The organism is Paracoccus onchidii, assembly GCF_028294535.1.
Classification (GTDB): Bacteria; Pseudomonadota; Alphaproteobacteria; order Rhodobacterales; family Rhodobacteraceae; genus Paracoccus; species Paracoccus onchidii.
The window spans coordinates 1-57671 of sequence record NZ_JAQBIE010000019.1 but is presented as its reverse complement, the minus strand read 5'-3'; the positions used below and the strand labels follow the sequence as shown (position 1 = coordinate 57671).

Sequence of the window (57671 nt, the reverse complement as noted above, 5' to 3'; positions counted from 1 at the left end):
CATGGTCGCGGCGATTTCCTGAAAATCGGTTGCCAGCCCTTCGGGCGTCGGCAGAACCTGCATGCCGTTGTCTGCCATGGTCTGCGTGGCTTCGGTCGTGGCTTTTTCCGCCATTTCCCAGCCGCGGGTCTGTGCCGTTTCCGCGGCTTCTTGCAGCGCGGCCTGCACCTCGGCGGACAGGCCGTCGTAAGAAGACTTGTTCACGATCACCATGTTCTTGGGGATGAATGCCTGCACGTCATAGTAATGCGAGACGAAATCCCAGGCCTGACTGTCCACTCCGGTCGAGGGCGAAGTGATCATTCCGTTGATCACGCCGGTCGAAAACGCCTGCGAAATCTCGGCTGTGGCGATGGTTGCCGGCACGGCGCCCAACAGTTCGGCAAGGCGAGCGGTCGAGGGATTATATGCGCGGAACTTCACACCATCGAAAGACGATCCATCGGTCACTTCCTGGTTCATGTAGATCCCCTGAGGCGGCCAGGGCGCCGCATAAAGCAGCATCAGCCCTTCGGCGTCCAGCTTTTCCTCGTAGATCGGGCGCGAGGCATCCCACAGCGCCTTTGCTTCGTCAAAGGTGGTCGCCAGCAATGGCACGGCATCGGCGGAATATGCGGCATCCTCGTTGCCAAGCGCCGAGATCAGAACCTCGCCGATCGGCACGATACCCCGCTGGACACCGCGCTTGAGTTCGGGGCGCTTGAGCAGGACGGAATTCGAGACAACCTCGATTTCCAGCTCGCCCCCGGACAGGCGGGCGACGTCATCGGCGAAGGCGCGGATATTCTGGGTCAGATAGTTCCCGTCGGGCGCGTCGGCCGACATTTTCCAGGTTTCGGCATGTGCCAGACCGGCACCGAAAACCGCGATCGTGGTCCCAAGTAAGAAACGTTTCATGATGTGAGAACTCCCGGTTGGTTGGTTTTTTGATCTGTTCTTGCGGTCCCGTCAGGCCCGCCACGACTGTCAGTCTGCCAAGGCTGGCAGGTCATGTTCGTCCAGAGACCATAGCAGGGTAAAGGTCTGTGCTTCGCGAAGCGCGCCGTCAAAGCGTTCGCTCAGTTGGCGCAACGTTGCCTCGGCGACCGGCTCGGTGGTCACGTCCACCACAAGGCAGGGGGCCAGAACACGGCCTTCGCGCTGTTCCGAAGGCAGGGGGGTGGACAGGGTTTCATCCGGCACCATGTAGTGCACGCGCAGAACGCCCTCGACAGAAAGCAGGGCCTCCATTTCGCTGCGAATGCTGTCTTGATCCGCCGCGCCGGGGACCAGTTCGATCATCGCCACCGCCGATCCCCAGCCAAAGCCACCTTCCAGCGCGACCTGCATGACCCGGCGGCGGGTGTTCGACATGCGGGTAAAATTCGTGACCGACCACTGGGTCTGATGGTTGAAGGCCTTTTGATATGATGCCGAGGTGAAGTCACCCAGAGAGCTGGCGCGATACAGCGCAAGATAGCGGCGCGCCGAACCCGAAACCGCGCGATAGCGGCGTGCGCCCGTGAAGCCGTCGATGCGAACGCGTTCTTCCATATGTTCGCGATCATACCACAGGTTGAAATCGCCTTCGTGGTCGGGGTCGACATCGCTCCAGACGAACAATTGGGCTTCTTCGGTCGAACGGATCTTGCTCATGCTATGTCCTGCCTGCGGGACGGTCGGGCAGGGCGCTTGCGCCCCGCGTCACGTCGATTGCGTTCGGGCTAGGTTCGGGGCAAATCGGCGATCAGGCAAATGGTAAATCTTTGCGGGGGGTGATCGGGTTTTCCTATCGCTATGTTTTTTCTGAAAAAAACGAGGCTTCCCGGTGGGTCTCGGCACAGTTGCGTGCCAGATCCGCGATGGCGCGATAGATCGCGGCGTCCGAGTTTCGCCGCCAGACGCAGAACAAGGGCAGTTCAGGCAAAGCGGCATCAACCTGCAATTCGCACAATCCCGGTCCGGCCAGGTCGCAACCGCGCGGCAATGTGGCGACGCCCAGACCGCGTTCGGTCAGACGCGCGATTGCGGAAATAGAGGTGACGCAATGCACCATCGACGGACGCAGACCCTGTTCTTCGAACAGGGCGACGACATTGGCATGGGGGCGCGAATTTCGCGTAAAGGTAATCAACGGGCCGGTGATCACATCGGCTAGGGTCAGCTGTTCGTCGCGCATTCCGGCAGGGCCGAACCATGCCATTGCAAGGGGCGGCAATTCCACGCAGGCGATCTGTTCGCCTTGTTGTTCCTGCGTGGTCAGCAACATATCCAGCCCGCCACGATCGAAGGTCGCGGCGATATTGGTCGTCGGTTCGATCGTCAATTCCAGCTCCAGGCGGGGATAGCAACGGGCGATCTCCTCCATCAGATCGCAAAACCATGTGTGCACGATCGATGTTACCAGCCCCAAGCGCACGCGCCCGGCCGCCTTGGCAGGATCCGATAGCGTAAAGCGCAATTTGCGTTCCGTGGCCAGAATGTCCTGTGCCTTGTCAAGGATCAGCGCCCCGGCAACGGTGATGCGCGTGGCGTGGAATTCACGGTCGAACAGGTTTACGCCCAGTTCGGTTTCCAGCGAAGAAATCCGGCTGGATACCGTAGCCTGCGAAATGTTCAGCCGTTCGGCTGCGGCCCGAAAACTGCCCAGATCGGCGACGGTGACGAAAGTTTCCAGAAAGCGAATATTCACCGTTGCCTGCCATGATTGCGCTGCCTTAGCTTTTCATATGCTAGGGCGAAGCGCGCAACTGTGCAATTTCATCCGCTTTGGGCAACCGGCCCGATTGCCTGCATCAGTTGCAACGCCAGGTTGATATTGGCCTGACGGTTTTGCAGGATCGCGCTGTTTTCATGAACATACCCACTGCCGCGCAAGATGTCCTGAACGGGCATGTCATCGGCATAGCCGGCCAGTATCCAGAGCGGGTCCGGCGCCCGGCCATTGGCGAAGTTCCGGTCAACGAAATAGCCATGAATGATACCCGCCAACAGGGCTGCGGACCGGTTGGGATCCATAGCGATTTGCGGCGCGCGAAACAGATCGCGATACAGCATTCCGGCCGAACTCTGGCGCACATTGCGGTTTTTGACCTTGGCCAGATATTGCGCATACAGGGTGATGTTTCGGGCAATGGGCAACAACGTGTCATGGCGGGGCATGTTCGCGCCGATCCAGAAGGACAGGTTGTCGGGCAGTGGTAACAGCCCCCTTTCGCCAAGGCTGTGATGTGCCTGAGGGTCCATGGCGCCATTGCGGAACCCGGCTTCGCAATAGATCAAGACCACGAAATCATGCAGGCTCAGGGCCAGATCATCGGGGCCAGGATGGTCGTTGGCCATGTCGATTGCATGGTGCAGCGCGCGCAGGTTGCGGCGGATGAATTCTGCCTTGCCCAACCCTTCCCAGATCCAGCTGTCGGCGGATTCAAAGGACCGCCCGCCGGTTCTGGCGTCCTGATGGCGCGACGACAGGTAGCGTTCGATCCGGGCCAGATCCTTTGCGATCGCAGGGTCCTGTAGCGAAATCCGCAACCCGAATGGCGTCGCGCCGGTCACCGAATCGATGAATTCGCCTTCGAACGCCCGCGCCACGGTGGTCACATGGCCACTGTCATTCCCGATTGTTTCCATGCCGCGTGGAATGAAAATATGCGACATGATCCGGTTGCGTCCCGCCAGATATGTCATGCCGCCGCGCGCGCGATCAAAGGCGATCAACGGGGCGAAATCATGTCGGCGCAGCGCGTCCAGGCGCGCATCGCGCAGCGGGGTGTTGGTATCCCCGACGATCAGCCAGTCCTGATCTGCCTCGACATGCGGGCCCATCATCTCGACGATCACTTCAAGCAGGCGGGCGGCAACCGCGCGCCGCAGCATGGCATTGATCCGTTCGCCGACGAAAAGCGGCAGCAAGAACAGGCGGGTTGGAACCTGACGCCGCAGGATGTTCAGCTCGAAGCGGGCCGGAAAGCTGGGAAAAACTGGGCCATGCAGGGATTCCAGCCCGATATCGCGCCCTGCACGCAACCGCCAGAGGGCTTCGACCTCGGCGGGCCAGGGCGCGCGGGTGATCGACAGGCTGCGTGAGTTATAGATGATCGAGATGCTGGGTTGGGCGGGATGGATTTCATCTTCTGCATGAATGCATTCATATTCCTGCCCAAAGCTGTCGCGCAGGGTGTTGCGCAGGGCCATCGCCGCCTCGGGGGAAATGCCGTTCAACACCCAGGCGTCATGGGTCAGATCGGCAAAGACTGTGGCAATCCGTTTGCGCACCGCATCGTCATTATGCTGGGCGTTCAGCCATTCCATGTTCCAGACCGCGATATCCAGATCCTGCTCGGTGGCATTGATCGCCTCGGCGACGCGTGTGGTGCCTGAATCAGCGCGGTTGCTTTCGGTGCGCGGCTGACGGCCCAGAACGCCAAAGGGGCCGGTCAGCGTATCGGTATCGATAAAGTTCGACAGCACCTCGCTGATCGCGGCGTGATTGGGGCCGCGACTGTTCAACTGGGTTTCCAGGTCAATCGCAATCGCGGATATCTTGATGCCTTCATTGGCGACATCATAGCTGCCGCCATCGATCAGTTCGGCCACGCGATCGGCATGCCAGATATCCATCTGCTCGCGGGTTCGATATGCATGATGCAAGGCGCATAGCTTGCCATTGCGGGTGATCACCGGTGCGCCGGATGAACCGGCATTCGTATCGGCGGCATACAGCAGCAGATCGGCATCGATATTCAGGATCTCGGTATCATCGACAGAGGCCTGTTTCAGATCGCCATTCGGATGATGCAGCAGAAAAACCGGTTCATGTCTGCGGCCCGTGAATGACCCGCGTGACATGGGAATATGGCCGTATGGCGCCGCCAGATCCGCGGCGATGCGCACAAAGGTATAGTCCAGTCCACCGACCGCAGGGCTGGTGACAAACAGCCTTTCAGGATCCAGACGCAATTCGCGTCGCGGGCCATAACCTGCCGCTGCCGCGCCGGACAACTGATCGCGTGACCGTTCATATTCAAAATCGACACTGGCTTCCGCGGCGGTGGCGATGCTGTTCAGCACATGGTGATTGGTCAACAAGAGGTTCGGCCCGACCAGAAAGCCCGTGCCGGACCAGCTGCCCGAGACGCCACGATGATCGGTGCCCTGGCACAGAATACGGCAAACGGCCCGACGATAGGTCGCAAGCAATTCAAGCAGCCCGGCATCAATCAGCGAACGCGCACCAACGCTGGCCTCCAGCCCGTCGACGGCATTCCAGCCTCGCATCATCTGTTCGGGTTGATGCACGCTGGTGTTGCCGGCCAGCTTGGCGAAGGGCTGCTCTGTCCAGTCGCTTAGAAAATCGACCTGCATTGCCATATTCCTCACCAGTCGGCGCGGCTGCCGCGTGTGTCGATATGAATGAAACGTCCCGTGTCATATCGCCCGATGCCGCCATTGAATTCGGGACGCTGCGCACGGATTTCGGTGGCGACACGATGCCATTCGGCGACGCTGCCTTCGGCGGCCGTCCAGTCCAGCGCGTTAAAGCGCAGATGGCCGCTGGTGGATTTGCCACCGATGCAACGGTTATAGGCAGGGCTGCGATAACCACTGAGGATATAGACCGGACAACCCAGAAGATTGCGGATTTCATCCAGCATGCACGCCGTGGCGGCAAGGTTGTTCCAGACATCGCGCGGGGGCAGCAGGTTCCGGGCGGCGCAGGGGCCAGATTGGTTCGAGTTTCCAAGAAACAGCAGCTCGGCGGCGGTGAAGTGGCGCAGGTTCAACGAGTCGAGAAAGTCGCGAAACGCGCCAAAATCGAAACTGGCGGATTCAAGGCCGTCATCACTACGGGCGTTGCCGAATGCCCGTTCCAGAACCGTCCGATCCGATCGGGCATCCTGATCCGCGCCGGACAGAATCAGGGCTTGTGCAGCATCCAGAAAGCGGTCTTCGCCGGCATCGGGATCAGAGACGCTGACCTGATGATGGCGGGCCAGGTCACGCGCGATCTGGTCAACCAGATCCGCGGCTGCGCGGTCAGATGTGTCGGCTGTTTCCCAGTTGGCCAAGACGCTGCCATCGGCATGACCCTGGCCACGGCTGTCGTCCGCAGTGCTTTCGGCATCGGCCACCTGAATGGGGCGTGCCTCGGCAAAGCCGAGATATTGCGTCACTGTCAGACCTGCCCTTGCGGCATGTTCGGCAATTGCATCTTCGTGATCGCCCGGCTCTTCGGCCGATATGGCCATATTGCTTTCCAGACCGGTTTCGCCGGCCATGAAGGTCTGGATTCCTGTGGCCAGGGCTTCGGCGATCCGGTCGCGATAGCTGTCTTGCCGGATCCGGTTTTCTTCATCGATGCGATCCATGAAGCTGACTTCAAGAAGGCAGGCGGCAGTCAAGGCGGAATGCCCGCTTTCGCGGATGACGCCGAATGACCCGCGCAGAACGCCGTCATGCGTGCGGGTTCGGTTGCGGTCGGTCAGACCAAGCGCCGACACCATCGCCGCCTGAACATGGCGCATCAGTCGGATACTGCGGGCAGAACCCGAGCGGGTATGAACATAGGTTTCCGTGCCTTGTGCATTATGCCCGGTCGAGGCGTTGAAATGGATCGAAACAAACACCTCGGCCTCGATCGCGCGGGCAATGTTGCGGCGTGATTCAGATGTCAGGTTGACGTCGTTGCTGCGGGTCAGAACGGCGCCCAGACCTCGTGCGGCCAGCCGTTTCCCGGTGCGTTTGGCGACATCGAGCGTCCAAGTCTTTTCCAGCGAACCGCCGGGGCCAAGGGCATTGTTCCAGCTTGAACCGGAAACGCTGGCGGTGCCCCCGTGTCCGGGATCAAGCACGATCCTGACCGGGGCGGGGGATGCCGTTGCGGTGCCGTCGGGATCTGCGGATTCAAACAGCGGGCTGGCGGGGCCGTCCAGATGCGTGCGCACAGCGGACAGCAGGGGTTCGGTGGCCTTGGCAAAGCCGGTATCTTGCGGGTGCAATTCATCGAACCATGAATTTGGATGTTCGCCCACCGTGCCGGTCAGATCGACAAATCGGAAGTTCGGAAACTGATCGGCCAGATCGACAAGGCGTTCGCGGAAATATTCGACGATCATCCGAATGACGTCGCGCCCGACGGGCAACGGGATACCGGCCTTTTCAAACGGCTTGCCGAAATGCTTCTTGCCCTTGCGCGGAAACGGCGTGTCATATCCGTGGCCAAAGATCATGACGCCGGGATGGTTCATGCGTACATCGGCAAGGATACGGGCATAATAGCCCAATATCTGTTGTGATGCGGCCTGCAGCGATGGCATGTCCAGCAGGTCATCGGCCGTGGCCCCCGAGTGATAGGGGCGCAGCAGGTCAAACAGGCGCCCATCGCCCAGAAGATCGTTCCCACCCCCGGATAAAACCATGACCCGCGCACCCGTCGTGCCAAGCGCCCGGTGATATTCCCGCCTGATTGCCATATGCTCGACCAGATCCCCGGCCGCGCCGAGCGAATAGGTCGCCAGATCGTTCTGGGCGATGAAATTATCTATGATATCAGATAGAAGCAGCGGGTATTGGAACCAGCTGTCGCCTTCGGACACGATCTGGGGGCCGGAAAATCCGGTCAGCATCTTTACGCGATAGTCCACCAACCTCCTGGAGCGGGCAATCCGGTTGGCCCAGTTCAGCGCGGCATCGCTTTCAAAGCCTTCGGCGGCAAGTTCGTCGCGATATTCCGGTTTTAACTCGATTGCGGCGTCATAAGGCCGTTCGGCGTCCTGTCCCTGCTGGTACAGTTCTTGCAAAAGCTGGTTCAGCGCCTCGGAATCGTTCTGGTCCGTTGCGACCTGTATGCGGGCATTGATATCTGCGACGAGTGACATGATCTTTTCCCCCAGTTCTTATGCATTTCTGCCGTCGTTCAGCGGCAGGGATCACGGGCCAGAACGCTGCCGCAAGGCAGCACGGCGTTCAGGGCAAACACGGCCTTCAGCGCGGTCCCCATGCGCCGGTCGAAATTGCGGGCATAACTGTCGCGTGCGCGGCCATCGGAAAATGCGCGGAACACGCCTTGTTGAACCAATAGTGCAAGGTCGGGACGGTCCGCATTCGTGGCCAGCGCATAGGCCTCGTACGAAAACAACCGGCCCTCGCTGCTGTGGACGCGGTCGCATTCCAGGCCCAGATCTTCGATCAGATGGGCCTTGACCGCGCGCAGGATATCGATGTCACCGAAATAGAAATCCAGCTCGCCCCCGCAGACCCGCGTGATGCCATCATTGTGGTCATCAACCTCGACATTCTTGATGGTCCCGCCGGAGACTGTCTTGATGACCTGAGCCGAGTTTCGGGCAATGTCGACCGCCACGCCCGCAGTCGTGCCGCGCAGAAAGCCGACCAGAACCTCTTGGCGGCCTTCATCTTCGCTGCCAACCCGCGAATGACGCAAATATCCGGCGCCGGTTGCGAAGACGATAGGGGACAGCAGGTATTTCGACATCCGGTCGCCATTCACCGATGTGGGATCGCAAAGCAGGTCGATTCCCTGTGCCTGGCCGCCGCGCGACAACATCTCGAAACGCGTTTCGGCGGAAATCTCGACCGGTTCCAGAACCAGCCCCGCATCGTCAACGATATCTTCGCACAGCTCGGCGAGAAAACCGCGATACCCAAGCTGCGATCCGTCGCGGAATGAAAAGGGTGGGGCATCGGCGCGAAAGCCGACCCGCACCGTTTCCTGTGCATAGCTGCCCTGGCCTGCAAGGCCCAGCATGACAAGGGCAAACAAGATTCTGATCATTGTGTGGCCTCTTCTGCTCGGGTCAGCTTGGCGGGTATGATCTCGGGGGTGGCAGTGCGCGAAAGCAGGGTCACCAGAAATGCCACCGCGCTGGCCTGAAAGATCAGGAACCAATAGGTGACGGCCCCGCCATGCGCGCGATTGGCCAGCAACGGGCTATAAGCCTCATACAGTGCGGTCAGGATCACCACGGCCAATGCCGCATGAAGCAGCGGGGCCAGCATTCCGGTCGCGCCGTTGGCGTCCGGACGACTTTCGCCCTGTGCAAATGCCGAGAACGCGCTTTGCAGTCCCCCCATTGCCGCATAGACCGCATAGACCGGCAGAAAGAGCAGGAATTGCTGTCTTGCCGTGCTGAAATCATTGGACAGCACCAGAAAGAAGATCGCAAAGAATATCGCCAGCAACAGCAGGACCGGGACATAGCCGCACAGGAACGTCGCGCCATATTGGCTGACCGGTGGCGGAAATATCATCCGGCGGTCAGGGCCAAAGACCGGTCGCCATTGCCGTCTGTCCAGCCGCGCCTGTTGATATGACAGCCCGATCAATGCCGATGGCGCATAGATTGTCAGCATCAGCATGGTCAGGTAGGTCGCGGTGCCCGTGACGCCTAGTGGACCGACGACGGGGTTGGCCCCCCAGCGCGTGGCCGCAAAGGTTGCCAGCCACACCATGACCAGCAAGACCCCCAGGATCATCAGCAGCCGATCCATGACGCGGCGGCCCAGATCGCGTTGTTCATAGATGCGATCGACAAAGCTGCCCAGCAAGGGTTTGGATTCCTCGGGCAGAAGCGGTTCGTTCTCGGCGAATATCGCGATCAGCATGCTCAGGTCACGGTCCACCATTTCGGCGCGCTGTTCAGCTTGTTGGCATTGGCGGCGCAGATGGGCGGTCTTGGCCGGGTCTGGGCCGTCGCGCTGTTGGGCAGCGTCATTCAGCAACAGCAACAGGCCGTCGATATCGGAAAACAGCATATCGATGTCATGCTTGACGGGGTGTATTGCCAGATCGAAGCGGGTGCGCAATTGCGATGAAGGCCAGGGCGCCTGATCGCCCAGCACCTGATCACCCAGCAGTGCAATCCGGTCCAGCCGATCGACGAACTTGTCTGCCTGTCCGGTCATTTGCAACTTGACCAGCAGGTCGCGAAAGGCCCCATGTTCCGCCGCACGAGGGCCTGACTGGATTGTGCTGCGATCCAGTCGGGTCTGCAGCACGGTTCGCGTCAGGGATCGGATCAGCGGCGGAATCCCGATCGAACGATGCGCAAGCCGGCGGATATGACGTTCGATGACATTCAGTTTCGGGATCGTGTCGGCCAACCCGACAAAGGCAAGGCTGACGGCCAGCGGCCAGGCCGGATCGTCGAACGCCATGTTGGAGGACAGGAAATTGAGGCCCGATTCCTCGCCAATTCGCAGCATTTGCGCGACTTGCAGAACATAGGCGCCGCCAAGGGAAAGAACAGTATATGCGGTGCCGACGATCAGAAGATAGATCAGATAGGCACGCATCAGGATCATTGTGCCACGCAAGGTGCCGGGGGGCAGAATGCTGAGCAATCGATCCGAGGTTTCATTGATGTCGAATTCGCGTTCATTGAACAGCCGCCGCCAGCTGAACACCATCAGGACCGCCAACCCCATCACGAAAGACAGGGCAAACCACATATCCATTGACGCAAACGCGCCGCCATCCTCTGACGCCGATGGCCAGAAGGTATCAGGAAATTCTTCCATGACAGAACCCGGTGCCTCCGCAACCTGATCCGGTATTTATTCGCAGGTGCGGACATCCGGATTGCAGGGGTTGAAAGCCACTGACCTTTCGCTGTGGGTCAGGACAACAACCATGAGGGGCACCAGAAAAAACACCAGAACTCGCATAACTTCACCCTCGCAACTAAACGTTGTCGAAGGTCAGAGGTTAACACGTTTCAGCCGATTCGTCATGCATCGCGCGATTGGCGCGGCATTGCGCTGAATCACCGACAACGCCGTGTTCGAGTGTTTCGGGCCGTGCAACCGTGCCGCCGGCACTTGTTTCGGCGCATCCGGTGCCGCATGAAGCAGGCCCTTTGATCGCCTTTGGGTTGTAATTTGTGCAGGGCAGGCAAGGCTGTCGATCACGTGCCGACATGTTTGGATACGATCTACAACCGGATGGCAGAACTCATAACCACTCACACGCGCCATCCGGTTGTTATGTATGTTTTGTCACAATCTGCGCCGCAGGTCAGCCTGTCTATTTGGTCAGGGTGCAATTGTCGGTTGCATGGGCTGTGTGTTCGGACCACGGATCCCGATGATTGTGCCCCAGGGGTCCGATATGGTGCCGCGCAGGCCGTCGGATGATGCGATGTCCGGGGACAGCCGCTCCAGCAAGATCTCTGGTGCATCGGTCAAGATATCGATCATGCCCAACCCGGTCGAGCGCGGAGGGCGTTTGCCGGCGCCACGACTGTTCCAGACGTTTGTAGCGATATGGTGGTGATAGCCATCGCTGGAATAGAAACCCGCGCCGGACATTCGATGAACCAGGTCCAGCCCCAGAACCTGATTGTAAAAACGGTTGGCAAGCTGAAGGTCACCGACCTGCAGATGGACATGACCGATGGTGCTGCCCATTGGCATCCCCGCCCAGTCCTGGCCCTTGCGCGCCGCCACAAGGTCGATCAGATCCAGCCGATGATTTGCCATTTCGACCTGCCCATCCGACCACGACCAGAGGGCGGCGGGTCGGTCGCAATAAATTTCGATCCCGTTACCTTCGGGATCCGCCAGGTACAGCGCCTCGCTGACCAGATGGTCGGCTGCGCCGGTCAGGGTGACATCGTGCTGGCGCGCATGGACAAGCCAGCGGCCAAGATCGGCCCGTGCCGGCAGCAGAAACGCAATGTGGAACAACCCTGCCTCCTGTGCTGAAGCACGCGGTGCCTGGGGGTCATGGATCAGCTTTAGCAAGACGTTGTTCCCGATGCCGAGGCGGGCAAAGTTCGGGGTGACTTCGATTGCGGTCAGTCCGATCACCTTGCAATAAAAATCTGTCATGCGTTCCAGGTCGTTTGCGACCAGCGTGATGGAACCGATACGGATCGAAATGTCAGACATTGGGAACAGCTTTCTGGTTGGTGTGGGGGCGCAGCGCATAAGCGCCTTCGCCCAGCATGGCGGATACCAGCAGGCCTATGGTCCAAAAGGCGGGATATTCCCAACCGCCGCCCTCATTGCTGAAGAAAAAGCCGGCAGCACCATGAACGGTGACGATCGTGCCGATCAGAACCGGCACAAGGACCAGCGCGGCAATACGGCTGTAAATGCCAAGTATCAGGGCCAAGCCGCCAAGAACCTCCAAGGCAATTGTCAGATAGGCCAACGCGGCGGGCAGGCCGAGAGACTGGAAATACCCGGCAGTGCCAGCTGGTGTGAAAACGAAGATCTTCAGCCAGGCATGGGTCAGGAACAACAGGCCAAGGGTAACACGCAGCAGCGTGGCGGCGAACGGAGCGGTGCGGGGATCGATCATTGGGTTCTCATGAATTTATGTCCTTTGAACCCATATGCATTTGGCATCAATGATTTATAATATGCTGTTTATGACAATAACTTTTAACCGATGGTGTTAGCTGTATGCTTGACCGACTGACCGGGATGACCGTTTTTTCACAAGCTGCCCGTCTTGGCAGCTTTTCCGCCGCGGCGAGAACCCTCGGAATGTCACCCACGATGGCCACCAAGCATATGAATGCGCTGGAAGAACGGCTGGGTGTAAAGTTGGTGCATCGCAGCACCCGCCGGATCACCCTGACTGACGCAGGGCAGCGCTATCTCCATAAGGTCAGGCCGGTCTTGGCCGATCTGACCGCTGCCGATGCGGCGGCCACCGCCGAAAAGGTCGAGGTCGAGGGTCTGTTGCGCATCAGCGCGCCTGTATCCTTTGGTGTGAAGGAAATCGCGCCATTGCTGCCCGAACTGGCGAAGATCTATCCGCGTCTGCACGTGGAATTGGGGGCCAGTGACCGCAAGGTCGATCTGGTGGCCGAAGGTTTCGATGTGGCGGTGCGGATTGGTCACAACCCCGATCAGACAACGATTGCGCGCAAACTGGCCCGCTGTCGGACGATGGTGGTTGCGGCACCGTCCTATCTGGATGCACATGGCGTGCCGCAGACTCTGGCTGATCTGGCGGCGCATAATTGTCTTGGCGACACGTTGTCCAGTTTTCTCGATCGCGGGCAGTGGCTGTTTGGCGATATGGCGGAAATCGCGGTGCCAGTGTCGGGCAACATGCGGGCGGACAACGGCGATGTGCTGGTCGCTCTGGCGCTTGCGGGGCAAGGGATCATATATGAGCCAAGCTTTCTGGTTGGCGATCATGTGCGTTCGGGCGCGCTTGTCGCCCTAAGCCTTGATCAGCCTACGGTCGAGATGGCGGGGGTATATGCCGCCTATCCGGACACACGACATACAACCGCAAAGGTGCGCGCCTTTATCGATTTTATGGTCCGGTCCTTTGGCTCTCCGCCATCCTGGGACCGTGGCTTGCGATTTTGATGATGCGGCTAGGTCGTGGCTGTGCCGTGCCGATGCTGACCGTGGCTGACAATCGCGATCACAAGGGTCACGGCGGCCAACCCGGCGGCGGTCGTGAATGTCGCCGAGAACGCAAATGCGATGTCGGCGGGCGCGACCTGTTCAACGCTTGCTGCACCCAGATACGTCACAAACAGGGCCGACATGACCGAGGCCCCGCTCATCAAGCCCAGATTGCGTGAAAGCCCCAGCAACCCCGACAACAATCCACGCTGCCGAGAGGCGGCGGCCGCCAGAACGGCGGTGTTGTTCGCTGCCAGGAACAGCTGGAATGAGGGCGTCAGGATTGCCATCGCCAGAACATATCCGCCAAGCCCGATCATGCGCGGAAAAAGCGCCAGGCACAGTAGACCGAAGGTCATGTGAATCAGGGCAATCAGGGTGGTGCGCCCTGCGCCCAGCCAATCGGTCAGGCGACCAGCCGGCAGGCCGGCAATTGCGCCGATGACCGGGCCAATCGCCAGGACCAGCCCGATTTCCGCATCGTCCAGCCCCAGATGAAAGGCCAGAAAGAACGGGCCGATAACCAGGGTGGACATCATGATCGTCCCGACGAACAGGTTCATCAGCAGGGCCGCGCCAGTCGCGCCTGTCAGCAGCAACCCGACGGGAACAAGAGGCGCCGCAGCGCGTCGCTCGATCGCGAGAAACAGGATGATGCAGAGCGCAGCCAGCGGGATCAGGATCTTTGGCCCAACCGGGAATCCGCCCGCATTTCCAGAGGTGGCCAACGCATAGACCGCCACGGCGATTGCCAGAAACACCGTGCCGGGCAGATCCAGGCTGGAAACATCGTGACCTGCCTCATGCGGTGCGGGCCTGACGAAGACGACGGCCAGAACCAAGGTCGCGCCACTTGTCAGTGCCAGCAGATGAAACGCCAGTTGCCAGCCAGCCGCTGCCACCACAAGCCCGCCCGCCGATGGCCCAAGTGCCGTGCCCAATGCCGACATCGTGCCCAGCAGGCCCATTGCCATGCCAAGTTGCCGCTTTGGCATCAGGTCGCGGGCGATCGACATTGGCAGGGCGATCAGGATCGCACCGGCCAGCCCCTGCACCCCGCGCCAGATGATCAACCAGCCAAGTGACGGTGAAGCCCCGCACAATGCCGAAGCGCAGGTGAATACGGCCAGCCCGAAGATCAGCATTCTGCGATGGCCGATGATGTCACCCATGCGCCCGGCCGGAACAATTGCGGCGGTGATCGACATCAGATACCCAAGCACGACCCACTGAACCTCGGCGATGGATGCCGCGTAGGTTGCCGTCAGGCGGGGGAGCAACACCGAAGCGATGCTGATTCCCAGCGAGGCTGTCAGCGTCGCAGCCGCCAGGGCCACCAGTGCGGGAATACGGCGTTGTCGAAGAGGCGTGCGTGTCATGGATGATCTTCTTGTCCTGGGTTCACTTCGCCGATAAGCTTGCCACTTCAAGTCAGCTTGAGGTCAAGCATGAAGTTGCTCGATATTGGCGCGGTCGCCAGGCAAAGTGGCGTGGCGCCATCGACATTGCGATATTATGAAGAAAAGGGGTTGATACGCTCAGTCGCGCGAAACGGTTTGCGTCGTCAGTTCGATCAACCGGTGCTGACGCAGTTGGCCTTGATCTCAATGGGAAAAATGGCCGGTTTTTCCCTAGATGACATGCGCCGTATTTTCGACAAGGATGGCACGCCGCAATTGCCGCGCAGCGAATTGCATTCGCGCGCGGATGGGCTGGACCAGCAAATACGGGGGTTGATACGGCTCAGGGATGCGCTGCGGCATGTCGCAGACTGCCCAAAGGAAAATCACCTGGATTGCCCCAAGTTCCGGCGGCTGATGCGTTTTGCGAATCGTGTCGCGGATACGGGGGCATCGGCCAGGCGTCAGGAATGACCGCCGGATGTGGCTGGGACCACCCCGGCGGTATCAAGATTCCCGCTATTGCCTGGTCGGAACGGCGGGGGCCTTTGGCAGATCGCGGCTGAAATAACCGAACATCTGTTCCAGAACTGCATCAATGTCTGACTTGGTGCTGTGTGGTGCCGTATTGGGCGCGGTGCTTGTTTGGGCCATCATCATATTCCCGGTTGAAGTTGGCTCCTCCACCACGCGCAATATAGCTCAATTCGGCTTGGGATTCCAGTGCTGCAACGCAGCATAAGGCGCGTTGCAACCCTGTCATGCGCCTATTGCCCTAGCCGATCCGCACCATGCGATGCTTTTTCTTGCCCACGGAAACCTTCAATCCATCGCCGATAAGATCAGTGTTCACAACCATTTGCGGATCTTTGACAACTTCGTTGTTCAGGCGCAGACCACCCTCGGACAGCAGGCGCTTGGCTTCCTTGCCGCTGCCGGTGATGCCGGTCTTGACCAGCATCTGTGCCAGGGAAACGCCGTCGCCAAGTTCGGTGGCGGGCAGAATCGCGACCTCTAGATCGCCGCCCGCACCGCCTTGTTCAAAAACTTCGCGGGCTGTGGCTTCGGCACTGGCTGCGGCCTCGGGGCCATGCAGCAGCGATGTTACCTCATTGGCCAGCCGGATCTTGGCCTCGTTTATTTCGGATCCTTGCAAGGCGCCAAGACGGGTGCATTCGTCGACCGGCAATTCGGTGTAAAGGCGCAGGAAGCGTTCAACATCCGCGTCTGCCATGTTGCGCCAGAATTGCCAGAATTCATATGGGCTTAGCATTGCACCATTCAGCCAGATCGCCCCGCCCTGCGATTTGCCCATCTTGCGCCCGTCACTGGTCGTCATCAACGGCGAGGTCAGACCCCATATCGTCGTGTCATCGACGCGGCGGGTCAGGTCGATCCCGTTGACGATATTGCCCCATTGATCCGAACCGCCCATCTGCAACTGACAGCCATAGCGGCGATTCAGCTCCAGAAAGTCATAGGCCTGCAGGATCATGTAGTTGAATTCAAGGAAGGACAAAGATTGCTCGCGGTCCAGTCGCGATTTCACGGATTCAAACGACAACATCCGGTTGACGCTGAAATGCCGTCCGATATCGCGCAGGAATTCAAGATAGTTCAGCTGATCCAGCCATTCCGCATTGTTCAGCATCTTCGCGCCGCCATCGCCATAGTCCAGATAGCGGGCAAAGACCTGCTGCATGCCGTCGATATTGGACTGGATCGCCGCCTCGTCCAGCAGAGGCCGTTCGTCGGAACGAAAGGACGGATCGCCGACCTTGGTGGTGCCGCCACCCATCAGCGTGATTGGCGTGTTGCCGGTTTTCTGGAACCAGCGCAGCATCATGATGTTCAGCAGATGCCCGACATGCAGCGATGCGGCCGTCGCGTCATAGCCAATATAGGCGGTGACCGGACCCGCCAGCAGGGCCTTGTCCAGATTTTCGTAATCCGTGCAATCGGCGATATAGCCGCGTTCGGACATGATTTGCAGGAAATCGGACTTCGGGCTGTAGGTCATGGGCTGTTTCCTTCTGATCGAGGCGGATATACCGGCGGAAAGGTCAAAGGAAAAGGCGCTATGATCCGGGCTTTGGGAATGATGTCGGGAACGTCGCTTGACGGGGTGGATGCGGCAGAGATCGAGACGGATGGCGTGACCATCGCCGGTTTCGGCAAAAGCAGCTTCAGGCGGTATGGTGACAACGAGGCGACGATTCTGCACGGGGCGCTGGGGCGCTGGCCGGGTGAGGCCGGCGTTGCCGCGGCGGCGGCTGTGTCTGTTTCCAGTCACGCCGCGCTTGCACAGGATTTTCCCGACGCCCGGCTGATTGCTTATCACGGCCAGACGCTTGCGCATGACCCGCATGGCCGCGGAACGCATCAGGCTGGCGATGGGGCGGCATTGGCGCAAATGACGGGGCGTCCGGTTGTCTGGGATTTCCGCAGCGAAGATGTGCGCCGTGGCGGCGAAGGCGCGCCCCTGGCACCGTTCTTTCACTGGGCCTGCGCGCGTTGGGCGGTCAGGAACGGGCATTTGCCCGCGGCTCCGGTCGGGTTCCTGAACCTGGGCGGTGTCGGCAATATCACCTGGGTTGATCCGCGCTGTTCTGCCCCCGAAAGTGATCACGCCTGTCTGGCGTTCGATACCGGCCCCGCCAATGCCCCCATCAATGATCTGATGCGCCAGAGGTTGCGGCAAAGCCATGATGCGGACGGCCGGCTTGCGGCGTCAGGCACGGCCGATCCGGATATTTTGCGCAGTTTCCTGACCCATTCCTATTTCGAGCGTGTCCCACCGAAATCCCTGGATCGCGATCAGTTCAACGGGTTGGTGGCGGCGGTTGAACCCTTGGCCGATGCTGACGCCGCGGCGACATTGGTCGCCGCGTTGGCGGGGTCGGTCGGGGCGGCCTGGCGCTGGCTGCCATCGGCACCCGCCACTGTTCTGGTCTGCGGCGGGGGGCGGCGCAACGAATCGATCATGTCGGCGCTGCGGTCGCAGCTGGATGCCGACGTTCAGGCGGTCGAAGCCGTCGGACTGGATGGTGACATGCTCGAGGCTCAGGCCTTTGCGTGGCTGGCCGTGCGTGTCCAGCGTGGTCTGCCGACTTCGGGGCCGAAGACGACGGCTGCGCCGGGGCCGGTCTGCGGCGGACGGATCAGCCATCCGAAAAGAAGTTTCTCTTAATGTCACTTTTTTGACTCTTGCTCTCTTGACGACGGCAAGCGTCCTGCGTAAACCCCGCTCACCCCAGCGGGCGATCAGCTGGGGTGATGGAAGTGTGCGGTTGTAGCTCAGTTGGTTAGAGTACCGGCCTGTCACGCCGGGGGTCGCGGGTTCGAGCCCCGTCAACCGCGCCACTTTCACATGTCGCCCGGATATATGCGCGGTTGTAGCTCAGTTGGTTAGAGTACCGGCCTGTCACGCCGGGGGTCGCGGGTTCGAGTCCCGTCAACCGCGCCATTTTCCCTCTTTCTTCGCTGAGATTTGGATCAACTGGCCGTCATGGCGCTTTCCTTCGGGATGACGACATGGGAATTCGGGACTCCAGTTCATTTCGTGAATTGGTTAAGTAGATACGAATTGGTCGGCGGGGCAGGAGCGCGGAAAATGAAAGATATGGATGACGCCAAGGCGCTGGTAACGAAAATGGGTGAGGCGGCGCGCCGGGCTGCCATCGATCTGGCCACGGCGACTGCTGAACGCAAGCATGCCGCGCTGATCGGCGCATCGGAAGCCATCCGCAACAATGCCCCGGCGATCCTGGCCGCTAATGAGCTGGATCTGGAATTCGGCCGCCAGAAAGGGCTGAGCGATGCCATGATGGACCGGCTAAGGCTGGACCAAGGCAGGTTGCGCGGGATCGAGGACGGTTTGCGTGCCGTGGCCGAACAGCCCGATCCTGTCGGGGCCGTCATCTCGGAATGGGATCGCCCCAACGGATTGCATATTCAGCGTGTTCGAACACCGATCGGCGTCATTGGTGTCATCTATGAAAGCCGCCCGAACGTGACGGCCGATGCCGGCGCACTGGCGTTGAAATCCGGCAATGCGGTGATTCTGCGCGGTGGTTCGGAAAGCCTGCACAGCAGCCAGGCCATTCATGATTGCATGGTCCAGGGGCTGCGCGGGGCCGGTCTGCCAGAGGCCGCGATTCAGCTTGTGCCCACGCGCGACCGCGCGGCCGTCAGTGCGATGTTGCAGGCACAGGACCTGATCGATGTGATCATTCCGCGCGGAGGCAAGGGGCTGGTCGGTCTGGTCCAGCAACAGGCACGGGTGCCTGTCTTTGCCCATCTGGAAGGTATCTGCCATATCTATGTGGATCGCGATGCCGATGCCGCCAAGGCCCGTCGCGTTGTGCTGAATGCCAAAACCCGCAGAACCGGCATTTGCGGTGCTGCGGAATGCCTGTTGATCGACCGCGCAGCAGATCTGTCGATGCGTCAGGATCTGATCGCGGATCTGGTCGCCGCCGGCGTCGAGGTGCGCGCCGAAGGAGAATTGGCGCAGATTGCAGGGACGGTTTTGGCCGCCGAAGATGATTTCGGTCGAGAATTTCTGGACATGATCATCGCCGTCAGGCTGGTGGACGGGGTCGAGGGTGCCATCGGGCATATTCGCCAGTTCGGCAGCCAGCATACGGAATCGATCCTGACAGAAAACGACGCGACGGCCGCACGCTTCACCAATGGCCTGGACAGTGCGATCCTGATGCGGAACGCCTCGACCCAGTTCGCGGATGGCGGTGAATTCGGCATGGGGGCCGAGATCGGGATTGCAACTGGAAAAATGCATGCGCGCGGTCCTGTCGGAGCAGAGCAGCTGACCAGTTTCAAATATCTTGTGACCGGGGACGGAACCATCCGCGATTGAGGGTTCGACTGGCGTAGCCAAGCGTGATGCCCCCGCCGGATCTCGATGATCCGGCGGGGTTTTCCATGTGTTCCGCAGTTGGAAAATCTCAACTGAAATGTTGAACAAAACCGATTGCTTGCCATACAATAAGATATGGCATGCCAGCCGTCCTGTTATCCGGAGCTAGTTCACGTGGCCGATTCATCGCTTACCCTTGCCGAGGTGGTGGCAGACCGGATTCGCGCAAGACTGACATTCGGTGTCCTGACACCGGGCCAGCGACTGTCCGAGGCTGCGCTTGCCCGTGATTTGGGCGTGTCGCGCAATACCCTGCGCGAGGCGTTCCGTCTGCTGACCAAGGATGGCCTTCTTGAACACAAGACCAACCGTGGCGTGTTCGTTGCCACGCCATCGATGGGCGCGATCATTGACATCTACCACATTCGCCGGATCGTGGAATGTCAGGCTCTGCGCATGGCGCATGGGCGCCACCCCGCCGTTGCGCGCATGGCCGAGGCCGTTGCCGCCGCGCAGGCCGCGCAAGGGCATCAGGATTGGCGTGCGGTCGGAAATGCCAATATGGATTTTCATGCAGCCATCGTCGAACTGGCCGACAGCCCAAAACTGACGGCCTTTTACGGCAATCTTGCCGCCGAGCTGCGGCTGGCATTCGGATTGCTGAAATTGCCCCGCAACCTGCACGAACCCTATATCGGAATGAACGCGGATCTTCTGGCGACCGTGCAGGACGGGCAATACGAAACTGCCGCACGACAACTGGACCGGTATCTGTCCCAGTCGGAACGTGCGGTTCTGGCCGCGCTTTCGGGGCAGGGCGGCGGCGGCTGACCCGCCGCGTGCTCAGCCTGCACCGATTTGTTGCCATGCAGCATGGGCGGCCAATACTGTCTGCATCTGTGCTTCGTGCCCGGCGACGAATTGCGGTCCGTAGACGGTTTCGTCCGGATATTCGGTGATCAGTGTCAGGGGCACGCTATGGCGGTCATCCTGATGCACATAGCAGGGAAAGCCGTTGATCATCTCGAACCCGGTCTGACCTGCGTGGGTTCTATATAGATCGATCTGGCGGGCGTTGAAATCACCAAGCCCTGCAACCTGTTGAAGACTGGCGGTGACGCGATCAATCAGCTGATCGGCCATGCCCTTCCATCCCTCGCGATAGCGCAACACAAGAAAGAACCCCTTGGGCAGGGTCCACATGGCGAAATTGCGTGGAATATATCCCGTCAATGGGCGGGTCCATTCATGGGCTGGGTAGCCATGCAGATTGACATGCAGCTTTGCGCCCGAAACCTCTTCGGCCTGGTTGCGAATTTCCTTTTCGTATAGGGGGCCGCCGGGTTCGCGATATTCCAGATCATCGCCAAGCGCCGTATAGCGTGCCGCGTGCAGCATATGTCGCGGTGTCAATGCAGAAAGGCGGCCGTGCAGCGCATAGCCATCCGGGTTCTCCATGGGCGAAATCACGAAATCGGCCTGTTGTTGCGCCAATCTATGCGCGGCGCGCAGCGCCCCGACCACAGGGGTCGTCTCATTGGCATGCTGCCCCGCCGAGATCATTACCGGTTTGCCGCGGCCCTGATGGTGACGCGCCTCGACCGGCCGGCCCGCATGGCTTTGGGCCGTCAGGCTGGGGCCGCCGATCTGTGCAAGTTCTGTGCGGATCTGCGCATTCGACAAAGGCGCGGCAGCGCGATCGAGGTTCTGCCATTCGCCCGCGCGCTCGACCTGATCAAACGGGCGCAGGCTGATTTGCAGGGTGCAAGTCGCCCCCTGGGTCACCTCGGGAACGATCTGGCCGGGCTGTAAATGCCGGTCGCCCAGTGGTCGCCCCGAAAATTTCTGGAAAAACTCCAGGCAGGAAAAGTAGAAGTCCTCGTGAAGGGCCTCAGCGAGGCTGACAATTTCGTCCTCATAGCCAAGATCCAGATCGCGGGCAGGAACCGTCGCCGCGATGTTCAGTTCCTGAAAATACGGTTCGCAAGGCCCCCAATCATGTTCGGCGATTGCAGCCATAGCGGCGTGGAACATCTGTTCGTAATCGGTTTCGAGCCGCCGCGACCCGTCCGCATCGCTTCGCCAGCCGGTCGGGGACAGCACGGTTTGACCGACATGATCGGTATGGACGCGGTTGGGGGCCAGAACCCGGTGCTGTTCTGTCCGGTCGCGATAGGTCAGGTCGACCGTATAGTGCAGGCCCGTATCGCCTTGCTCGAAACTCAGCCGGGCTTGGGGGAACAGGGCCGCCAACGGATAGGATTCAAGAAGGAAACGGTTTGGCTCCGCAGCCTCATGGACCGGCCAGCGGATCGTTGCGGCCACAAGGCCGGGGGGCACATCTTCCAGAAAGAAATGCAACAATGGCTTGTAGGCGCTGCGGATGCGGGCGGTTATGCCCTTTGCGGCAAGCGCCTCTTCGGCGCTGCGTCGGGCGGCGTGGTCATCAAAGGTCCATGCCTCGAACGGAGCGCTGGCCGTGTCGACCAGATCTTGCAGGGTTGGCACGGGGCTGTATTCAAAGTTCATCTTTCGGTTCTCCCCGTCGGGTCCAGACTGTCGCGCAGCCAATCACCCAGCAAGTTCAATCCCAGAACGGTCAGCAGGATGGCCAGCCCGGGAAACACGCTGACCCACCACGCCGTTTGCAAATAGGTGCGTCCATCCGCCAGCATTCCGCCCCAACTGGGGATGGTCGGATCGACGCCCAATCCCAGAAAGGTCAGGCTGCTTTCCAGCAGGATGTTGTTGGCGACGTTCAACGTCATCAGCACGATCACCGGCCCCAGCAGGTTGGGCAGCAGGTGTTGCAGGATGATGTTGCGGCTTTTGACGCCCATGGCCTGTGCCGCCAGCACGAATTCCCGCTCGCGCAGTGCCAGCACCTGTGCCCGCACCAGCCGCGCATATTGCACCCATTGGGACACGATCAGCAGGAGAATGGTGTTCGTCAGGCTGCCGCCGACGATCGCGATGATCGTGATGGCCAGCAGGATGAAGGGCAGCGCCAGCTGGATATCGGCCGATCGCATGACCACGACATCCCAGATGCCGCGATAATAACCGGCGACCAGACCCACCGCGACCCCGATCAGGACCGAACCGACCACCGAGACAAAACCGACCTGCAACGAGATCCACCCGCCGGCGAAGACGCGCGCCATGACGTCACGGCCAAGCGGGTCGGTGCCGAACGGATGGGCGGGCTGTTGGAACGGCGCGATCAGGCGGGCCGTCAGGTCGATCTCGCCTGCGCCGGGAAACAGCCAGCTGGAAAACAGCACGCAAAACGTGATGCCCAAGGTCAGCCCCAACCCCATGATGAACTCAAGCGAGAAATAGCGCGATTTCAGGAATGCGGACATTGACATTACTCCGTCCGGATCCGCGGATCGATCAACCCGTAGGCAATATCGACCAGCAGGTTGACCAACACGATCAGCGTCGAAAGGATCATGATCACGGATTGCAGCACCGGATAATCGCGCCCCGCCACGGCATCAAAGGCAAGGCTGCCCATGCCGGGCCAGTTGAAAACCCGCTCGACCACCACGATACCGCCCAGAAGCCCGCCGAATTGCAGGCCGAGAAAGGTGATCAGCGGGATCGCACAGTTGCGCAGCGCATGCTTGTACAGAACCGTGCGTTCCGACAGGCCCTTGGCGCGTGCGACCATGATATATTGCGACTGCATGACCTCGAGCATCGAGGTCCGCACCAGGCGCACATTGGTTGCCGTCAGGATGATCCCCATGGTGACCGCAGGCATGATGAATGACGCAATGCCGTTCATGCCACTGGGCGGCAGCCATTGCAGGGTGATCGAGAACAGCAGGACCAGCATCGTTGCCAGCCAGAAATTGGGAAAGGACAATCCGACAAGCGACAGGATGCGGATCAGCTGATCCTCCCATTTTCCGCGACGAATGGCAGCGCGAATACCCAAGGGGATCGAAATGACAATCGACACCAACAGTGACGTGAAGGCCAGCAGCAGCGTGGCCGGCAACGCGTTCCCGATCAGTGTCGAAACCGGCGTGCCACCAAGGAAGCTGCGCCCGAAATCCCAGGTGAACAGGCCAGATAGCGTTGCGAGGTATTGCGACAGGAACGGTTCATTCAGGCCCAGCCCCTCGCGGATGCGCTCCAGATCTGCCTCGGTGATATCAGTTGCGCCCTGCGCGATCATCATGGCGGGGTCGCCGGTCATCCGGACGGCGACCGAAACGATCAGCGTGACCACCATCACGACGAACACGGCTTGCGCCAGACGTTTCAACAGGAAACCTGCCATGAGCCGGCCCTTCTAGTCAGAGAGAAAGGAATTGGCGGCGCGCATGTGGCGCCGCCATGATCTGCAACTTACTGAACGCTGACCTTGTTCAGCTTCAGACGGTTGTCCGGTGCCGGTTCAAAATTCTGAACACGCTTGTTGGTCGCATAGATGGCGTTCAGGTTGTAAAGCGGCATTTCCAGCGCCCGGTCAGCAGCATAGGTGGCGATTTCCTGCAGCAGGCGTTCGCGCTCGGCCTGATCTGTCAGCGGGCGCTGCGCTTCGAGCATCTCATCCAGTTGCGGATCGCTGTCATAGGGGTTCCACTTTTGTCCGGTGTGATACATCGCATAGGCGGTGTTGTCGAAATCGAACGTCCAACCGCCCCAGCTTTGCTGGAACATCTCGCCGGTCTTGCCCTGGGGAATGATGTCGTTCAGCAGAACATTGGTTTCATAGGGCTTGATCGTCGCGGTCACGCCGACCATGCCGAGATAGGCGGCAACGGCCTGCGTGACCTCGTTGAAGGTGGCGTCATTGCCGCGTGTGTTGATTTCGACGGTGGCCCCGGGTGCAACGCCTGCCTTTTCAAGCAGCGCCTTGGCCCCTTCCGGATCGAAGGGCAGCGGCTTCAGCGCCGGATCATGCCCGAAAGAACGTTCGCCCTGGAAGGATGCAATCACCGAAGCCTGCCCGCCAAGCACCGAATTGACGATTGTCTCGCGATCAACCGCCATGATCAGCGCCTTGCGCACATCGGCATCTGCCGTGATCCCGCGGCTGGTGTCAAAGCGTAGCGCGGTTACGGTCGGGCCTGCGGTGGTGACCAGCTCCAGATTGTCATCGGCTTCGATCGTGGGGATCATGCCCACGGGGATGGTCGGTGGAATGACCAGATCGACCCCGCCCGATTGCAGCTCTGCCAAGGCTGTGGCCGGCTCGGTGATGAAGCGGTATTCCAGCTCGGCCAGTTGCGGCGCGCCATCCCAGTAATCGGCATTTGCCTCCAGCTGCACCCCGATTTTCGGCTCGTAGGACACCATCTTGAACGGACCGGTCCCGACGGGCTTGGTGTTGAACACGTCATCGCCCATTTCGGTGATGTATTTGGGCGGAACGATCATCGCACCGTAACCTGCCAGCTTGGTCAGCAAGACGGCGTCGGGTTGGGACAGATGGAAGTCGACAGTGTAATCGTCGATGATCTCGACGTATTCGATTGCGGTATAGTTCGCCTGCTGCGGGCCCTTGGCGCCCTCGTCGCCGAGCAGGCGTTCGAATGTGAATTTCACCGCCTCGGCGTTGAAGTCTTCGCCATTGTGGAATGTCACGCCTTCGCGCAGGGCGAAGCGGATGCGCAACCCGTCATCCAGAACCTCCCATGATGTGGCAAGGCCGGGCACCAGTTTCATATCCGGTCCGCGATAGGTCAGACCTTCGAATACATTGGTCGCCAGCGAAGCCCAGTTCACAAGAAATGTGTCGATGGGATCCCAGCTTCCCGGGTCTTGTGGCGAAGAGACAATCAGCTTGCCGTCAGCATGTGCCGTCGTGGCATGTCCGGCAGTCAGCGCGGCAAGCGCCACGGCCATTGCGGTCAGGGTCTGTTTCATCATTTCGGTCCTGTTGGTGGTTTTTAGGTTTATATTCAGTTGCTTGCGACCATATGTCCAGGTGATACCTCACGATGGATCGCGGCCGGTGGTTCATCACCAATGCGGCGGGTCGTGGAAGGAACTTCCCCCTCGAGCCTGACGGGTTCGCGCCGATGGGTCGGATCGGGATGGGGCACGGCCGACAAAAGCCGGCGCGTATAGGGATGCGCGGTGTTTTCGAACACCTGTCTGCGGCTGCCCATTTCGACGATTTGGCCCAGATACAGCACCGCGACACGATGGCTCATTTTTTCAACCACGGCCATGTCATGGCTGACAAACAGATAGGCCAGCCCGTCATCCTTTTGCAGATCCATGAACAGGTTGATGATTTGCGCCTGAATCGAGACGTCCAGCGCCGAAAGCGCCTCGTCCGCGATGATCAGGCGTGGTTTGCTGGCCAATGCGCGGGCGATGCAAACCCGTTGCCTCTGGCCGCCGGAAAACTGATGAGGATAGCGTGTCGCGACGCTTGCGGGCAGGCCGACACGTTCCAGAAGTTCACCGATGCGGCGGCTGATGTTGCGGTCATTGTCCATCAGCCCATGGGTGCGGATGGGTTCCGCAATCGACCAGCCCACGGTCTTGCGCGGATCAAGCGAGGCAAAGGGATCCTGAAAAATATACTGGATCTCTTGTCGAAGCTTTTGGCGTTCGGCCAAGGACATGCGTGACATGGGCTTGCCGTCAAAGGCAATGTCGCCGGCGCTGGGGGAATTCAGTTGCATGATCGCCCGCGCAATCGTCGATTTTCCCGATCCGCTTTCACCGACCAGAGACAGGGTCTCGCCGGGATGAATATCGAAACTGGCGCCGGTTACAGCCGGGCATACATGCGTGACCTTGCCATACCAGGTTTTTTTCAGGTCAAAGCGGACCGACAGGTCGCGGACGCTCAGCAAGGGTGCGGCGGCCATTTGCGCAGTGTCCTGAACGCGGGTTTCGCCGACCTGTTCTGGTCGGCCATCCACCAGCACGGTCAATGGCGATTTCAGCGGGTAATCCTGCCCCGTCATCGCGCCCAGCTTGGGCACCGCAGACAAGAGACTGCGCGTATAAGGGTGCCGGGGGGTCGCGAAAATGGTTTCAACCGGACCCTCTTCGACCTTTTCGCCCTTCCACATGACCACCACCTGATCGGCAATTTCGGCCACGACCCCCATGTCATGCGTGATGAAAATGATCGACATGCCCAGCTCGGCCTGCAAATCACGCAGAATATCCAGAATCTGGGCCTGAATGGTGACATCCAGCGCCGTGGTCGGTTCATCCGCGATCAGCAGTTTCGGTCGGCAGGCCACAGCCATTGCGATCATCACGCGTTGACGCATGCCCCCAGACAGCTGATGGGGATAACGGTTGATTACCCCCTGCGCATCAGGCAGGCGCACAAGCGAAAGCAAGCGCACGGCCTCGGTCAAGGCATCCTGGCGCGACACTCTTTCGTGCAGCATCAGGATTTCTGCAATCTGGTCACCGATCGTATAGACCGGATTCAGCGATGTCATCGGTTCCTGAAAGATCATCGCGACATCCTTGCCGCGGATCTGGCGGGCCTCGTCCTGTTGCAATGTCAACAGGTCGGTCGGACGGGTTGCGGGATTCAGGACGATCGAGCCGCCGTCATAGGTTGCACCATTCAGATCGGCCAGCCGCATGATCGACAGCGAGGTCACGCTTTTGCCGGATCCGCTTTCCCCGACGACCGCGACCGTCTTGCCCAACGGCACCTCAAAGCTGAGATCCTTGATCACCTGACTTGCGCCGAATGAAACCGTCAGCCCCTGAACGGAGAGAAGCGAGGTGTGATGCGTGTCTTTCATCTTTGCCCTCTGATTTCGGCGGAAGCAGTGTCGCCGCAATGTTTCGCCATATGTGGCAATGCACGGCATGTCAGGCGCGCGGGTTCATTATGACGCGCCTATGTCATAAATCAATAGGGTGATTTTTATAAATGCACTTACCAATCAGTCAAATTGTTCAACAATAAACATCCGACTGATCGGTTGTTTTTGCTCATGGGCAACAAAAAAGGGGCCACCCTATGGGTGACCCGATCATCAATTCACATGTTCCGGGAACGCGGGGGCTAGTCTTCCATCCAGCCCTGATCGAACCAGTTTGATACATCGCCCGGCCAGGCAAGGGTCTTACCGTCGGCGTCTTTCAGCACGCCACTGTCAAACAGGAAATGTGCCATGTTTGAAAAGCGCGTCGGGTCGATCTTGCCGACGGGGGTGTCGCCGTCCCGCAGGTAGCCGCCACTGGCGATCGCAGCCATTGAGGCATGAACCAACGCCTCGTTCGGGAAGTCGCCGGTCTGGACCAGGATTTGTGCGGCGGCACGCGGGTGGTCAGCCGCCCATTCATAACCTTTCTGGGTGGCCTGCATGAACGCGTTGACCATTTCTGGCTGCTCGCTCAGCACCTCGGTTCGGGTGCCGATATATCCGTTCTGCTGGTCGGGAATACCGTAATCCGCATAGGTGAATGACGATTGCTTGCGCCCGAGAAGTTCACCGTTGACGCCTTCCCATGTGGCGACCTCGAGGGTGAAATCCACCGCGCCCGAGGCCAGCGCCTCATAGGCGCCGGTGCCAAGCGTGACCGTATCCCAAACGGGGTCGCCTCCGTCATGTTCGATCATCGTGCCGATCAGTGCCGCCTCCCAGGCGCTGCCGAAACCTGCATAGGTCTTGCCCGAAAGATCGGCCGGGCGCGTGATCTCGGTGTTGTCACTGTTATAGACCAGCCGGCCATTTTCATGCTGCATGGTTGCCCATAGCGCGACAAGATCGGCATCAGCCGCCTTTGCGCTCATGAAACCAAGCGATGTCAGATAGGCGAAATCCGCCGCCCCGGCCGCCAACAATGCCGAAGAACTGGTGTCGGAATAGGGCAGCAGGTCGACATCCAGGCCGACATCGCCATAAAAACCACGATCCTTCGCGACAACCAGCCCGATATGGTTCGTGTTCAGCGTCCAGTCCAGTGCAACCGACACGAATGAATCAGCATGTGCGGCAGCCGGTGCAAGCAAGGTTGCGGCAAAGAATATCGGGCGGATCATCAGGGGGTTTCCTCTAGCAGCAGTGATTTCAGTTTATCGCGCATGGGCGCAAGGGCGGTTTCGCCCCGCTGACCGCGCATGTGATCGACAGGAAGATCGGCAATGATGCGTCCGGGCGAACTGGACATGACGATGATGCGATCGGCCATATATGCGGCTTCGTTCAGATCATGCGTAATCAGCAGAACCCCGCGCGGACGGTCTTGCAATCGCGCCAGCAGCCATTTCTGCATCCGCAGGCGGGTCACGGCATCCAGTGCGGAAAATGGTTCATCCAGCAGGATGAAGCGGCCGTCCTGAACAACCGTTCGCAGGAATGCCGCGCGCTGGCGCATTCCACCCGAAAGCTGCGACGGAAACATGTTCTCGCAGCCTTGCAGCCCGAACGACTGGAACAGGGGCGCGACAAGCGTTTTTGCTTCGCGTCGCGATTTCCCGGAAATTTCAAGGCCGAGTGATGCGTTTTGAATAATCGTCAGCCACGGGAACAACGCGTCGTTTTGGGGCTGATAGCATAGCGCCGGATGCGGCGTTGCGATGGCGTCGCCATCCAGCAACAGTTCACCGTCACTATGCATCGACGGCGGGGCGATGCCTGCCAGCCATCGCAAGATCGATGTCTTGCCACATCCAGAAGGCCCGATCACAGCGGTGATCCGGTTGTCTTGCAACCCGAGATTCAGGCCGGACAGCAATGTTCGCTTGCCTGCGCGGATACAGAGATTGCGGATCTCAAGCATGGTTGCGGGCCTCGGGGCCTTTGGCTGTCCAGCGATCGATCAAACGCAATGCGCCCAACAGGGTCAGGGTCAGGCAGGCGGATACGACCACCGCCGCCAGAACAAGGTCCGCCCGAAAGTTGTTCTTTGCCGACAGGATATAGATCCCCAACCCCCGCCGCGCCCCGGCATATTCGGCAAAGATGGTCGCCACGATTGCATATGTCGCAGAAATGCGCAGACCCGCCAGAAATGCGGGGCGCGCCGAGGGCAGGGCGGCTCGGCGGAAAATCTCCATGCGGTTGGCCCCCATCGATCCGAGCAATTCGCGAAAGGCCGCCGGTGTCTGACGGTATCCCGAAAGCAGGCTGAGCAGCATCGGGAAGAATGTCACAAGGATCACCAGCAACACCTTGGGCAGCAGCCCAAAGCCGAACCACAGGATCATCAGCGGGGCCAACGCGACCAGAGGTATGGTCTGGCTTGCGACGAACAGAGGCATCAGGCCGCGTTCGGCCCAGCCGACGAAATGCAGCAGGACCGAGGTGGCAAAGGCAAAGCAGATTGACAGGGAAAACCCCAAGGTCGCAACCCCCAGCGTCACCCCCGCATGCATCCCGATCTCGGCACGGTTTTGTGCCAATGCACGCAAGACCCCACTTGGCGCCGGCAGGATCAGGGGCGAGACTTCGGCCAGACGGCAATACGCTTCCCACCCGACAAGCAGCAGGGCCGCTAGGATCATTGTGGGCAGGATGCGTGGCAAATCGGTCTTCCTTGCGCCGGCTCCTCAGGCTTGGCTGGGGCTGTTGGCAGATGCCGTCATGTCGATCGTGACGTGACCTTCGGCGGGGCCAAAGCGCAGAAAGGCCTGGCGCAGTGTTTCGAAAACGGGGCCGGCATCACCGCGAAGCCTTGTGCAAAAATTCTTCGACTTCAAGAAAGTGCCGGAGTTTTTTAGAAAATCTATACAGCCATAGATTTCATCCATGTGCCGGTCCTGACCCAGCACGTAAAGTGAGAACTGAATGTCGATCCGGACGCCTGTTTCGGGCGCGTCCGCCACTGCGGCCAGCGCCTGTTGCTGCCTTTGATCCAGCGGCGTGTTCTGAGCCACGGCTAGAATGTCGCAGCGACAATTGGGATCATCGGGTTCGCCGGGGCAGCCGCGTGACAGCGTGACATGCATTGTCGAATGGGCGGGGTTGCGCGCGGTGGTGGCAAACAGATCGCGGATCGCGTCGATCAGCGGACCGGGCGCACCGACCATCAATGTGGACATATCGTCGGTCTCGATGCGCAGATCGTCACGATACGGGTCCAGCGCCGTCAGTCCGGACATGATGACCTGAACGAAATCCGACGTCATCGGATATAGCGACACCTGAGCGCCAATGAACATGCGATCCTCGCTCCGCCGGCATTACCCGGATCAGCTGTGAAGGGTTCGCGCGATTTCGCACATCTCAGCCCCGATCAGAGCACCCCCGTTTACCGCCGCGCACCATCATGGAAGGTCGGCCTGATGTCAAGCGCGGGGTGCTGCACGGTCGGGCAGAGGCGAAACAGACCTGCTTTTCTACAGGCGCGGCAATCGCAGCTTGGTGCGCGCCGATTTTTTCGAGGGCGGTGAAAGATGCGGGATGATCTGCATCATGGCCTGGGCCGCGTCTTGCATAAGCGTGATTTGTTCTGCGCTGGTCGGAAACGGGTCGTCCGCGCCTGCGGCGAGGTCGCTTGTGTCAAAGAGTTGGTCGAGGTCGGGTCGATATACAGACCTTATTTTTTCAATAGTATCATTGTGATAAGAGACGATATTTCGGCGCCTTCGAAGTTTGTAGACATCGCGCGACCTGAAGATGCCGTCGGGGTTTTGGGCCTGCACGGCGCGGGTGATCGCCGGTGCCTTCAGGCCAAGGTGGCGAACGGCATAGCCTGACATCTGGCTGAATGCCAATGAGAAAGAGGTATTCGCGTTATGTGCCGGGCGGATAATATTGGTAGTATCGGGCATGCCGATGACATGCAGAAAGTCATCAACAGCATTTTCATTCACAAGATGGGCACGATCATAGGGGCGAATGATGATGTTTTCGCTGCCGAAATGTTTGGCGTATTCGTCGATGATCTTCTCATGCATCAACCCGTCACGCGTATTGCGCAGGAATTGCAAGGCGTCTTGTCTGGTATCGTCGGCCTTCAGTCGCTGTTTGAACAGGCTTTCGACATAGAGGTCCGGGCGCCGCAGATAGATGATGATCTTGATTTGATCGGCGATGGATGGGGGCAAAAACCTGCGCAGTTTCGCGGCCACCTTCGGTCTTGAAAGCAGCTCGCCGCTGAGAATGGCCGTGCCGGTGCGTTTCCTGGTGATTTCCTTGTGCAGCTTGCGTTGCAAGGGGGCGCTGTCATTCGCAAGCAGGGCAGCTGCGATCGGGTTGTGATGAATCCGCAAGCCATTGGATTCCTTGCGGCCGGTGCGCAGATAGGTATAGCCGTGCTTTTTCAAGGCCGGCTCGTTCATATGCAACACGTGCTGAATCGAGGACGAACCGGTTTTCTGCGTGCCGATATGGATATAGAGCATCTTTGTTTCCCGCCCGGTCATGTTGGCGCCCAGAGTTTGCGGTATGGCGGCCTTTTCGTCGCCGGACCGTAAAAGTTTGGCGCGCGCGCGGCAAGGTCGGGGCGGCAGCCGCTGAACATCGCGATCAGTCGTCCAGCAAATGGCGGGCCAGTTTCTGGGCGCTGGCGACAGCCCGTTCGCGGTACAGCGGCCAAGTCTGGGTCAGCCCTTCGAAGATCAGCAACAGAGATACTTCTTGACCTTCAAGCTGTGTCGCCTTTGCGGCCCGGGCCGCAACCTCGGATTTGTGGCGCTCCAGCAATTCATGCAAGCGCGAATCCGTTGGTGCCGAAGCGACGGCAGCATGAAACAAGCAGCCATGCGTGGCTTCGTCGGCCATCCAATGGCCAATTCTGTCCAGCATCTGGAACAGGGCTTGTTGCCGGTCAGCTGGCAGGTCGTCACATATCAGCGTCACATATCGCTGATGGCGATATTCCAGTGCCGCATACACCATATCGCTTCGCGAAGGGGTGTATTTGTACAATGTTCGCAGGCTGACACCGGCCGCATCGCGCAGATCCTCGACGCTGGGTTGCGCAAAGCCTTGCGTGGCGAAGGCATGTTCCAGCCCGGCAGAAATTTTCGTCACGATATCCTTCATGCTTGACGATGTAGAATGTTCTCTCTACCTACGCAAGTAGAGTAAACATTCTACCAAGGAAAAGGTGATCCTCATGACGTTGCCCAAAACCATGAAAGGTGTTGTCCTGACAGGCCATGGCGGATTGGACAAACTGCAATGGCGCGAAGACCTGCCCGTGCCGGCCCCTGCGGCGGGCGAGGTTCTGGTGCGCGTCGGCGCGGCGGCTTTGAACAATACCGATGTGAATACGCGGACGGGTTGGTATTCCAAAACTGTACGGGGTGATACCGCGTCCGGCGCCGCCGAAGGCTATGGTGGTGGTGCCGATGCTGATGGCGCCTGGTCCGGTGCCGCCTTGATCTTTCCGCGTGTGCAGGGCGCGGATGTTTGTGGCGAGGTCGTGGCCGTAGGTGCGCAGGTGCCCCAGGATCGCATCGGCGAACGGGTGCTGCTGCGTTCGATGCATTCGACGGAATCGGGCAGGCACATGGATTTCCATACATTGGGGTCCGAACGGGATGGTGGTTTCGCGCAATACACGACCATGCCCGCGCGCCATGCCATCCCCGTGCGTTCGGACCTGTCTGATGTTGAACTGGCAACGTTTCCCTGCGCGTTTTCGACCGCCGAGGGCATGATCCAGCGTGCCGGTTTGGGGGCCGAAAATGTCTTGATTACCGGTGCGTCAGGCGGGGTCGGCTCTGCTGCGATACAATTGGCAAAACGGCGCGGCGCGCATGTCACCGCGTTGACAACTGCGGGCAAGGCCGCCGCCCTGAAGGATCTGGGGGCGGATGAAACGCTGGATCGGGATGGCCGGTTGCCCGATAAGGCCTTTGATCTGGCGATCGATCTTGTCGGCGGATCAGGGTGGGCTCTGGTGATCGATTCCCTGAAGAACGGTGGGCGCTATGTCACGGCGGGGGCGATAGCGGGGCCGATTGTCGAGCTGGATCTGCGCACGTTGTATCTGCGCGACCTGTCACTGTTTGGTAGCACCTATCAGCCCGACAACGTCTTTACCGATCTGGTGGGGTATATCGAGGCGCAGGAAATCCGCCCGCTACTGGCCGCAACCTATCCTTTGCATGAACTACGTCAGGCGCAGGAGGTGTTCCTGTCCAAGACCCATATCGGCAAGATTGGCATTCAGGTGCGGGATTGATCGCAATGTAGCGCCGGGGCGATGTCACGCCCCGGCGCAGGCTGCTTTAGCGCAGGAACCAGCTTGCCGCGTTGCGATAACTGATGTCCCGAACCATTTCGTCCAATGCCGTCTTGTCGTCGGGCAACAGACCATCGGCATGCCATTGACCGATCATCCGGCACAGCAGTCGCCGGAAATATTCATGCCGCGTGAACGACAGGAACGACCGGCTGTCGGTCAGCATGCCCAGAAAGGTCGAAATCAGGCCCATCTGCGCAAGGTCGTTCATCTGGCGTTCCATGCCATCCAGCTGGTCGTTGAACCACCATGCCGTCCCCGCCTGAATCTTGCCGGGGCGGCTGCCATCCTGAAAATTTCCGGCCGTGGTCGCCAGAACGGCGTTGTGCGCGGGGTTGACCGAATACAACACCATCGCCGGCAGTTCATCCGTGCGATCCAGGCGATCCAGCAAGGCATTCAATGGCGACGCGATTGCAAAATCATTCATGGAATCCGCACCCGCATCGCGGCCGACCCGGCCCAGCAACCCGCTGCGATTGTTGCGCAGCGGGCCGATATGCAGCTGCATGACAATGCCCCGCGCAGCATATGCCCGGCCCAGGGTCACGAACAAAGCTGCGCGCAAGGCCGCAGCGTCATCGGCATCGACGGCCGCACCCGAAAGGCGGCGGCGAAGAACCTCATCCAGCTTGCTGGCGGGATATTCCGCGCCACAATCGAGCAATTCAATGCCATGATCTGCGGCCCGGCATCCATGCGCGACAAAGTGGTCCAGGCGTTGCAGCAATGCCCCTGCCAGCCTGTCAAAGCTGTGAATTTCTGCTCCGGTAGATTCGCCAAGGGATTGAATATACGCGACAAAACCTTCGGACTCGATCTGGAAGGCGCGATCAGGCCTGAAACTGGGCGCGACTGTCAGATCAGGGTCGTCCTGCAAGTGACGGTGATGGGCCAGATCGTCCAGCGGATCATCGGTCGTGCCAATGAACTGAACATTCATGCGCCGCAACAGCCCGCGTGCCCCGAATTCCTTGTTCGGCAGCATGGCGTTGACGTGATCCCATACCTCATCCGCGGTTTCCGGTGAAAGAATGGTGCCTTCCAACCCGAAATAGCGCCACAGTTCCAGATGTGACCAGTGATGAACCGGGTTCATGGCCAGGCGCGGCATGGCTTCTGCGAAGGCGTCGAATTTCTGGCGATCACTGGCAGGGGCCGTAATGCGATCTTCCGGAATGCCAGCCCAACGCATGACGCGCCATTTATAGTGGTCATGGCCCAGCCAAAGCTGCCCCAGATTGTCCCAATGCTGGTCCTGCGCGATTTCGGCCGGAGGCAGATGGTTGTGATAATCGATGATTGGCAGATCGGCGGCCACGTCATGATACAGCCGCTGTGCTTCGGATGTGTTCAGCAGGAAATCGGGTCCAAGAAAGGTTGTCATCGATCACTCTTTGGTTTGGGCGATTGCATGGCCGATATCGCCCTGCGACAGCGCCTCGTATGCGGCAAACAGGGGGCGGACAAAGCGCGGATAATCCGCCAGATCGGGCGAAAAGACCTGACCAAGCGCCAGCATCGCCATCACATAGTCGCCGCCATCGTCGGCGTCCTGAACAATCTGGCGCAGCTCGGCTTCCAGGGGATCGGGCAACGGCAGGCCGGCCTCGACCGTGACCCTGACATATCGCAACCACGCTGCAATCCCCAGATAGGTCAGCGGACAATCTTCACCTTGGTGAAGATGCTGAATTGCCGGGGCAATCAGGCGTTGGGGCAGTTTCGCGCTGGTGTCTGTTGCGATCTGGCGTGTCTGATGGTTCAGGCGTGAATTGCCGAAACGAGCGATCAGGTCATCAGCGTATTGCGCCAGATCCATATCCTCGACCGGCTGCAGGGTTGGGGCCTGTTCGTCCACCATCAATTGACGCGCGGCCTGTTTCAGCGTGACGTCATTCATGCAATCCGCGATCGTGCGATATCCGGCCAGAACCCCCAGACATGCCAGAAAGCTGTGAGCGCCGTTCAGCATGCGCAGCTTCATGTCTTCATAGGGGCCGACATCGGGCACGATCTGCGCACCGGCCTTTTCCCATGCAGGGCGGCCAGCGGCGAAATTGTCCTCGATCACCCATTGCCGGAACGGCTCGGCAACGATGCTGTTTTCGTCGCGCGAACCTGTTGCCGTTTCGATCAGGTCCAGGGCGTCGGAATCCAGCGCGGGAACGATGCGGTCGATCATGGTTGACGGAAAGCTGACCTCCTGGGCAATCCAATCCGCAAGGTCCAGATCGCGCAGCCGGGCGAATTCCATGATCGCGGTGCGTGCCAGCGCACCGTTATGGGGCAGATTGTCACAAGACATCACGGTCAGGCCGCCATGTCCGGCCTTGCGCCGCCAATCAAGCCCGGCGACGATCACTCCGATTGCCGTCGCTGGTGCCGTCGGGTCGTTCAGATCGGCCGCAATGCCGGGGTGTTCCAGATCCAGATGCCCGTCGCGAAGCGTATAGCCCTTTTCCGTGATCGTCAGCGAAATGATCGACAGATCAGGCTGGGCGATCTGATCGAGAAGGCGTTCGATCCCGTCCCGTTTCGGATGCAGGGTTGCGCAGACCGCGCCGATCTCGCGCGCGGTGACGCCGTGATCATCGGCCTCGATCACGTGATACAGGTGATCGGCGCGATCCAGCGCATCCAGATCGTCCTGCCCCGAATTCAGGCGACAGGCGATGACGCCCCAGTCGCTGCCATCCGCAAGCGCCTCGTTCAGATAGACCAACTGATGCGCCCTCGCGAACGCACCAAAGCCAATATGCAGGATCCGGGGCTTCAGCGCGGCACGATCAAATGAAAACGTGACGTGATCAATGGTCGGCATGCGGCACCTCGTTTGTGGCGATATGGTCGGTTGCGACACCGTTGATCCGCAGGATGCGGGTTTCCGCGGCAGGCAGAGCAAAGGTCAGATGATCCCAAGCGGGTTGCCAGCTGCCCGAAGCGGTCAGCGTCAAGTCGATGGTATCCTCGCTGCCTTTGACGCGAATATCCAGCACCCAGTTTGCGCCGTTCAGGGCCTGGGCGCTGATGCCGTCATCTTCATAAAGCATGGCGCGGTCGTCAAAGACCCCGGCGGCAGGAAAGACCGCAAGGTTGCGGGCCTGATCCGTGCTGCCGGACGCACGCATCGTTCCCTCTGACAAGGGGAAGACTGCGCCGGCGCGCACGAATAGCGGCATCGAATCAAGATCGACCCGAAGGGTGATTTCCTGCCCCGGAGCGTGCCATTCTCCGCTGTGGAAATCATACCAGCCCGTATCGTTCTGCGGCAGCCAGACCGTGCGCTCGCACGCCCCCTTTTCCAGCACCGTTGCGACCAGAAGGTCACGTCCCAGCATGAAATCATCACTTTCCTCAAAACAACGCGCGTCGTTTTCGTGATCCATCAATGTCGGGCGCAAGATCGGTTGATATGCGGTCACTGCCTGGTAAAGCGCCGTATAAAGATAAGGCACAAGTCGATATCTCAGGTCCAGCGCCGCCCTGATCTGAGGCAGGATCTGGGGATACATCCAGGGTTCGTTGACCGTGGCATCGTCATTCCAGGAATGGATGGTAAAGCGCGGATGGAAAATGCCGTTCTGCACCCAGCGCAGGAACAGCTCGGGTTCGGGCCGCGGCCCCGAGAAGCCGCCGACATCATGCCCGATATTATAGATGCCCGACATGGAAAGCCCGACACCCATCCGGTTGTTGTAGCGGATGGTTTTCCAATCGGTCCGGTTGTCCCCGGTCCAGGTCTGCGCGTAACGCTGGATTCCCGGCGCGCCCGAGCGGCTGATCAGATAGGGTCGGATACCCGGTGCGTGTTCGACCTGTGCATCGCGCGAGGCACGGGTCATCAGCACCGGCATCAAGGGACGGATCAGGCCGATGTCGATTGGCTGGCCAAAGCCCTGACAGATCGCGCCATGATCCCAGATCTCGTATTCGTTATTGTCGTTCCAGGTCGACCCGATTCCATGCGCCAGCAACTGCGAGGCGATATTGGATTTCCACCAATCCACAGTCGCCGGATTGGTGAAATCCAGATGCGATCCTTCGTCATCCCAGAATACCGAACGTTCGGGCGCGTCGGATTCGCTGTCGCGGATGAAAAGGCCGGCCTCCGCGGCCTCGTCATAGCGGGGGTGGTCCTGCAGGAGACAGGGTTTGATATTCGCGATCAGATGAACGTCGCGCTGCGCGAATTGCGCCGCCATTGCATCGATATCGGGAAACTTGTCGGTGTTCCAGTTGAAGACATAGCGCTTGTCACCGATCGATGTATAGCCCGATGACATCTGAAAGCTGTCACAGGGCAGCTGGTGTTCGGTGATCTTGTCCAGGAATCCTGTCAGCTGGTCCTGTGCGTCAGGCGCGTCGGTATAGCTCATGGTTGAACCCGAATAACCCAGCGACCAGCGCGGCGGAAATGCCGTTCCGCCTGTCAGCCAGGTTTGCCTGCGCGTCAGGCCCGCCAGATCCCGAGACCACGACATGTAATAGTCAAGATCGCCATCCACCGCGCGATAAGCCCGGTAGGGGCGGTGGTAATTGTCCAGCTCATTGCCCAGATCGAACCAGCAGCTGGCGAGGTTGTCATAGAAAATCGACCACGATCCCGCCTCGGCGGTGCGCGTCATTGTAAAGGGGATATGCTTGTACAGCGGATCGGTCGATTCCGCATCATAGCCCATCGCGTCCAGGTTTCGCATTTCAAACCGGCGACCTGATCGCTCAAGATCGCCCGACTTTTCGCCCAGGCCATAGACCTGTTCGGACGTGTCACGCAGCAGGAAATGTGCGTGCGCGTGGTCTTTGGTTCCGGCCATATATGCGCCGGTCGGCCGGTCGGCGGCAAAGGCCCGCCATTCGCCGTCCACGCGGGCGTGCCAGATCAATTGCAAGGGCGCGCGAATGGTCAGCCGAATGACCTCTGTCTGGATGACCAGCGCGTCCTCTTGCTGATCCAACGCGAAATCCGGGCAGGTAAAGCCACTGTTGTCATCGCGGTTCCGACCCTGGAAAGCGACATCTTGCTGCGGGGCGATTGACCATGTCCGCCCTTGACGCCAGCCATTTGCCCCGATCAGGGACACCCGGAACAGATCCTGTTCCAGAACGGTCACACGCAGGCTGCGACCTGCCTCAAGGCTCAGGGTGACGGTTGAATCGTCGCGACCCTGAAAGCCCCAGTTCTTCAGCGTTTTCATTATATTAACCGTAGTTCAAAAGCCATTGGGGCAGGATCAGGCTGATCTGGGGCACGAAGGTCACCAGAAGCAGCAGGCCGATCATGACCGCATAGAAGGGCAGCAAGGGGCGGATTACCTTGGCGATCGGAACCCGTCCGACCGAACAGCCGATAAACAACGCTGAACCCACCGGCGGTGTGCAAATGCCGATTGACAGGTTGAAGGTCATCATGATCCCGAAATGCACAGGATCCATGCCCAGATCGCTGACCACCGGCAGGAAAATCGGGGTAAAGATCAACAGGGCAGGGGTCATGTCCATGAAGGTGCCGACCACCAGCAAAGCCAGGTTGATGACCAGCAGGATCACCAGCGGGTTGTCAGACAGCAGCAACAGGTAATCGGACAACGCGAATGGTATGTCGCCATAGGCCATGGCGCGTGACATCGCGATGGAGGTTCCGATCATGAACAGCACGATGGTTGTCGTCACGGCGCTTTCCAGCACAATCGAGGGCAGATCCTTCAATCCGATTTCCCGGTACCAGAACAACGCCAGAACAAGCGAATAGACGACCGCGGCTGCCGACGCCTCGGTTGCGGTGAACACGCCGCCGATAATGCCGCCCATGATGACCAGGATCAGGCCCAGAGGCAGAATCGCGTCCAGTGTCCGATGGCGCACCTCGGCCCAGCTCGGGCGTTCGGCCAGCGGATAGCCGCGCCGCTTGGCGATGATGCCTGCCACCAGCATCAGCGACAGCCCCAGCAAGGCGCCGGGAAGGTAGCCCGCCACGAACAGCGCCGAAATAGAGGTGCCCCCGGTGATCAGCGAATAGACGATCAGCGTCGTGGAAGGCGGAATCAACAATCCCGTCGGGCTGGAGGCGATATTGACGGCGGCGGAATAGGCAGGGTCATATCCCTCTTTGCGCTGCAGCGGTGCCATGACGCCACCAACCGCGGCCGCAGATGCAACTGCCGACCCCGAGATCGAGCCGAACATCATGTTTGCGATCACGTTGCAATGCGCCAGCGCACCCGGCAGGCGTCCGCCCAGCACCTTTGCGAACTCGATCAGCCGCAACGCGATGCCGCCACGGTTCATGATATTGCCGGCAAGGATAAAAAACGGAATCGCCAACAGGGTAAAACTGTCCAGCCCCGATGCCATTTGCTGCGCGACGATAAAGATCGTCTGGTCGAAAGACATGAACAACAGGAATGTCAGCGCGGCTGCGATCCCGATGGAAAAGGCGATGGGCACTCCGATGACCATCAATGCGCCAAAGGATGAAAACAGAACGACAGCGGCCCAGTTCATAGCCCCGCCTCCTTGGTTGCGGGCAATGCCTCTTCGGGTTGGCTAAGGATCGTTTTTCCGCGGCCGATCTGGATCAGGTTGCCTATGGCGTAAGCAAGGATGATCAGCCCTGACAAGGGAATCGCCCCATAAACCCAGCCCATAGGCAATTGCAGCGCCGGCGAAATCTGGCCCGATGCCAGAGTTCGCTGCATCAGCTGACCGCCACCCCAGACCATGATCATGGTCGCGAAAAGGGCGATCAGCAGGGTGATCAACGCTTCGATCATTCTGCGTTTGGGGCCGGTCATGCTTTGGGGCAGCAGGTCGATGGCCAGATGGCGCCCCTGACCATATGTGTATGCCCCTCCGACCAGGGCCAGCCACATGAACAGAAAGCGCGCAAGCTCGTCGGTGGTGGTCGATGGGGTGCCCAGCATGTAACGGCTGATCACCTGCCAGGTCACGCAGACCAGCAGGACCAGAAATACCGCGATGATGCCGAAACGCAGCAGGCTGTCGGCGGCGCGCCTCATGGCTGCACCTCTGCGATAACTTGATGTGGCATGGCGTTCCTTCCTCCCACCTCTGGGCATATTCGCCCGTTCAATCGCGCGCAGAATGCAGAAGGTGGAAGAAATGGTCAACCAATTTGCCAATTTTGGTTGACATCTTTGCTGATTGGTGGCCCAACTTGCCCGGGACGTTGTTCTGCAACCGGCTTTACATCTGATCGACGGGGATCCCGTCGCTTGCTCTCAGGGAGGGAATTCATGAACACTGCCAAGACGCTGGCCGCCACGACCGCATTGTCGATGCTGGCAATCGCTGCATCGGCTGACGCCAAGACGCTGCGCCTCAACCACAACAACCCCGACGACCATCCCGTGCATATTTCGATGCAGAAGATGGCTGATGAGGTCGAGGAGGCGACTGGCGGTTCGCTGAAAATCCGCATCTACCCGAACGGTCAGCTGGGCTCGCAACGCGAATCGACCGAACAGGTCCAGAACTGTTCGCTGGATATGGCCAAGTCCAACACCTCTGAGCTGGAGGCATTCGCGCCCGTCTATGCGGCGTTCAACCTGCCATACATGTTCCAAAGCGAAGACCACTTCCAGAACATCATTACCGGCGATATCGGTCAGTCGGTGCTGGACAAGGCGGCAGATTCGGGCATTCGCGGCCTAGCCTATTACACGGAAGGCGCACGATCCTTCTATACCAACAAGGCCATTCTCAGCCCGGATGATCTGAAAGGCATGAAGATTCGCGTCCAGCCCAGCCCTTCGGCGGTTCGGATGGTCGAGTTGCTGGGTGCCAACCCGACCCCGATCGGTTGGGGTGAATTGTATTCGGCGTTGCAGCAAGGTGTTGTCGACGGTGCGGAAAACAATCCGACCGCATTGACCACCGCACGCCATGGCGAAGTTTCAAAGCATTTCTCGCTTGATGAACACACGATGATTCCGTCGGTCGTGTTCATTTCGAACTGCGCCTGGGACGGTTTGTCCGAAGACGAGAAAACAGCCCTGGCGACAGCCGCCAAGAACTCGATGACCTTCCACAGCGAAGAATGGAAGAAAGCCTCGGATGCCGCGATCCAAGAGGCTCAGGCGGATATGGGCGTCGAAATCCACGAAGTGGACAAAGCGCCGTTCATCGAGGCCGTCCAGCCGATGTATGACGAGGCCACCGCCGACAACCCCGAACTGGCGGAACTGGTCGATCAGATCCGCGCAGCGGCACAATAAATACGTAGGGGGCCGTCATGCTGGAACGTTCCGAACTTGCTGAAAACGCCTTGGCGGCCCTTCACGACGAAGGTTACGGCTCTGCGTACGATACGCGCAGCCTGAACCACCAGACGATGATCTTTACCGGCGGTCGCCCTGTGCGATCGCTGGACGGAGACTGGAATTTCTGCGTTGATCTGTTGGATACGGGTTTGCGTCAGAAATGGTTCGCGATGCAGCCTGAAACACCCGTGAATCGTATCGAGCCTTGGGATTATGATCCCTATATGGGCGAAACGGTTCCGGTGCCGTCCAATTGGCAGATACTTCAGGACAAATGGTACTTCTTTGAAGGCGGGTCGTGGTATACTCGCGCCGTCGATCTGGACCCTGACCCTGACGGGCGCCTGTTCCTGCGCGTCGGTGCAGCCAGTTATGACTGCAAGGTGTTTCTGAACGGTAAATTCCTCGGCAATCATCTGGGTGCGTCAACGCCGTTTTTTGTCGAGCTGACGGATCATGCGCAGCCAGGCCGCAACTGGCTGATGCTGTTCGTTGACAATCGCCGGCAGGCCGACCGGGTGCCGATGCAGAACACCGACTGGTTCAATTATGGCGGTGTGTACCGCGAGGTTTCGTTGTTTGAAACGCCCAAGACCGTCATTCGCGATCTGGTTCTGTCACTTGCACCGGATTCCTATGATCGCATTTCGGTGCGGGTCGAGGTCGAAGGTGCCGATCACGCGCATCTTGATATCAAGGGCCTGATTCAGATCGATATTCCTTTGGTCGATGGGGTCGGAACCATAGAGGTCGAGGCATCCCCGCAATTGTGGTCGCCCGAAAATCCGCATCTTTATGATGTGACATTGACGGCTGGCGCCGATGAGGTGCGCGATCGCGTCGGCTTTCGCCAGATCCAGCGGCGCGGCACCGATATCCTGCTGAACGGCAAGCCGATCTGGCTGCGCGGAATCGCGGTGCACGAGGATGATCGCGAATTGGGGAAAGTGACGAACGAGGCGGATCTGATTCGTCGCTTCGATCATGCGCGTGACCTGAACTGCAACTTTATGCGGCTGGCGCATTATCCCCATCATGAACGCGCAGCGCAGCTTGCGGATGAACGGGGCATCCTGATCTGGGCCGAGATTCCCGTGTATTGGGCCATTGATTTTGCCAATCCCGCTACCCGCGCTGACGCGGAAAATCAGCTGGCCGAGCTGATCCGTCGCGACCGCAACCGCGCTTCGGTGGTGATCTGGTCGATTGGCAATGAGAACGCCGATACCGATGCCCGTCTTGCCTTCATGTCGGGTCTGGCTGCGCAGGCACGTGCCATGGATCCGACCCGCCTTATCGCCGCGGCATGTCTGGTCAACCATCAGACGTTGCGGATCGAGGATCGTCTGGCCGACCATCTCGATATTATTGGTATCAATGAATATTATGGATGGTATGACGAGGATTTCGATGATCTCGAGCGGATCGGCCGGAACTCGAACCCGGATCGCCCGGTTGTCATCTCCGAAACCGGTGCCGATGCCGATATTACCGCCGAAGGTCCGTCCGAGGGGTTGTTCTCCGAAGCATATCAGGCAGAGATTTATCGCAAGCAAACATCAACGCTGGCCCGGCTGGGTTATGTGAAGGGCATGTCGCCCTGGATTCTGTATGATTTCAGAACCGAACGCCGCCAGGGCATTTATCAGCGTGGCTGGAACCGCAAGGGACTGATTGCCGCAGATAAGGTCACGCGCAAGGCGGCGTTCGATATTCTGGCCGAGTTCTACGCCCGGCATGCGCAGGGTCAGGGCCATGAGTGATGCCCCTCAGCGCCGCTATCAGGATGTGGCCGCCGAACTGCGCCAGCTGATCCGTGCCGAAGGGGTGCAGCCGGGGGATCGGATCCTGACCGAGCGGCAAATTGCATTGCGGTTGGGGGTCGGGCGCAGCCTTGTGCGCGATGCGATCATCATGCTCGAAGTAGAAGGTCTGGTGCAGGTGCGCCAGGGATCGGGGGTCTATCTGCAGGAAGGTGCGCCCGATACCGCGACGGCGCCAGAGACCGAAGACGACATCGGGCCTTTCGAGCTGCTGGAAGCGCGAATGGTCCTGGAAAGCGCTGTTGCCGGACTGGCCGCGGCCACCGTCACAAAGGCGGATATCATCGCCATGCGAGAAGCGCTTGACGATGAGCGCCGCAGCATCACCGAGGGGCGGGACGATTATCAAAGCGACCAACGGTTTCATTTGCTGATCGCCGAGGCCACACAGAACGGCGTTCTGGTCAAGATGGTCAGTGACCTTTGGAACCTGCGCAATCGTAGCCGGATGTGGGCGCAGCTGCATAGCCGGATCTTTGATGACACCTATCGCAGCCGTTGGCTGGACGATCATCAGGCCATTCTGGATGCGCTGCGCGCCCGCGATTGCGCGCGCGCCCGTCAGGCCATGCGTGACCATCTGGGCAATGTCAGTGAAACGCTGATGCAATTGTCCGATTCTGAGGATCCGTCCTTTGACGGCTTTCTGTTCTCGACCGCGCGAACGGCGCGGACACTATAAGTTTGACAGGAGTATGATGTGAAGCAGACATGGCGCTGGTTTGGGCCCAATGATGCAATCTCACTTGCCGAAATTCGTCAGGCGGGTGCCGAGGGCATTGTTTCGGCATTACATCACCTTCCTAACGGAACTATTTGGCCCGAAAACGAAATTCGGGACCTGAAAACAAATATCGAACAAGCCGGGTTGGATTGGGATGTGGTCGAAAGCATCCCCGTGCATGAAGATATCAAGACCGCAGCGCCAGGTTGGGAACGTTATGCGGATGCCTGGGCCCAATCGGTTCGCAACCTTGGTGCCTGTGGTATCCGGACGGTGTGTTACAATTTCATGCCGGTGCTGGACTGGACCCGCACGAATCTGTCCTATCCATTGCCAAGCGGCGCGCGGTGCCTGCGCTTTGATGCTGTGGATTTCGCACTGTTCGACATTCATGTGCTTGCCCGTGGAGGCGCAGTCAACGAGCACCCGCCCGAGATCGTCGCCCTGGCAGCAGAGCGTGCCGAAACCCTGTCTGCATCGGATCGTCAGGCATTGACCGATACGATCCTTGCGGGTCTTCCCGGCGCCGAGGAAACCTATACGCTGGATCAGTTCCGGGACCACCTTGCCCGCTATCGTGATATTGACGCCGACCACTTGCGTCAGAACCTTGCCGCCTTTCTGCGCCATGTTCTGCCCGCAGCAGAAGAGGCGGGGGTCGTGCTTGCGATCCATCCTGACGATCCTCCGCGCCCCTTGTTCGGTCTGCCGCGCATTGTGTCGACGGCGCAGGACATGCGCTTTATCGCTGATATTTCGGATAGCCCATGCAACGGGTTCACGTTCTGTACGGGTTCGTATGGCGTGCGCGCGGATAATGACCTTGCGGCGATGCTGCGCGCGCATGGCGAAAGGGTGCATTTCCTGCATCTTCGCGCGACCCGTCGCGAGGCGGACGGCCTGTCGTTTCACGAAGCAGATCACCTTGACGGCGATGTTGATATGGTCGAGATCGTGCGAGCAGCGCTGGAAATTCAACGCAGTCGCGGGGTGATCCTGCCATTTCGCCCCGATCATGGCCATCAATTGCTGGATGATCACCGCCGCCCAGGCGGCGCGCCGGGCTATCCGGCCATTGGGCGTCTGCGCGGATTGGCCGAATTGCGCGGTGTCATGCACGCGGTCGAACGGTTCCTTTAGGGCCGGCGGATCAGCGCGAGGGCCGGCGCCCCAAAGTGGTGTCGCGTTCGATCAGGGTGGTGGAAAGAACTGTATTGCGATTGGGCGAACTGTCACCTGCCACCCGGCTTTCCAGCCGCTGCCAGACGGCACGCGCCACGTCATCGATGGGCAACGAGACGGTGGTAATCGGAACTTTGCGTGCCGTCATCCAAAGCGAATCGTGATATCCGATCAGAAGCAGGTCATCGGGGGCTTCGATCCCGATCTGCGCAAAGGTTGCCAGCGCCGCCAAGGTCATGACATTCGTCAGGCTGATCACCGCATCGGGCAAGCCATGCTCGCCGAACCATTCGGTCAGCTTCTCGGCGCCACGGGTGGGTTCCGACCCGACGGCCAGAACCTGCAATTCCACATCCCGCTCGCGTTCAATTCGTTCCCGGGCGCCACGGATCCGTTCGCGAATCGTCGCGATTTCCGTGATCGAACTCAGCATCAGGATCTTTTTTGCGCCCTTGAGGATCAGATTGTCCGCCGCGGTCCAGCCTGATCCGTAATTGTCGACGGTCACCGTATCAAATGGGGTCAGGCTGGGGTTTACACGGTCGGCGCCGATGATCGGCAGGTCGGGGTGGTCCCGAAACACCTCCATGGGCAGCTCTTCATGGCAAGGGACAAAGACCAGCCCGGTCGGGCGCCAGGCCAGCATTGCGCGCAAACGGGTGCGTTCCAGTTCGGGATCGTTGCGCGAGCATGACAAGATGACCTCGAACCCCGAATCCTCGGCCTGCGCCTCGATCCGCGAAACAAAACGGCTGAGGAACAGGTCTTCCAGATCTGGCACCATGACCGCAATCACCTTGGCCTTGCCAGATCGCAGCCGCGACGCGACGCGATCAACCGAATAGTCCAGTTCCCTGGCGGCGGCGCGGACGCGCTTTTCCAAAGCCTCATTCACATGTTTCTTGCCCGAGAAGACATGCGATACGGTGGCCGTCGAAACACCTGCCCGGGCCGCGACATCCTTGATCGAGGCGCGGCGACCCGGCTGCGGTGCTTTCGAGGCATTCTTCATTTTTTCCCGCCGTTGATTGGGCCGTTGCAGAACGTTCTAATGGGATAACGATTATCGAAATATCCAAGTAAATCAAGAAAAACCTGCAGTCCTTCATTCCTTTTGGGCGAAAAGTTTCTCGCCTTGATCTCCCTTGAGTGTAAAAATTATCAAGATATAACAAATGTATACGTAGTAATTCCTCTGTTTATCCAAGATCGTGCAAAGACTCTGATTGACAGTTAAACGTTTAATTCGTTACCGTCTGTTCGCAACGATGCGGCGTATCCAACGACGCCGCGATGGCTGCGACAGGGAGGGGAGCTTGTGACATCCAATAAAGTGGCATTCGTCGGTGCTGGGGCGACCCTGCTATGGGTCGCCATCTGGGCATGGCTGACACGAGAGGGCGGCCCCGTTTCCGAGCTGTTCTTTCCGTCTCCGGGCGATGTTCTGGACCGGCTGATCATGTTCTGGTCGCGGCCTTACATCGGCAGCACATTGATGGGGCATATCCTCAGTTCACTATCCATCGTTCTGGCGGGCTGGGTTCTGGGCGGTATCGTTGGTGTTCCTTTGGGCATCGCGATGGCGTGGTGGACTCGCCTGAAATGGATCGTCTTTCCGATTTTTCAGCTGATCCGCCCGGTTCCACCGCTGGCATGGATTCCGTTGACCTTGCTGTGGATCGGCATTGGCGATGCCGCGCGGATTTTCGTCGTTTTTATCGCGGCCTTGGTTCCGTGGGTCATGAATTCGATGCATGCCGTCTATTCCGTTGACAAATTGCTGATCGATGCCGGGCGCACGCTCGGCGCGAATGATCGCAAGATCCTGACCCGCATCGTGATCCGCTCGGCAATTCCGACCCTTCTGGCAGGTGCCCGGATCGCCCTTGGGAATGCCTGGACCACCCTGGTCGCAGCAGAACTTCTGGCCGCAACTGCGGGGCTTGGTTACGTGGCGCTGAACGCATCCAGGATGCTGGACACGGATGTTCTGGTGGTCGCGATGCTGCTGATCGGTTTGTTGGGGGTCATGCTGTCGGCGCTGATGGGACTTGCGGCGCGCATGTTCGCGCCCTGGGTCAAGAATGACCGGAACGGAGGATAATCTGATGCGGATCAATTTTCTGAACAGGACCCGTTCGTCGGACAGCTCTCGTTTGCCACTGATCTATGGCGCCGGGTCGCTTCTGGTGCTGTTGATCTTGTGGACGCTTTCCACCTCGGTTCTGGGGTGGATCGACCCCATGACCCTGCCGTCGCCCGCCGAGGTGGTCGCACGCTTTGGCAATCTGATCGTCGAACCATTCAGTGGATCGACCCTTGCCGGACATGTCGGCGCCTCGCTCTATCGTTGGGCATTGGGGGTCGGGGCGGCTGTTTTGCTTGGCGTCCCGGTCGGGATCCTGTTTGCGTGGCTTCCGGGCTTTCGCGCGGTATTCAACCCGATCTTCGAGGTTCTGCGCTATATCCCACCCTTTGCATGGGTTCCGATCGCGATCCTGTGGTTTGGGGCGTCAACGGCGACGCAGGCAATGGTGGTGTTCATCGCGGCTTTTCCCGCTTGTGTCATCAATGCGCAATTGGGTGTGCAGCAGGTCGATCCGATCCTCGTTCGCGCGGCACGGGTCTTGGGCGCAGGTCAGGGCGCGATGCTGCGCCGTGTTGTTGTGCCTGTCGCCGCGCCGGCCATCTTCACCGGCCTGCGCATTGCAATCAGCAATGGCTGGATGGCGCTGGTCGGAGCCGAGCTGGTGGTTGGCAAGGTCGGCTTGGGCTTTCTGATCTCGCAGGGTCAGAACAATGACTCGGTGTCGACGATCTTTGTCGGGATCATCGCGATCGGCAGCCTGGGCGTCATCATCGACACGCTTCTGCAACGTTCTGAAACCGTGCTTTTGCCCTGGCGCAAGCCGCGCGCGCAGCGCGACGGATAATAGGAAAATATCATGCAAAACCAACAATCCACGCCCAAACTGGAACTGCGCAATATCACCAAGTGGTTTGGCCCCAAGGACACTGGCGTCTGTGCCGTGGACAATTGTTCGCTGGCTGTCCAGAAAGGCGAATTCATCTGCGTCGTCGGCCCGTCAGGTTGCGGTAAATCAACGCTGATGACAGTAGGCGCAGGGCTGGAGCAACCGACCGAAGGCGAGATCCTGGTCGATGGCAAACCCGCAGGCCCCCCTGGCCCGCAGCGCAGCGTCGTATTTCAGAAATTCGCGTTGTTCCCTTCGGAAACGGTTGCCCAGAACATCAAGTTCGGACTTCAGATGTGTGGGGTCGATGCCAAGGAACAGGAACGGCGGCTGGTCGAACAGCTGAAGATCATGAAGCTTGAACAGTTCCGCGATGCTTACCCAAGCGAGCTGTCGGGGGGCATGCAGCAGCGCGTGGCGATTGCCCGTTCGCTGGTGATGCAGCCCGAGATCCTGTTGATGGATGAACCATTCGGCGCGCTGGATGCGCAAACCCGCACCATCTTGCAGGAAGAGGTGCAGCGTCTTCACCGCGAGCACCATTACACCGTGCTTTTCATCACCCATTCCGTGGAAGAGGCCGTTTATCTTGGCGATCGCGTCATCGTCATGAGCCGCCGTCCCGGACGGATCAAGAAAGAAATCTCGCTGCCCCGCGACGTGGTCTGGAAGCGCGGCGATATCGAGGTGGCCGCCGAACATCCCGATTTCATCGCCGCACGGCGTGAAATCTGGGCGCTGGTTCGGGAAGAAATCATTGCCCAATAACGGGCGACAAGGTTTTGAAAGGGAGGAAAGATCAATGAAAATCAAGAATATGATCCTTGCAACGGCAAGCTGTGCATTGATGGCGGGCGCCGCCTTTGCCGATCCGATGCAAATCAACCTGAACAGCCAGCCCAATGAGACGGGATTTCCGCTGTGGCTTGCCGATCATCTTGGCTATTTCGCCGATAATGATCTGGAGGTCGAGATCACCTATTTCCCCAATGGCGGCGCGGCTCTGGCATCGGGGGTGTCTGGCGACTGGCAGGCCGGCTGGACGGGCGGCCCGCCCGCGATCTCGGGGTGGGACAAGTTCAAGCTGATCTCGGTCGGCACGATGCTGAAAGAAGATCGCAATATCAAGCTGATCCTGCGCAATGACGTCCTGGGTGATGGCACACCGGCCGATGCCCTGCGCGAGACCCGCGTCGGAACCGTTCCGAATTCCACCTGGAGCCAGCTGCTTTATGCCTGCGCCGAGCATTTCGGCGTTGCTCAGGACGAACTGGAAATCGTTCCGCTGGACCCGCCTGTAACCCGTCAATCGTTGCTGAATGGCGAAATCGGTGCAGGCACCACGGCCGCATCAGCCGATTTCGACATCGTGATGGACAAGGAAAACTACACGGTCGTGTGTGATGGCGAGGTGGCTGGCACCTCGATCATCGTGCCGCTGATCGTCACCAGCCGCTTCTGGGAAGAACATCCCGACGCTGCGGCGCGCTTTGTCGAAGCCGTCTATCGCGGAAACGAATACACCCGCGAACATCCCGACGAAACCGTGGAACTTGCCCTGGAATTTTTCAAGGATGCGGGGATCGAGGGCACCCCGGAAACCGCAGGATATGCGTTTGGCCTGCGTGACTTCCAGACTCTGGATGAAGCAATCGCCGACATGGAAAGTGGCGCCACGATCGACACGTTGGTCGCCAGTGCCGAGGTGCTGGTCGCCGCCGGGGCCTATGACGAAGTGCCCGACCTGCCAGCCATGCAAGACAGCGCATTGCCGATCCTGCAAGCCGCAAAAGCCCTGAGAAAAGAATAAGATCCGTATCGGAGGTCATTGAATCATGAGTATCACCCACAACAACACACACGAGCTCTTCAAGGGATATGTCGGGCGGACCTACAAGGATTCGACCCCTTGGTGGCCCGAACCGCAAAGCCCCGATGAAGACAGCCCGAATGTGCTGGTGATACTGTTCGATGACATGGGTTTTGGCAGTCTCGGCTGCTTTGGCAGTGAAATTGACACGCCCAATATCGATGCATTGGCACAGGGCGGGCTGCGGTATAACAACTTTCATACCACTGCCCTGTGCTCGCCAACACGCGCTTCCTTGCTGACGGGGCGCGACCACCATGCCGTCGGCATGTCGATCATCGCCAATGCCGATAGCGGTTTCCCCAGCAAGCGCGGTGCAATTCGCCAGAATGCAGGCACGATTGCCGAAATGCTGTCGGGCGAAGGCTACAGCACTTATGCGATCGGCAAATGGCACCTTGCGCCCGTCGACCAGACCTCGGCGGTGGGGCCGTTCGACCAGTGGCCCCTGGGGCGCGGGTTCTCGAAATACTATGGTTTCCTTGAGGCGCTGTCCGATCAGTTCCGTCCGGCCCTGGTGCGTGACAACCAGCATGTCGAGCCTCCGCGGAAGCCGGACGAAGGTTATACCCTGAACGAAGATCTGGTCGACAATGCCTGTCAATTCCTGACCGATCACGTCTCACTGGCCCCAAAGAAGCCGTTTTTCATGTATTTCGCCCCCGGCGCGATGCATTCTCCGCATCAGGCACCGCAGGAATTCCTGGACAAATACAAGGGCCGCTTCGACGCGGGGTGGGACAAGGTCCGCGAGCAGCGGCTGGCGCGCCAGATCGAAATGGGCATCGTTCCAAAGGGAACCGGGCTTGTTCCGCGCAACGAGGGCGTGGAACCCTGGGACAGCCTGTCTGACGATCAGAAGAAACTTTATTGCAAGTTCGAAGAGGCTTACGCAGCTTTCCTCGACCACACGGACAAGGAACTGGGACGCCTGTTCGCCCATCTGGAAGCCCTGGGCAAAAAGGACAACACGATCATCTTCCTGCTGTCCGACAACGGCGCCAGCCAGGAAGGGCAGATCCACGGCTCGACCAGCACCACCTTCTACGAAAACATGGATGCCGAGCCTTTCGACTTCAATCTGGAACGGCTCGACAATATCGGCACCAAGCGCGCCAAGAACAACTATCCGATTGGCTGGGCACAGGTCGAAAACACACCGCTGCGCCGTTACAAGCAGAACACCCATGCAGGCGGGGTTCAGGACCCTATGATCGTGCATTGGCCCAAGGGCATCAAGGAACAAGGCGGGGTTCGCAACCAGTTCCATCATGTCATGGATATCGTTCCGACCATTCTCGAGGCGGCCGGCACCGAGGCACCGTCAATGATCAGGGGCGTTCCTCAGATGAACATCCACGGCACCAGCATGCTGTATTCGTTCAATGACAAGGACCAGCCCACGCATAAGCGCACGCAGGTCTTCGAGATGTTCGGCCACCGAGCAATCTGGCATGATGGCTGGAAAGCCGTCGCCTATCACAAGCGTTACTCGGACTATGACGACGATCAGTGGGAACTGTATCATGTTGCCGAAGATTTCGCCGAGCAGAACGACCTGGCCCACAAAGAGCCAGACCGGTTGCGCAAGATGATCGAACTGTGGTGGGCCGAGGCCGGGCGCTATGACATCCTGCCCCTTGATGATCGCGGCTTTGCCGAAAGGCGCGCGATGGCGCGACCGCGCAAGGATTCGCCCCGCATTCAACAGGAATATGTGTTCTATCCGGGCATGACCAACATTCCCGGTGGGGCGGTGCCATTCACAATGGATCGATCCTATCAGATCGACGCCCGCGTCAGGATTTCGGAGAATGGCGAAGGCGTCATTCTGGCCTGCGGCGGCCTGTGCGGCGGCTATAGCCTGTATGTGAAAGACGGGAAGATCGTTCACGACTACAACTTCTATGAACAAATGCTGCGGACCGAAGCGCCCGTCCCGGATCAGGATGACTGGCTCGACATTCGCTATCGTTTCGAGAAAACAGGCATTTGCAAAGGGATTGGTCATTTGTCCGTAAATGGACAGGAGTTGAGCCAGATCGATATTCCCGAGACGTATAAATACTTCATGGAATGGGAAGGACTGAGCCTTGGCAGAGATGCCGGTTCGCAGGTCAGCCCGGCTTATGCTGAACAAGGCGCATTCCCGTTTGCGGGTGACATCGATCATGTCCGCATCACCCTGGGCACCGACATTGCCGGGCCACATGACTATGAAAGCCAGGACTGATCGGCGTGGAAATAAGGCTGGGGCGCCCGATGGCGTCCCGCCGACGGAACCTTATGCGATAGTAAAGGTATTCACCTCAATGCGTTGTATAGAATGGATTAAAAACTCTCTCTATTCTACGCCTTCTGCTTTGACGGATTGTGGCGAAAAGGGGCTGCTTCCGACCTCGGGTTCGGCGGCCGATCCAACGGTCTGTGAATTTAAATTAAGTTATAAAAAGCAACTATTTATACCAGAAAGCAAGATTCCACGTGAGATTGTTCATGATGGTGTTGCGGCATGAATAGTCCCATCATCATCGGACTGGACGCAGGAACCTCGGTCATCAAGGCGGTAGCCTTTGACCAGAAAGGTCGTCAGGTCGCCGTCTGCAGCCGCAAGAACAGCTATTGCAGCCTGCCGTCCGGGGCGGCCACGCAAGACATGGCCCGTACCTGGGGCGATGCTGCGGCAGTGCTGAAAGGGCTGAGCGAGCAGCTGCCGGACATTGCACAACGTGCAGTGGCGATTGGTGTAACCGGGCAGGGTGATGGCACCTGGCTGATCGATGCTGACGGCCGACCCGTTCAAGATGCGATGCTTTGGGTTGATGCCCGTGCTTCCGAACAAGCGTTGGCGATCACGGCGGATCGGAACTATCCGCTGATCTATGACAGTACCGGAACCGGGGTGAACCCGTGCCAGATGCGATCACAGCTTTTGTGGATGCAGAAAGATGCCCCCAGGCAATTGGACCGCGCGGCGGCGGCGCTGCATTGCAAGGACTGGCTGTATTATTGCCTGACGGGCGCTGTGGCCACCGACCCGAGCGAAGCGGTGCTGAACTTTGGCGACATGGCGTCGCGCACTTATTCCGAGGCGGTGATCGACGCCTGTGGTCTGGCGGGGTTGCGCCACCTGATGCCCCCGATCGTCGATGGGGCCATCAGCGATCACGGGCTTTCGCCAGAGGCGGCGACGCTCACCGGTCTGCCACGGGGGTTGCCGGTATGTCTGGGGGCGATCGACATCATGTGCTCGGCGATGGCGGCGGGGCTGTATGACGCCGAACTGCAACCCGGCCTGACCATCATGGGGTCGACCGGGGTTCACATGCGTTTTGTCGAGAACGCTGAAAACGTTGTTCTGAACAAGGCCCGCACGGGCTATACGATAGGTTTTCCGGGCACGGCCTTTGCGCAGTTCCAGACAAATATGGGGGCGACGGTCAATATCGACTGGATGATCGGTATCGCCTGCGAAATCCTGGCTGCCGAAGGGGTTGCGCGCGATCCGGCGCAAATATTGGCAGGACTGGATGACAAGGTTATTTCCGCCTCGCCGGGGCGCGCGATGTATCATCCATACATCCTGCCAGGTGGCGAACGGGGACCATTCCTGGACCCCGCAGCCCGCGCAAGTTTTGGTGGCCTTGATTCTTCGACGGGCTGGTTTGACATGATGCGTGCGGTCTATGACGGCTTGGCGCTGTCGGCGCGTGACTGCTATGACGCGATGGGGGGAACCCCCGCCGAAATACGCATCACCGGCGGGGGCGCGCGATCCTCGGCGATGAAAACAATTCTGGCATCGGCGCTTAACCGGCCCGTGCGCAATGTCGCACAGGATGAAGCCGGCGCGGCCGGGGCTGCGATGATCGCGGCGGTAAGGGTCGGCATCTTCGATGACATCGGTGCGGCGGCGGATGCCTGGGTGACGCCGCTATTGCGTGATGCTGTCATGCCGGATCAACAGCTGGCCCGCACCTATGACGGGCTTTTTCAGGTTTTCAGGGAAACACGCCTGGCAATGCAGCCGGTATGGCAGGCACAGGCAAATATGCGCGAGGGAATGAAATGACCAAGGATATAGCCATCATCGGCGACCAGTTCATGTTGTCGGAGATCTTTGAAAAAGCCATTCTCGATATATGCGGTGATCGCGTCCAGTGCCGCAATCTGGACTTTGGCTGGCCGGATGACCCGATCATCCAAGGCTATTCAGAGCCGCGGATCGAAGGTTTGCGCGAATATCAGGGCGACCCCGATGTCGTTATGCAGCATATCGGCAATGCGCCGGTTCTGGTGACCCATCACGCCCCCGTTTCCGCCGAGATGATGGACAAGATGCCCGATCTGAAATTGATCGCGGTGTCGCGGGGCGGGCCGGTCAACGTGGACGTTGCCGCCGCCAAGGCCCGTGGAATTACCGTCGTCAACACCCCCGGACGCAATGCCAGCGCCGTGGCCGAGTTCACGATAGGTGCGATGATCGCCGAGATCCGCAATCTGGGCCGCGGCCACGAGGCGATGAAGGCCGGAAACTATCGCACCGATCTTTACCGTGCGGATGTCATCGGGGACGAATTGTGTGACATGACGGTCGGTGTGATCGGCTACGGTCATATCGGTGCGCGGGTGGTGCGTATTCTGCGGGCCTTCGGCTGCCGGATCCTGGTTGCGGACCCCTATGTTCAACTGAGCGCCGATGATCTGGATGGCGGCGTCGAACAAGTATCCCTGGACAGGTTGCTGGAACAATCCGATGTGGTGACCATGCACCCACGTGTCACCCCGGAAACCACCGGCATGATGAACGCCGAGGCCTTCGCCAAGATGAAGAAGGGCGCTTATGTGGTGAACACGGCGCGCGGACCGCTTATGGATTACGATGCATTGATCGAGGCGTTGCAAAGCGGCCATCTGCGCGGCGCAATGCTGGAAACATTCGCCTTCGAACCGGTTCCCGCGGATTCCCCCTTGCTCAGCCTGCCCAATGTCACGCTGACACCTCATATCGCGGGCGCGTCATTGCGCACGGTCCGCGTTGCCGCCGGCAAGGCCGCCGAGGAAATCCGCCGCTGGCTGGACGGCGAGCCCCCCATGAATCCCAGCTGAGGAAGAATTATGCAACTAAGCGAAATCCAGCTTCGCCAGGCGATTGTGGCCAGCTGTCAGAACATGAACAGCCTGGGCATCAATCAGGGAACCTCGGGCAATATTTCGGTGCGCTGCGGCGACAAGGTGCTGATCACGCCCTCGGCAACCCCCTATGAGGACATGACGCCCGAGATGATCGCCGAAATGCCCTTGGATGGCGAATATGGCGCATGGTCGGGGCCGCTCAGGCCTTCGACCGAATGGCGTTTCCATTACGATATCCTGAAGGCGCGGCCGGACATGACAGCCGTGGTTCACGCCCATCCGACCTATTGCACGACGCTGGCCATTGCGCGCAAACCCATCCCGCCCGTGCATTACATGATCGCAAGCTTCGGCGGCATGGACGTCCGCTGTTCCGGATATGCCACGTTCGGAACAGCCAGACTGTCCGAACTTGCCCTGGATGCATTGCAGGATCGGACGGCTTGCCTGATGGCAAATCATGGCATGATCACCCTGGGCGAAAACCTCGAAAAAGCCATGTGGCGCGCCGTCGAGCTAGAGGCGATCGCGCGGCAATACTGTTTGTCCATGACGATTGGTGGGCCGGTCTTGTTGAGCGAAGACGATATTAACGAAGCGCTGGCAAAGTTTTCGGATTACGGATTGAAATCGACAGATTGAGCGAGAATGTTCAACAATGTTTTCATTTGTTGAACATTCATGTATTCAACATTCGAAAGGATTGTTGAACATGGTGTCGCGACATAGCAATCTGGCGCATGCGGCCTATCATGATCTGCTGCATGCGCTGAAGGACGAACGCATTTCAGAGTTGCGCGGCACCCCGACGCGGGTTGAACGCAACGGCCGCGTTTATTGGTATGACAGCTTTCGGATCGGAAATCAGGTCCGCAAACACTATATCGGTGAAGATACCCCCGATCTGGCGTCGCGAATTGCCCGCCATCGCGAGGCCCGCGAACCGGCCGAGCAACGAAGGCGGGCCCGATCGCGCCTTGTCCGGCTGTTGCGCGCCGAGGGCTATCTTGGGCTTGATCCCACCACCGGCAGCCTGATGGCCGCGCTGGCAGCCGCAGGGGTGTTTCGGCTGGGCGGCACAGTGGTCGGCACGCATGCGTTCAGGCTGTATGAAGGCGAACTGAACCTGCGTTACGATCTGACGCAGGCGGCACAAACCGACGATCTGGACATTGCCAGCTTTGAGCGCCTGTCGCTGGCCCTTGATGATGTTGCCGCACCACCCGTGCAAAAGGTGCTGTCCGAGTTCGATTTCACACCCGCTCCGAGCCTGGAACCGGGGCGAACATGGCGCTGGCGTCAGACCTCTGGACATGCGCTGGTGGAATTCCTGACACCGGCTTTCCAGCATGAAGGGTTGCGCGATCTGCCCGCACTTGGGGTTCAGGCGCAGGCTTTGCATCATCTGAACTATCTGATCGCACAGCCGATCCAGGCCGCCATCCCGTATCGCAGCGGGGTGTTGGTGCAAATTCCCCGGCCTGAACGCTATGCGATCCACAAACTGATCGTTGCAGCCCGCCGACGCGATGATGACCGGCTGAAATCCCACAAGGATCGCGCACAAGCCGCATTCCTGATCGAAGCATTGGCACAGGATCGACCCGACGATCTGCTGGACGCACATGAAGACGCCCGCGAACGCGGTCCCCGTTGGCGGGCATATCTGGATAGAAGCCTGGCCCGAATGCCCGACAGCGCCAATCTGCTTGGGTCATTATGACAAATGCCATGATCCGCATGCCCGCCCCCTGGTTTTCTGTTTTTTAGATTTGGAAGGTTTGTTCTGATGTCTCGGAAGCGGCATGGTCTCAGTTTTTCTGCGCGACTGGGTTGGCTTCGTCGACGTTTGTTCGCGCGGGGTGGCGA

At 59.4% G+C, this 57671-nt stretch carries 48 protein-coding genes, 2 tRNA genes and 1 riboswitch (1 of these 51 running past the window's edge); of the genes, 21 read left to right on the top strand and 29 right to left on the bottom strand.

Translation table 11 applies throughout. From position 1 onward, the window contains the following. The 9 genes from PAF17_RS14535 to PAF17_RS14495 form a co-directional block, all read right to left on the bottom strand. A protein-coding gene (locus tag PAF17_RS14535; protein ID WP_271889828.1) for a TRAP transporter substrate-binding protein crosses the window boundary here: on the bottom strand, positions 1 to 897 show its 5' portion. It extends 63 nt beyond the left edge of the window; only the first 897 of its 960 coding nucleotides appear in the window; it begins with the start codon at positions 895 to 897; the stop codon falls past the left edge of the window. Positions 898 to 966: 69 nt separating this feature from the next. Continuing rightward, complete coding sequence (locus PAF17_RS14530; RefSeq protein ID WP_271889827.1) at positions 967 to 1635, bottom strand: DUF4286 family protein; 669 nt, start codon at positions 1633 to 1635, stop codon at positions 967 to 969. 139 nt (positions 1636 to 1774) lie between these two features. Beyond that, positions 1775 to 2671, bottom strand: a complete 897-nt coding sequence (locus PAF17_RS14525; RefSeq protein WP_271889826.1) for a LysR family transcriptional regulator — start codon at positions 2669 to 2671, stop codon at positions 1775 to 1777. Positions 2672 to 2739: 68 nt separating this feature from the next. Further along, positions 2740 to 5346, bottom strand: coding sequence for a trypsin-like serine peptidase (locus tag PAF17_RS14520; protein ID WP_271889825.1), 2607 nt, complete (start codon positions 5344 to 5346; stop codon positions 2740 to 2742). An 11-nt stretch (positions 5347 to 5357) separates the two neighbouring features. After that, a complete protein-coding gene (locus tag PAF17_RS14515; RefSeq protein WP_271889824.1) occupies positions 5358 to 7859 on the bottom strand; it encodes an N-acetylmuramoyl-L-alanine amidase in 2502 nt (833 codons plus the stop codon). Positions 7860 to 7897: 38 nt separating this feature from the next. Next, positions 7898 to 8776, bottom strand: coding sequence for a transporter substrate-binding domain-containing protein (locus PAF17_RS14510; RefSeq protein ID WP_271889823.1), 879 nt, complete (start codon positions 8774 to 8776; stop codon positions 7898 to 7900). Next, positions 8773 to 10521, bottom strand: coding sequence for a hypothetical protein (locus tag PAF17_RS14505; RefSeq protein ID WP_271889822.1), 1749 nt, complete (start codon positions 10519 to 10521; stop codon positions 8773 to 8775). The genes PAF17_RS14510 and PAF17_RS14505 overlap by 4 nt, the downstream gene beginning before the upstream one ends. 513 nt (positions 10522 to 11034) lie before the next feature. Then, entirely contained in the window at positions 11035 to 11892 is an 858-nt protein-coding gene (locus tag PAF17_RS14500; RefSeq protein WP_271889821.1) for a VOC family protein, read from the bottom strand. Next, positions 11885 to 12307: a DoxX family protein gene (locus PAF17_RS14495; RefSeq protein WP_271889820.1), complete on the bottom strand. Its 423-nt coding sequence runs from the start codon at positions 12305 to 12307 to the stop codon at positions 11885 to 11887. Before PAF17_RS14495 ends, PAF17_RS14500 begins: the two co-directional genes overlap by 8 nt. A 104-nt stretch (positions 12308 to 12411) precedes the next feature. Between PAF17_RS14495 and PAF17_RS14490 the strand changes: the two genes are divergently transcribed. Next, entirely contained in the window at positions 12412 to 13335 is a 924-nt protein-coding gene (locus tag PAF17_RS14490; protein WP_271889819.1) for a LysR family transcriptional regulator, read from the top strand. Between the two features lie 8 nt (positions 13336 to 13343). Here the strand turns inward: PAF17_RS14490 and PAF17_RS14485 are convergent, their stop codons facing one another. Continuing rightward, on the bottom strand, positions 13344 to 14756 hold the full coding sequence (locus tag PAF17_RS14485; protein ID WP_271889818.1) for an MFS transporter: 1413 nt from the start codon (positions 14754 to 14756) through the stop codon (positions 13344 to 13346). Positions 14757 to 14825: 69 nt separating this feature from the next. Between PAF17_RS14485 and PAF17_RS14480 the strand changes: the two genes are divergently transcribed. Then, positions 14826 to 15251 carry a helix-turn-helix domain-containing protein gene (locus tag PAF17_RS14480; RefSeq protein WP_271889817.1) on the top strand — a complete coding sequence of 142 codons (426 nt, stop codon included), beginning with the start codon at positions 14826 to 14828 and terminating at the stop codon, positions 15249 to 15251. Positions 15252 to 15296: 45 nt separating this feature from the next. Here the strand turns inward: PAF17_RS14480 and PAF17_RS14475 are convergent, their stop codons facing one another. Next, positions 15297 to 15431, bottom strand: a complete 135-nt coding sequence (locus PAF17_RS14475; protein WP_271889816.1) for a hypothetical protein — start codon at positions 15429 to 15431, stop codon at positions 15297 to 15299. Positions 15432 to 15552: 121 nt separating this feature from the next. Beyond that, positions 15553 to 16797, bottom strand: a complete 1245-nt coding sequence (gene tyrS / locus PAF17_RS14470; RefSeq protein WP_271889815.1) for a tyrosine--tRNA ligase — start codon at positions 16795 to 16797, stop codon at positions 15553 to 15555. Positions 16798 to 16857: 60 nt separating this feature from the next. On the opposite strand from tyrS, the gene PAF17_RS14465 reads away from it, so the two are divergent. From PAF17_RS14465 to PAF17_RS14445, 5 genes are all read left to right on the top strand, one after another. Then, positions 16858 to 17967, top strand: a complete 1110-nt coding sequence (locus tag PAF17_RS14465; protein ID WP_271889814.1) for an anhydro-N-acetylmuramic acid kinase — start codon at positions 16858 to 16860, stop codon at positions 17965 to 17967. A 96-nt stretch (positions 17968 to 18063) separates the two neighbouring features. Then, positions 18064 to 18140 (top strand) — tRNA-Asp (locus PAF17_RS14460). Between the two features lie 26 nt (positions 18141 to 18166). Then, positions 18167 to 18243 (top strand) — tRNA-Asp (locus tag PAF17_RS14455). A gap of 147 nt (positions 18244 to 18390) precedes the next feature. Then, entirely contained in the window at positions 18391 to 19656 is a 1266-nt protein-coding gene (locus tag PAF17_RS14450; protein WP_271889813.1) for a glutamate-5-semialdehyde dehydrogenase, read from the top strand. 174 nt (positions 19657 to 19830) lie between these two features. Beyond that, positions 19831 to 20487: a GntR family transcriptional regulator gene (locus tag PAF17_RS14445; RefSeq protein WP_271889812.1), complete on the top strand. Its 657-nt coding sequence runs from the start codon at positions 19831 to 19833 to the stop codon at positions 20485 to 20487. A gap of 12 nt (positions 20488 to 20499) precedes the next feature. Here PAF17_RS14445 and PAF17_RS14440 read toward each other — a convergent pair whose 3' ends face one another. From PAF17_RS14440 to PAF17_RS14390, 11 genes are all read right to left on the bottom strand, one after another. Next, complete coding sequence (locus PAF17_RS14440; RefSeq protein WP_271889811.1) at positions 20500 to 22185, bottom strand: M14 family zinc carboxypeptidase; 1686 nt, start codon at positions 22183 to 22185, stop codon at positions 20500 to 20502. Further along, a complete protein-coding gene (locus tag PAF17_RS14435) occupies positions 22182 to 23021 on the bottom strand; it encodes an ABC transporter permease (RefSeq protein WP_271889810.1) in 840 nt (279 codons plus the stop codon). The genes PAF17_RS14440 and PAF17_RS14435 overlap by 4 nt, the downstream gene beginning before the upstream one ends. 5 nt (positions 23022 to 23026) lie before the next feature. Then, a complete protein-coding gene (locus PAF17_RS14430; RefSeq protein WP_271889809.1) occupies positions 23027 to 23950 on the bottom strand; it encodes an ABC transporter permease in 924 nt (307 codons plus the stop codon). Between the two features lie 68 nt (positions 23951 to 24018). Continuing rightward, positions 24019 to 25542 (bottom strand): ABC transporter substrate-binding protein, encoded by a 1524-nt coding sequence (locus PAF17_RS14425; RefSeq protein WP_271889808.1) that lies wholly within the window; start codon positions 25540 to 25542, stop codon positions 24019 to 24021. Positions 25543 to 25577: 35 nt separating this feature from the next. After that, entirely contained in the window at positions 25578 to 27407 is a 1830-nt protein-coding gene (locus tag PAF17_RS14420; RefSeq protein ID WP_271889807.1) for an ABC transporter ATP-binding protein, read from the bottom strand. 266 nt (positions 27408 to 27673) lie between these two features. Beyond that, a complete protein-coding gene (locus PAF17_RS14415) occupies positions 27674 to 28654 on the bottom strand; it encodes an ABC transporter substrate-binding protein (protein ID WP_271889806.1) in 981 nt (326 codons plus the stop codon). Continuing rightward, positions 28654 to 29394, bottom strand: a complete 741-nt coding sequence (locus PAF17_RS14410; RefSeq protein ID WP_271889805.1) for an ABC transporter ATP-binding protein — start codon at positions 29392 to 29394, stop codon at positions 28654 to 28656. Before PAF17_RS14410 ends, PAF17_RS14415 begins: the two co-directional genes overlap by 1 nt. Beyond that, positions 29387 to 30139 (bottom strand): ABC transporter permease, encoded by a 753-nt coding sequence (locus tag PAF17_RS14405; RefSeq protein WP_271889804.1) that lies wholly within the window; start codon positions 30137 to 30139, stop codon positions 29387 to 29389. Before PAF17_RS14405 ends, PAF17_RS14410 begins: the two co-directional genes overlap by 8 nt. A gap of 24 nt (positions 30140 to 30163) precedes the next feature. Then, complete coding sequence (locus PAF17_RS14400; protein ID WP_271889803.1) at positions 30164 to 30775, bottom strand: YkoF family thiamine/hydroxymethylpyrimidine-binding protein; 612 nt, start codon at positions 30773 to 30775, stop codon at positions 30164 to 30166. Then, positions 30766 to 30872, bottom strand: a riboswitch (TPP riboswitch). It overlaps the preceding gene by 10 nt. A gap of 80 nt (positions 30873 to 30952) precedes the next feature. Continuing rightward, a complete protein-coding gene (locus tag PAF17_RS14395) occupies positions 30953 to 31960 on the bottom strand; it encodes a hypothetical protein (protein WP_271889802.1) in 1008 nt (335 codons plus the stop codon). Between the two features lie 124 nt (positions 31961 to 32084). Further along, the gene (locus PAF17_RS14390; RefSeq protein WP_271889801.1) at positions 32085 to 32591 is read right to left on the bottom strand and encodes a TetR/AcrR family transcriptional regulator; all 507 of its coding nucleotides are present in this window, start codon (positions 32589 to 32591) and stop codon (positions 32085 to 32087) included. An 85-nt stretch (positions 32592 to 32676) separates the two neighbouring features. Between PAF17_RS14390 and PAF17_RS14385 the strand changes: the two genes are divergently transcribed. Beyond that, positions 32677 to 33750: an alcohol dehydrogenase family protein gene (locus PAF17_RS14385; protein WP_271889800.1), complete on the top strand. Its 1074-nt coding sequence runs from the start codon at positions 32677 to 32679 to the stop codon at positions 33748 to 33750. 46 nt (positions 33751 to 33796) lie between these two features. On the opposite strand, the gene uxaC is transcribed toward PAF17_RS14385, so the two are convergent. Genes uxaC through PAF17_RS14360 form a run of 5 tightly spaced genes read right to left on the bottom strand, consistent with a single transcriptional unit; the run spans position 33797 to position 40829 of the window. Next, a complete protein-coding gene (uxaC, locus tag PAF17_RS14380) occupies positions 33797 to 35197 on the bottom strand; it encodes a glucuronate isomerase (protein ID WP_271889799.1) in 1401 nt (466 codons plus the stop codon). A gap of 3 nt (positions 35198 to 35200) precedes the next feature. Continuing rightward, on the bottom strand, positions 35201 to 36634 hold the full coding sequence (locus PAF17_RS14375) for a mannitol dehydrogenase family protein (RefSeq protein WP_271889798.1): 1434 nt from the start codon (positions 36632 to 36634) through the stop codon (positions 35201 to 35203). Further along, positions 36621 to 39008, bottom strand: coding sequence for a glycoside hydrolase family 31 protein (locus PAF17_RS14370; RefSeq protein ID WP_271889797.1), 2388 nt, complete (start codon positions 39006 to 39008; stop codon positions 36621 to 36623). The genes PAF17_RS14375 and PAF17_RS14370 overlap by 14 nt, the downstream gene beginning before the upstream one ends. Positions 39009 to 39012: 4 nt before the next feature. Continuing rightward, positions 39013 to 40314 carry a TRAP transporter large permease gene (locus tag PAF17_RS14365; RefSeq protein WP_271889796.1) on the bottom strand — a complete coding sequence of 434 codons (1302 nt, stop codon included), beginning with the start codon at positions 40312 to 40314 and terminating at the stop codon, positions 39013 to 39015. Then, entirely contained in the window at positions 40311 to 40829 is a 519-nt protein-coding gene (locus tag PAF17_RS14360) for a TRAP transporter small permease (protein WP_271889795.1), read from the bottom strand. Before PAF17_RS14360 ends, PAF17_RS14365 begins: the two co-directional genes overlap by 4 nt. 237 nt (positions 40830 to 41066) lie before the next feature. Here PAF17_RS14360 and PAF17_RS14355 point away from each other — a divergent pair, with 237 nt between their 5' ends. Genes PAF17_RS14355 through uxuA form a run of 4 tightly spaced genes read left to right on the top strand, consistent with a single transcriptional unit; the run spans position 41067 to position 45779 of the window. Further along, positions 41067 to 42047: a TRAP transporter substrate-binding protein gene (locus tag PAF17_RS14355; RefSeq protein ID WP_271889794.1), complete on the top strand. Its 981-nt coding sequence runs from the start codon at positions 41067 to 41069 to the stop codon at positions 42045 to 42047. Positions 42048 to 42064: 17 nt separating this feature from the next. Beyond that, positions 42065 to 43855 (top strand): glycoside hydrolase family 2 protein, encoded by a 1791-nt coding sequence (locus PAF17_RS14350; protein ID WP_271889793.1) that lies wholly within the window; start codon positions 42065 to 42067, stop codon positions 43853 to 43855. Continuing rightward, positions 43848 to 44597: an FCD domain-containing protein gene (locus tag PAF17_RS14345; RefSeq protein ID WP_271889792.1), complete on the top strand. Its 750-nt coding sequence runs from the start codon at positions 43848 to 43850 to the stop codon at positions 44595 to 44597. Before PAF17_RS14350 ends, PAF17_RS14345 begins: the two co-directional genes overlap by 8 nt. An 18-nt stretch (positions 44598 to 44615) precedes the next feature. Then, positions 44616 to 45779 (top strand): mannonate dehydratase, encoded by a 1164-nt coding sequence (uxuA, locus tag PAF17_RS14340; RefSeq protein WP_271889791.1) that lies wholly within the window; start codon positions 44616 to 44618, stop codon positions 45777 to 45779. Between the two features lie 10 nt (positions 45780 to 45789). On the opposite strand, the gene PAF17_RS14335 is transcribed toward uxuA, so the two are convergent. Continuing rightward, positions 45790 to 46833: a LacI family DNA-binding transcriptional regulator gene (locus PAF17_RS14335; protein WP_271889790.1), complete on the bottom strand. Its 1044-nt coding sequence runs from the start codon at positions 46831 to 46833 to the stop codon at positions 45790 to 45792. Between the two features lie 306 nt (positions 46834 to 47139). Between PAF17_RS14335 and PAF17_RS14330 the strand changes: the two genes are divergently transcribed. From PAF17_RS14330 to PAF17_RS14290, 9 genes are all read left to right on the top strand, one after another. Then, entirely contained in the window at positions 47140 to 47925 is a 786-nt protein-coding gene (locus PAF17_RS14330; RefSeq protein WP_271889789.1) for an ABC transporter permease, read from the top strand. A 4-nt stretch (positions 47926 to 47929) separates the two neighbouring features. Next, the gene (locus PAF17_RS14325; RefSeq protein WP_271889788.1) at positions 47930 to 48754 is read left to right on the top strand and encodes an ABC transporter permease; all 825 of its coding nucleotides are present in this window, start codon (positions 47930 to 47932) and stop codon (positions 48752 to 48754) included. Between the two features lie 12 nt (positions 48755 to 48766). Then, complete coding sequence (locus PAF17_RS14320) at positions 48767 to 49564, top strand: ABC transporter ATP-binding protein (protein ID WP_271889787.1); 798 nt, start codon at positions 48767 to 48769, stop codon at positions 49562 to 49564. Positions 49565 to 49598: 34 nt separating this feature from the next. After that, the gene (locus PAF17_RS14315) at positions 49599 to 50606 is read left to right on the top strand and encodes an ABC transporter substrate-binding protein (protein WP_271889786.1); all 1008 of its coding nucleotides are present in this window, start codon (positions 49599 to 49601) and stop codon (positions 50604 to 50606) included. A 25-nt stretch (positions 50607 to 50631) separates the two neighbouring features. Continuing rightward, the gene (locus PAF17_RS14310; RefSeq protein ID WP_271889785.1) at positions 50632 to 52899 is read left to right on the top strand and encodes an arylsulfatase; all 2268 of its coding nucleotides are present in this window, start codon (positions 50632 to 50634) and stop codon (positions 52897 to 52899) included. Positions 52900 to 53178: 279 nt separating this feature from the next. After that, entirely contained in the window at positions 53179 to 54738 is a 1560-nt protein-coding gene (locus PAF17_RS14305; protein ID WP_271889784.1) for an FGGY-family carbohydrate kinase, read from the top strand. Next, complete coding sequence (locus PAF17_RS14300; protein WP_271889783.1) at positions 54735 to 55775, top strand: 2-hydroxyacid dehydrogenase; 1041 nt, start codon at positions 54735 to 54737, stop codon at positions 55773 to 55775. The genes PAF17_RS14305 and PAF17_RS14300 overlap by 4 nt, the downstream gene beginning before the upstream one ends. Positions 55776 to 55784: 9 nt before the next feature. Further along, positions 55785 to 56444: a class II aldolase/adducin family protein gene (locus tag PAF17_RS14295; RefSeq protein ID WP_271889782.1), complete on the top strand. Its 660-nt coding sequence runs from the start codon at positions 55785 to 55787 to the stop codon at positions 56442 to 56444. A gap of 70 nt (positions 56445 to 56514) precedes the next feature. Further along, positions 56515 to 57525, top strand: a complete 1011-nt coding sequence (locus PAF17_RS14290) for a nucleotidyltransferase family protein (RefSeq protein WP_271889781.1) — start codon at positions 56515 to 56517, stop codon at positions 57523 to 57525. Positions 57526 to 57671 lie beyond the last annotated feature (146 nt).

Bases quoted from the DNA above. Each gene is read 5' to 3' on its own strand.
- PAF17_RS14530 (WP_271889827.1), bottom strand. From the start codon at position 1,635: ATGAGCAAGATCCGTTCGACCGAAGAAGCCCAATTGTTCGTCTGGAGC.
- PAF17_RS14520 (WP_271889825.1), bottom strand. From the start codon at position 5,346: ATGCAGGTCGATTTTCTAAGCGACTGGACAGAGCAGCCCTTCGCCAAG.
- PAF17_RS14515 (WP_271889824.1), bottom strand. From the start codon at position 7,859: ATGTCACTCGTCGCAGATATCAATGCCCGCATACAGGTCGCAACGGAC.
- PAF17_RS14510 (WP_271889823.1), bottom strand. From the start codon at position 8,776: ATGATCAGAATCTTGTTTGCCCTTGTCATGCTGGGCCTTGCAGGCCAG.
- PAF17_RS14505 (WP_271889822.1), bottom strand. From the start codon at position 10,521: ATGGAAGAATTTCCTGATACCTTCTGGCCATCGGCGTCAGAGGATGGC.
- PAF17_RS14500 (WP_271889821.1), bottom strand. From the start codon at position 11,892: ATGTCTGACATTTCGATCCGTATCGGTTCCATCACGCTGGTCGCAAAC.
- PAF17_RS14495 (WP_271889820.1), bottom strand. From the start codon at position 12,307: ATGATCGATCCCCGCACCGCTCCGTTCGCCGCCACGCTGCTGCGTGTT.
- PAF17_RS14490 (WP_271889819.1), top strand. From the start codon at position 12,412: ATGCTTGACCGACTGACCGGGATGACCGTTTTTTCACAAGCTGCCCGT.
- PAF17_RS14485 (WP_271889818.1), bottom strand. From the start codon at position 14,756: ATGACACGCACGCCTCTTCGACAACGCCGTATTCCCGCACTGGTGGCC.
- PAF17_RS14480 (WP_271889817.1), top strand. From the start codon at position 14,826: ATGAAGTTGCTCGATATTGGCGCGGTCGCCAGGCAAAGTGGCGTGGCG.
- PAF17_RS14475 (WP_271889816.1), bottom strand. From the start codon at position 15,431: ATGGCCCAAACAAGCACCGCGCCCAATACGGCACCACACAGCACCAAG.
- tyrS (WP_271889815.1), bottom strand. From the start codon at position 16,797: ATGACCTACAGCCCGAAGTCCGATTTCCTGCAAATCATGTCCGAACGC.
- PAF17_RS14465 (WP_271889814.1), top strand. From the start codon at position 16,858: ATGATCCGGGCTTTGGGAATGATGTCGGGAACGTCGCTTGACGGGGTG.
- PAF17_RS14450 (WP_271889813.1), top strand. From the start codon at position 18,391: ATGAAAGATATGGATGACGCCAAGGCGCTGGTAACGAAAATGGGTGAG.
- PAF17_RS14440 (WP_271889811.1), bottom strand. From the start codon at position 22,185: ATGAACTTTGAATACAGCCCCGTGCCAACCCTGCAAGATCTGGTCGAC.
- PAF17_RS14435 (WP_271889810.1), bottom strand. From the start codon at position 23,021: ATGTCCGCATTCCTGAAATCGCGCTATTTCTCGCTTGAGTTCATCATG.
- PAF17_RS14430 (WP_271889809.1), bottom strand. From the start codon at position 23,950: ATGGCAGGTTTCCTGTTGAAACGTCTGGCGCAAGCCGTGTTCGTCGTG.
- PAF17_RS14425 (WP_271889808.1), bottom strand. From the start codon at position 25,542: ATGAAACAGACCCTGACCGCAATGGCCGTGGCGCTTGCCGCGCTGACT.
- PAF17_RS14420 (WP_271889807.1), bottom strand. From the start codon at position 27,407: ATGAAAGACACGCATCACACCTCGCTTCTCTCCGTTCAGGGGCTGACG.
- PAF17_RS14415 (WP_271889806.1), bottom strand. From the start codon at position 28,654: ATGATCCGCCCGATATTCTTTGCCGCAACCTTGCTTGCACCGGCTGCC.
- PAF17_RS14410 (WP_271889805.1), bottom strand. From the start codon at position 29,394: ATGCTTGAGATCCGCAATCTCTGTATCCGCGCAGGCAAGCGAACATTG.
- PAF17_RS14400 (WP_271889803.1), bottom strand. From the start codon at position 30,775: ATGTTCATTGGCGCTCAGGTGTCGCTATATCCGATGACGTCGGATTTC.
- PAF17_RS14395 (WP_271889802.1), bottom strand. From the start codon at position 31,960: ATGCTCTATATCCATATCGGCACGCAGAAAACCGGTTCGTCCTCGATT.
- PAF17_RS14385 (WP_271889800.1), top strand. From the start codon at position 32,677: ATGACGTTGCCCAAAACCATGAAAGGTGTTGTCCTGACAGGCCATGGC.
- uxaC (WP_271889799.1), bottom strand. From the start codon at position 35,197: ATGACAACCTTTCTTGGACCCGATTTCCTGCTGAACACATCCGAAGCA.
- PAF17_RS14375 (WP_271889798.1), bottom strand. From the start codon at position 36,634: ATGCCGACCATTGATCACGTCACGTTTTCATTTGATCGTGCCGCGCTG.
- PAF17_RS14370 (WP_271889797.1), bottom strand. From the start codon at position 39,008: ATGAAAACGCTGAAGAACTGGGGCTTTCAGGGTCGCGACGATTCAACC.
- PAF17_RS14365 (WP_271889796.1), bottom strand. From the start codon at position 40,314: ATGAACTGGGCCGCTGTCGTTCTGTTTTCATCCTTTGGCGCATTGATG.
- PAF17_RS14360 (WP_271889795.1), bottom strand. From the start codon at position 40,829: ATGAGGCGCGCCGCCGACAGCCTGCTGCGTTTCGGCATCATCGCGGTA.
- PAF17_RS14355 (WP_271889794.1), top strand. From the start codon at position 41,067: ATGAACACTGCCAAGACGCTGGCCGCCACGACCGCATTGTCGATGCTG.
- PAF17_RS14350 (WP_271889793.1), top strand. From the start codon at position 42,065: ATGCTGGAACGTTCCGAACTTGCTGAAAACGCCTTGGCGGCCCTTCAC.
- PAF17_RS14345 (WP_271889792.1), top strand. From the start codon at position 43,848: ATGAGTGATGCCCCTCAGCGCCGCTATCAGGATGTGGCCGCCGAACTG.
- PAF17_RS14335 (WP_271889790.1), bottom strand. From the start codon at position 46,833: ATGAAGAATGCCTCGAAAGCACCGCAGCCGGGTCGCCGCGCCTCGATC.
- PAF17_RS14325 (WP_271889788.1), top strand. From the start codon at position 47,930: ATGCGGATCAATTTTCTGAACAGGACCCGTTCGTCGGACAGCTCTCGT.
- PAF17_RS14320 (WP_271889787.1), top strand. From the start codon at position 48,767: ATGCAAAACCAACAATCCACGCCCAAACTGGAACTGCGCAATATCACC.
- PAF17_RS14315 (WP_271889786.1), top strand. From the start codon at position 49,599: ATGAAAATCAAGAATATGATCCTTGCAACGGCAAGCTGTGCATTGATG.
- PAF17_RS14310 (WP_271889785.1), top strand. From the start codon at position 50,632: ATGAGTATCACCCACAACAACACACACGAGCTCTTCAAGGGATATGTC.
- PAF17_RS14305 (WP_271889784.1), top strand. From the start codon at position 53,179: ATGAATAGTCCCATCATCATCGGACTGGACGCAGGAACCTCGGTCATC.
- PAF17_RS14300 (WP_271889783.1), top strand. From the start codon at position 54,735: ATGACCAAGGATATAGCCATCATCGGCGACCAGTTCATGTTGTCGGAG.
- PAF17_RS14295 (WP_271889782.1), top strand. From the start codon at position 55,785: ATGCAACTAAGCGAAATCCAGCTTCGCCAGGCGATTGTGGCCAGCTGT.
- PAF17_RS14290 (WP_271889781.1), top strand. From the start codon at position 56,515: ATGGTGTCGCGACATAGCAATCTGGCGCATGCGGCCTATCATGATCTG.